This is a genomic window from Micromonospora parva, from assembly GCF_000718515.1.
Classification (GTDB): domain Bacteria; phylum Actinomycetota; class Actinomycetes; order Mycobacteriales; family Micromonosporaceae; genus Micromonospora; species Micromonospora parva.
Genome location: NZ_JNZS01000012.1, coordinates 168819 through 226489 on the forward strand (window position 1 = coordinate 168819; position 57671 = coordinate 226489).

Below are 57671 nucleotides of genomic sequence, written 5' to 3' on the forward strand. Positions count from 1 at the left end.
ACACGACCCGCAACATCGGGCTCACGGCAACCGGCGGCACCGCCAACGCGGCCACGCAGGACTCGTTCTGCGCCGGCACGACCTGCGTGATCACCGTGGTCTTCGACCAGTCCGGGCGTGGCAACGACCTCTGGTACCAGGGGTCGAGCGTGGTGCCGGGCTCGCCCCAGAGCAAGCCGGCGATCGCGACCTCGGAGTCGCTGACCGTGGGCGGCGCGAAGGCGTACTCGCTCTACATCAATCCCGGTAACAGCTACTGGCGCGACGGGCACCTCACCGGCGTGCCGACCGGCGCGGCCCCCGAGGGCATGTACATGGTGACCAGCGGGACCCACGTCAACAGCGGCTGCTGCTTCGACTACGGCAACAGCGAGACGACCAGGAAGGCCGACGCCGCCGGGGCGATGGACGCCATCAACTTCAGCAAGCAGTGCTGGTTCGGCGGCTGCTCCGGCAGCGGGCCCTGGGTGCAGGCGGACCTGGAGTGGGGCCTCTTCCCAGGTGGCAGCCAGGCCTGGAACCCGAACCAGCGTGCCTTCACCAGCAAGTTCGTGACCGCGACGTTGAAGAACAACGGCACGACCCGCTTCGCCATCAAGGGTAGCGACGCCCAGTCCGGCAGCCTCTACACGCTGTACGACGGCTCGCTCCCGCCGGGATACAGCCCGATGAAGAAGCAGGGCGCGATCATCCTGGGCAGCGGCGGTGACTGCTGCAAGCCCGACGGTGGCGCGAACCTGAGCGCCGGCACCTTCTACGAGGGGGCCATGGTCGCCGGCTACCCGTCCGACGCGACCGAGAACGCGGTGCAGGCCAGCGTGGTGGGCGCCGGTTACCGCTGACCCGGTGACGCCGGAACGGGGGAGTGCGCCGGTCACCACGCGGTGGTGACCGGCGCACTGTCTCGCCGACGCCAGCCTGGTCTCAGGCGATGGCGCAGGACGCGCCGTTGAGGGTGAACGAGGACGGCCGGGCGTTGTTGCCGGTGTGGGTGGCCTGGAAGCCGATGGTCACCGAGCCGTTGGCGGGGATGCCGCCGTTGTAGGCGACGTTGCGGGCCGTCACCTGCCCGGAGTTGGGCGAATAGGTGGCGTTCCAGCCCGAGGTGATGGTCTGCCCGCTCGGCAGGGTGAAGACCAGTGACCAGCCGTTGACGGCGCTGGTGCTGGTGTTCGTAATGGTGATGTTCTCGGTCAGGCCGTTGTTCCAGGCGTTGACGGCGACGCTCACCCGACAGGCGCCGTTGGCCGGCGGCGGCGTGGTGGGCGGCGGCGTGGTCGGGGGTGGCGTGGTCGGGGGTGGCGTCGTCGGCGGCGGGGTGGTCGGCGGCGGCGTCGTGGGGTTGGTCAGGCCGAAGAACTGCAGGGCCGCGGCAGCCATTCCGCCGGAGGGCAGGCTGTGCCCGGCCCCCTGGATGCTGTACGCCTCAACCTGGACGGTGCCGTTGCTGTCGGCGTAGCGACGCCGGTTCCAGTTGGCCTGGGGCGTGTCGGTGGAGGTGGGTGTCTGGCTCAGCCCGAACACGTTGGTCCACTGCTCGATCGTCTCCTGCAGCAACGAGTACGGCACGAGCGTGTCGCTGGTGCCGTGCCACAGCTGCACGCGCGGGCGGGGCCCGGAGTAACCCGGGTACGCCTGGCGGACCGCGTCGCCCCACTGCTGCGGGGTCCGGTTCATGTTGCCGCCGGTGCACTGGCTGCTGCCGGGCGGATAGTCCGCCGCGTTGGCGAAGCAGTTGAACGGCACGCCCATGAACGCGGCGCCGGCCTTGAACACGTCGGGGTAGAGCGCCAGCATGTGGTTCGTCATCATGCCGCCGGAGGAACTGCCGGTGGCGTAGACCCGGTCCCCGTCGGCCGCGTACTGCTGCTGCACGTACCGGATCATGGAGATGATCGACACCGGGTCGCTGCCGCCACCACGTCGCTTGGCGGCGTCCGACCAGGTGTCGAAGCAGTTGCCGAACCCGGCCTGCTGGGTGGCGGACGGGTAGATGACGATGTATCCGTAGCGGTCCGCGAGGCTGGCGAACTCGCTCCCGGAGTAGAAGCCGGGGCCGGATCCTCCGCAGCCGTGCATGGCCACCACGACCGCCGGGCGGGCCGGGCGGTTGTCCGGCACGTAGACGTGCATGCGCATCCGACCCGGGTTGTCACCGAAGCTGGTCACCTCGGTCAGCGACGCCGCGTACGCGGGTCGGAGCGCGGGGACCAGCAGGCCGGCTGTCAGCAGCGGCACGGCGAGGGCGAGCAGCAGTTTTCTCTTGATTCTCAACGGACGACTCCTTCGATTGCCGGTTCGGCTGGGATTGGTCGCGCGATCCGTCAGCGGGTGCGCCCGGTTCCCGCGTGATCGCGCCTGCCCGCTACCTGTGGCTTGCCCTGCCCGGCTCCGGACGGCATTGCGTGGCAATTAGTGTTCCCCTCGGACCGACAAGTGTCAATCGAAGTTTCTCTATCGCGAGGTGGTCCCGGGGCTCGGCGGGGAGCGGCGATCCGTCTACAGTCGTCACACCGTCCCTGAAGAGCACGGAGCGCCTGTGGCAAGCCCGTTCGACATCGACGAGATATATCCGGACGACGGAGATCACGAACTCCGGCTGCCCAGGCGGCAGGTGGGCAACTCCCCCCAGGGGGTCGCCGTGACCCTGTTGGCGGACTACACCCTGCGGACCCGTGTCCCCCTGCCGTCCGCCGCCATCGTGGCGCTGCTCGGAGAGACCGGCGTGACGACGGCCGGGGCGCGCACCGCGATCAGCCGGCTGGCCCGCCGCGGGGTCCTGGAGGGCAGCCGACTGGGGCGCCGCAGCTCGTACCGCCTCAGCCGCGCAGCGGCGGCCAGCCTCTCCGCGGGCGCCCACTGGATCCTCGCCTCCACCACCTCGACGGTGCGATGGGACGGGTGCTGGACGGTTGTCGCCTTCTCGCTGCCGCAGGAGCTGAGCACGCAGCGACGCGCGCTGCGGGCTCAGCTGCGGTGGCTCGGCTACGCGCCGCTGTACGACGGGCTGTGGATCTCGCCGCGCGAACTGAACGCTCCGGCTCGGGCTCGGCTCGACCAGCTCACCCTCGGTGCCGTGACGGTGTTTCGCGGCCGACAGACCCCGCTCGGCTCGGCGGCTCATCGTGCCCCGATCGAGGCCTGGGACATCCAGGCGATCAGTCGGAGCTACGACGCGTTCCTGCGGCGCTGGACGCCGCTGCTGCCCGCTGTGGTGTCCGGGGAGGTCGACGGGGTTGCCGCGGTGCGGGCGCGTACCGAGGTGATGGACACCTTCCGGCGGTTTCCCGTACTCGATCCGCAGTTGCCCCTGGAGCTTCTTCCGCAGGGGTGGCTCCGGCGGCCGGCGCAGGAGTTGTTCGCGGCCGTCTACGACGGCCTCGCCGCGCCCGCCGAGCGGCACGTTCGGGCGGTCGTCGCCCGGTTTGCCGACGGCACACAGCCCGACATCCGGGCACACACCACCGCCGACATGCTCGCCGGTGTACGCGTCGAGGCGAGCCTGGCCGAGCATGGGCATAGCGGTTCTGCCGGCTGACGAGAATTACGTGGATCGTGCCGATGGCGCACTCGGGGTCTGGGGTCGGCGCGCTTGGCGATGACGCCTACGGGCAGCTGATCAAGGACGGTCTGGATCGGCTGGCGCAGGAGCTGACCTCCACGTAGGCGCGCGTTGCCGATAAGGACCTCTGGTCGCCGGATCGCCTGCCCCGCCGCCGCCCGTGCCCGGTCTCGCTTGCTAGCTGTGAGCGATAACAGAGCCACCCTCAGGCGTCTTTCGGTAGCGCCGTGGCGCGGCCGTTCCGGCAGGTCGCTCGGCGAATGACGCGGATCCTCGCAGGCGGCGGGTGGTGATCGAGGCGAGGTGTTCGGGTGCGTCGGCGTGAACGGCTCATTTCGTCTTGACGAACGACATGTTATCGCTCACTCTCGATATAGAGGACGATCGTTTCGTTGGGTTCACCGGGCGGGCCCTACGCGTCGTTTCTCGGTTCTCGGCGTCCATCCGGGCAGGCGGACGTCACCTCAGGGCTCCCGGCGGTGCCGGCGAACGCCTTCCCCAACCATGTGCGCCGGCACCAGGGGCCGTCCTGACTGAAGTGGCACATCACCACCACCGATGCACCCACTGAGAAGGAACGACATGAAATCACCGAGAACGTTGCTGGCGGCGGCGGCCCTCGCCGTCGCCCTCACCACCGGCATGACGGTGGCGCTGACACCCGCAGCCGGTGCCGGCACGACCCTGAAGGCGGCCGCCGCCGAGAAGGGCCGCTACTTCGGCGCGGCTGTCGCCGTCGGCAAGCTGTCGACCAGCGCCTACACGACGATCCTGAACCGTGAGTTCAACAGTGTCGTGGCCGAGAACGAGATGAAGTGGAGCTCGACCGAGCCGCAGCAGGGTGTGTTCACCTACTCCAGTGGTGACCGCCTGGTCAGCCACGCGCAGGCCAACGGCATGAGCGTGCGGGGTCACACGCTGCTGTGGCACCAGCAGCAGCCGGGCTGGGCGCAGGGCATGTCGGGCAGCGCGTTGCGCAACGCGATGATCAACCACGTCACCCAGGTCGCCACCCACTACCGGGGGAAGATCTACGCCTGGGACGTGGTGAACGAGGCGTTCGCCGACGGTGGTTCGGGTGGGCGTCGTGACTCGAACCTGCAGCGCACCGGTAATGACTGGATCGAGGCGGCCTTCCGGGCGGCGCGGGCGGCGGATCCGGGTGCGAAGTTGTGTTACAACGACTACAACACCGACGGGATCAACGCGAAGTCGACGGGGATCTACAACATGTGGCGGTCTCGCGCTGCACCGGCATCACCACCTGGGGGGTACGCGACTGCGACTCGTGGCGTGGCTCGGACAACGCGCTGCTGTTCGACTGCAACGGCAACAAGAAGGCCGCGTACAACGCCGTCCTGGACGCCCTCAACGGCGGCTCCACCCCGCCCACCACGCCCCCGCCGGGCACCGGGGTGGACACCAGCGCCTGGTACGTGCTGCTGAACCGGAACAGCGGCAAGGCGCTGGACGTGTACGCCTCGGCCACCAGCGACGGCGCGCGGATCAGCCAGTGGACGCGCAACAACGGCAACAACCAGCAGTGGCAGTTCGTGGACTCGGGTGGCGGCTACTACCGGGTGAAGTCGCGCAACTCCAGCAAGGTGCTCGACGTCAGCAACTTCTCCACCGCCGACGGTGGCGCGATCGTGCAGTGGTCCGACCTCAACGGCACGAACCAGCAGTTCCGACTCGCCAATTCGTCTGATGGCTATGTGCGCCTGATCAACCGCAACAGCAACAAGGCGGTCGAGGTGCAGGGCGCGTCCACCGCCGACGGTGGCAACATCGTGCAGTACGCCGACTGGGGCGGCACGAACCAGCAGTGGCAGCTGGTCCGGATCGGCTAGTCGCTGCCATTGCCTGAGCTGGGGGAGAAGGGCTGCCGGCCGACCGGGATCCGGCCGGCGCCCGCCCCGGCGAGGTGTGACGACCGGTGGCCCGTCCCCGGGTGGGGGCGGGCCACCGCGACCATCAGGTAGTCGTTTCGGGCCGCCATTCGAATCGATGACAGTCATTTGACGTATGACGTCTTTGCCGCTAATTTTCACCAGCGGGCGACGCGGCAGCCGGGAGCCAGGACGTCGCGCCGCGCGGCTCGACGCGGCCTGCTCCGAAGCCCGGATCGCGGCATCGCCATCGACGTGCGCCGAAGGCCGCAGGATGCCCGCACAACACCCCCAGACGTGCTGACGCCACCACCACGACGCCGGCACGCACGCCAGGGCACCCGCGGCTCTCCGCTCGTGGGTGACCCCGATCGAAGGAGTGGACATGAAAGCCCTCGGTGAGGCTCGTCCCGCCTCTCGACAGAGACGTCGCTGGCGGTCAGGGTTGGCCGCGGCGACGGCCACGGTCATGGCCGCCAGCACCCTCGTCGCCGTCAACGCGGCGCCCGCGGCGGCAGCGACAGTGGACACCAACGCCTGGTACACCCTCGTGAACCGGAACAGCGGCAAGGCGTTGGACCTGTACGCCTCGGCCACCAACGACGGTGCGCGGATCAGCCAGTGGACGCGCAACAACGGCACCAACCAGCAGTGGCAGTTCGTGGACTCCGGGGGCGGCTACTACCGGGTCAAGTCCCGGCACTCGGGCAAGGTGCTCGACGTCAGCAACTTCTCCACCGCCGACGGCGGCGCGATCGTGCAGTGGTCCGACCTCAACGGGACGAACCAGCAGTTCCGGCTGGCCGACTCGGACGGTGGCTACGTCCGGCTGATCAACCGCAACAGCAACAAGGTCGTCGAGGTGCAGGGCGCGTCCACCGCCGACGGCGGCAACATCGTGCAGTACGCCGACTGGGGCGGCGCCAACCAGCAGTGGCAACTCGTTCCCGTCGGCGGCAGCAACCCCCCGCCGACCGGCGGCAGCGGGTGCGGCAAGGCGCCGACGCTGGCCAGCGGCACGCACACGATCCAGAGCAACGGCAAGAGCCGAACCTTCATCCTGCGGGTGCCCGCCAACTACAACAACAGCAACCCGTACCGGCTGATCTTCGCCTTCCACTGGCGGGGCGGCACCATGCAGGAGATATCCTCCGGCGGCACCAGTGGGGCCGCCTGGTCCTACTACGGGCAGCAGGAGCAGTCGAACAACAGCGCGATCCTGGTGGCGCCGCAGGGGTTCGGCAACGGCTGGGGCAACTCCGGCGGTGAGGACATCACCTTCGTCGACGACATGATCAGCCGGATCGAGAGCAGCCTCTGCGTCAACCCGAGGCAGCGGTTCGCGCTCGGCTTCAGCTGGGGTGGCGGCATGAGCTACGCCGTCGCCTGCGCACGGGCCACCGTCTTCCGGGCGGTCGCTGTCATCTCCGGCGCGCAGATCAGCGGGTGCAGCGGCGGCACCCAGCCGATCGCGTACTTCGGGCTGCACGGCATCTCGGACAACGTCCTGAACATCTCCCAGGGCAGGGCGTTGCGCGACACCTTCGTCCGCAACAACGGTTGCACCGCCCAGAACCCGCCCGAGCCGGCCGGCGGCAGTCGTACGCACATCACGACCGCCTACTCCGGTTGCCGGACCGGCTACCCGGTGCAGTGGGCGGCGTACGACAACGGTCACATGCCCGGCCCGGTGGACGGCACCTACGCCGAGAGCGGCATCACGACCTGGACCAAGGGTGAGATCTGGAGGTTCTTCGCCCAGTTCTCGTGACACTGATCGGCGCAGCCGGCGGCGTCCGCTCCCGTACCCCGGGGGTGGGCGCCGTTCCGGCTGGGGTGGCGGTCAGCGTTCGAGGCGGGCGGGGCTCCCCGAGCCGTTGCGGCGGACCAGCCAGGCCTCGGTGATGTGGGTGAACATCGCCTCAGCGGCGCCGTTGGCGTCGTGGGCGGCGATGCGTTCGTAGATGCGTCGGTGGCCCTGGTTGGACGCCACGCACAGGGCGCGTTCCGTCCGGCCCATGTACCGGGCGGTGTTGATCACCTGGCTTTCCAGCGCACGGACGACGCCACGAGCGATGCGGTTCCCCGACGCCTGCATGATCGTGTCGTGGAAGGCCCGGTCGTGGTCGTGGTAGGTGACGTGGTCGTCGACGAGCTCGTCCATCCGGTCGACCATGGCCCGCAGGCGCTCGATGGTCTCGGTGTCGGCGAGGCGGGCGGCGACGTTCGCCATGTCGGACTCCAGCACCCGCCGGGTGACGACCAGGTCGTCGAGGATGGCGAAGCTGTCGTCCACGGCGATGGTCGCGGCGAGGACGAGCTCGTCGAGCATGTCCCAGTGTGCCGGTGGGGTGACCATGGTGCCGGCGCCCTGGCGGACCTGCACCAGCCCCTTCTCCTGGAGGATCTTCACTGCTTCCCGGACGACGGTCCGGCTCACCCCGAAGGTCTCGCAGAGGATCGGCTCGGGAGGTAGGGACGTCCCGGACGGGTGTACGCCGCGGACGATGCGCTCCACCAGTTCGGCGGTGACCGCCCTGGCGAGGTTGGTCGGCCGACGCACCCACGCCGGGGTCGCCGGGCTGTTCAGGGCTGTCTCCCGTGGTGGCGTCATGTCCCCCTCCGAATGGCTCGCCGTGGCACGACGTCCGGATCAGTGTACGGCCGGGTGTTGACGTCACACGTCATACGAGTTACGTTCCCGTCAACATTGGCTCGCGGGGCACCCGCCGGCCACCCCCCATATAGAGGTGACAACATGAGACAGCGCGCAATGTGGTCGGCCGTCCTCGTTGTGGGCCTGGCCCTGGCCGGTTGTGGAAGTGCTAGCGATTCGGGCAAGTCAACCAGCTCGGACGGCAAGTTGGTGGTGTGGGACTGGAAGTCCGGCGAGCCGTTCGCCAAATCCTATCTGGACAAGGCCAAGGCCGACTTCAAAAAGAAGCACGCCGACGTCGAGGTCGAGTTCGTCGCACAGCCCTTCGATCAGTACTACACCCTGCTCGGTGCGGCGATTCAGTCCGGCAAGGGCCCGGACGTCATGCTGTTCAACGGTGGCGGCCAGATCCGCGACCGGGTGGACGCGCTGGTGCCCCTCGACGAGTACGTGGCCGAGGACAAGCAGCGGCTGGCCGGTTGGGAGGCGTTCACCAAGGACGGCAAGATCTACGCCGCCCCGGTGACGCTGCAGGGTTACCCGATCTACTACAACAAGGCGATCTACCAGAAGGCCAACCTCGACCCGGCGAGCCCGGCCACCACCTGGGACAAGTTCGTCGCCGACTGCGCCGCCATCGCCAAGGCCGGTTCCAAGTGCTTCGCCCTCGGCAACAAGGAGGGCGTCGGCATCCAGTTCTGGATCTCCAGCATGGGCTCGACGACCCTCACCGCCGCCGAGTACGACGCCTGGATCGCCGGCAAGCGCGACTGGAACTCGGCCAACGTCAAGCGGCTCTTCCAGCTCTGGAAAGAGACCGGCGACAAGAAGATGAACAGCGACGGGGCCAACTCGACCGCCATGTTCAACGACTCCTTCGCGCTCTTCCAGTCCGGTAAGGCCGCCCACGTCATGGGCCTGATGTCGGACGTGGGTCACTGGCAGGACTTCAACGAGTTCCTCACCCCGGAGAAGCTCGGCGTCATGAAGGCCCCGGTCGTCACCGCCGGCACCACCCCGAGCCTTCCCTACGACGGCGGCATCGGCTACGCGGTCGCCAAGTGGACGAAGGACCCGAAGATGGCCGCCGACCTGGCGCGCTCGCTGAGCTCGGCCGAGGCGTTGAAGGCCTTCTACGCTGACGCCGGCGCGATCGCCGCCGACACCACCATCGACGTGTCGGCGGGCGGCCCGGCGGTCTCCACGATCGTCGGTGAGCTCAAGAGCGGCAAGCCCGCTCTGCACGTGGCGCTCTCCTCGAAGACGATCGACCTGATGGGGCGCCTCTCCCAGCAGCTCCTCAGCGGTTCGATCACCGTCGACGAGGTGGTGAAGCAGTTGGCCGCTTCTGACCAGGCGGGCTGACCTCGTGCCAATGGGAAACACGCAACCATCGGTCCGTCCGGCTTCGGCCGGACGGGCCGGCGGGGCGGCAGTCACCCCCGTCGCCCATCGCAGCGGCGCACGACCGCGTCGCGCCCGTGGCGGCCCGGGGGCCGAGCGTTACGCCCCCTACATCCTGGTCGCCCCGGCCGTCCTGATCATCGTGCTGCTGCGGCTCTACCCGCTGATCCTCGGCGTCAACTTCTCCTTCACCGGCGACGGCGCGCAGAACGGCACAGCGGTCGGATTCGGCAACTACCGCGAGCTGTTCGCGGACCCGCTGTTCCGGACCGCGCTGAGCAACGTCGGGCTGCTGGTGCTGCTGCTGCCGGTGGCGGTGGCGATCCCCGGTCTCCTCGCGACGTTCATCTACCTGCGGGTGCCGGGTCACCGCTTCTACCGCAGCGTCTACTTCTTCCCGGCGGTGCTCTCGCCGGTCATCGTCGGTGCGATCTTCAACCTGCTGCTCGCCTTCGACGGCCCGCTCAACGCCGTGCTCGGGTCGGTCGGTGTCGGTCCGGTGGACTGGCTCGGGGACCCGGACATCGCGATGTTCATGGTGGTGGGCGTGCACATCTGGGCCACCTTCGGGATGGCGCTGGTGGTGTTCCTCGCCGGCTTCGCCACGCTGGACGCCGCGCTCCTGGACGCTGCCCGGGTGGACGGGGCGTCGCTGCGTCAGGTCGTCTGGCACGTGGTCGTTCCGAGCCTCGCCCGGACCATCCAGTTCGTCTTCGTGACCACGATGATCGGGATGCTGACCTCGATGTTCGGGTTGCTCTTCGTGATGACCAGCGGCGGCCCGGAGGGCTCGACGTACCTGCCGGAGTACTACATCTGGATCCAGCAGGGCCAGATGAACCGCCCGGCCCTCGCGTCGGCAGCGTCGACGATCCTCTTCGTGATCATGCTGGTGGTGGGGCTCATGCAGATCAAACTGCTGGAACGAGCGGGGAAGGAGGACTGATGTCTCGCATCCGACTGGGACGGTGGCTGATCGCCGTCCCGATGGCACTGCTCGCGCTGGCGACGATCTACCCCCTGCTCTTCACCGCCAACGTCGCGATGAAGACGCGGCGCGACTACATCCTCGACCGGTTCTCGCTGACCGACGCGCTGCGCTGGGAGAACATCAGCATGGCGTGGAGCAGCGTCGGCATGGGCCGCTACTTCGTCAACTCGCTGTTCGTGGTGACGGCGTCGGTGCTCCTGCTGCTGCTGTTCGGGTCGATGGCCGGCTTCGCCCTGAGCCAGCTGCGGTTCCGTGGCTCATCGGCGTTGTTCCTGGGTTGCCTCGCGGGGCTCTTCATCCCGTTCCAGGTGATCATGGTGCCGCTCGCCCGGATCATGGCCGACACCGCGCTCATCGACACCTACCCGGGCCTGATCCTGGTCTACGTGGCCCAGTTTCTGCCCTTCACGGTCTTCCTCATGACGAGCTACTACAAGGGCATCCCGCCGGAGATCGTGGACGCCGCGCGGATCGACGGCAGCACCGTGTACGGGGTGTACCGCCGGATCATGCTGCCCCTGGGCACCCCGGCGCTGCTGTCGGTCGGCATCCTCAACGCCCTGTTCTGCTGGAACGACGTCCTCATGGCGCTGGTGATGATGCCCTCGGCCGACCACCGGACGCTCATGATCGGGGTGACCTCGTTGCGCGGGCAGTACTCCGACAACATTCCCACCTTCGCCTCGGGTGTGCTGATCGCCGCGATACCCGTCCTGTTGGTCTACCTGTTCCTCCAGCGCCAAATTGCCGACGGCGTCGCCGCCGGTTCCACGAAGGGTTGACATGCGGATCACGGGATATCGGACGCTCACGACGGTCCAGGAGTGGGGGCGACCCGTCGGCGACGCCAACGGGGTGTTCGCCGACGGGGTGGTCCCCGTCTCGATCGTCATCGTCGACACCGACGAGGGAATCTCGGGAATCGGCCTCGGGCCGCACGTCGAGATAGAGCGGATCTTCGCAGCCGTCGAGGGCGAAGACCCCCGTGCCGTGACGTCCCTGTACGACCGCATGTTGCGGCACACCTTCAAGGCGGGCCACGCGGGGCCGGTGTTCGGCACCATCGGCGCGCTGGACACCGCGCTCTGGGACATCAAGGCGCAGGCCGCCGGCGAACCGCTGTGGCGGCTGCTGGGCGGAAGCGACCGGCGGGTCACCGCCTACGCGTCCGGTCTGGACATCGGGCTCACCGACGACGAACTCGTCGCGGAGTACGAGGTCTACGCGAGCCACGGCCTCCGGGCGGCCAAGCTCAAGGGCGGGCTCGACATCGAGCACGACAGGCGCCGCCTCGGGCTGGTCAAGGAGGTCCTGACCGAGGCCGGGAAGGGGCAGCGGCCGGGCCTCATGCTCGACGTCAACGAGGCGTGGACGCGCAAGCAGGCTGTCCGGCACGTCTGCGAACTGGAACGTACGCTGGATCTCATCTGGATCGAGGAGCCGGTCCGGCGTTGGGACGCCGAGGGTCTCGCCGCGGTGAGCCGGGGCGTGTCCGCGTCGGTAGCCACCGGCGAGAACCTCACCGGGCTCGAACAGTACCGTCCGCTGATCGCCGCCGGCGCTGTCGACATCGTCCAGATGGCGGCCGTCTGGGGGGTCACCCACTTCCTGCGGGCGTCCGCCCTGGCCCACGCCCACGACCTGCCGGTCAGCCCGATCGGCAACAGCCCGATCGGGCTGCTGCACGCCGCGACCTCGGTGCCGAACCACCTGACGAGCGAGTTGCAGGACCTGCACCCGCCGGTCGGCGTCTCCCTCGACCTGCACGTCGAGGATGGCGCCTTCATCCTCGGTGACACACCGGGGCTGGGGGTCCGAGTGGACGAGGACCGGATCCGGGCGGCCAACCGCCGCCCGCAGGCGCAGACGGCCGACAGCCCCAACGTCCGGCCGGAGCGGGCCGGTCGGCGGCTGCTGGCCGGTGTCGACGGGGTGATCCCCACACGTCAGGTGCCGGTCACGTCGCTGCACCCCCACAATGACGTGTCACCGACCGCACGGCACTGAGCTGACCGACAGAACAGGGAGACGTGGGTGCATCGCGACGGCGGTGCACCCACGACCATGCCCGGTCGGCACGACCGACGTACCGACCGTCGAGACGGAGGAACGATGAAGGCAGTCGTCTACCGGGGGGCGCGAAACCTCGGAATCGAGCACCGCGACCCGGAGCCACCGGGCCGGGGTCAGGTACGCATCGAGGTGGCGTACACCGGGATCTGCGGTACGGATCTGCACATCTACCACGGCGACATGGACGCCCGGGTTGGTGACTCCGCCGTCATCGGGCACGAGATGTCCGGCCGCATCGCGGCCCTCGGTGAGGGCGTGACCGGCTGGGAGGTCGGTCAGCCGGTCACCGTGATGCCGACCCGGCCGTGTGGACGCTGCGCCGCCTGCCAGCGGGGCAACTCCCACGTCTGCCACGCCATGAACTTCCTCGGCATCGACTCACCGGGTGCCATGCAGTCGTCCTGGACGGTGCCGGTGGAGCTGGTCCTGCCACTTCCGCAGGAGTTGCCCCTCGACCACGCGGCGCTCGTCGAGCCGGTGGCGGTCGCCGTGCACGACGTACGCCGGGGGAACGTGACCGCCGACGACCAGGTGGTCGTCGTCGGTGGCGGACCGGTCGGCGTCCTCATCGCCACCGTCGCGCGCAGCCGTGGCGCGCGGGTCCTCCTCGTCGAGCCGGACCCGTTCCGCCGCGAGGTGGCCGAAGGGATCGGGGTCGAGGCCGTCGACCCGCTGTCGACCGATGTCGTGGCGCTGGTCAACGACCGTACCGACGGCGCGGGCGCCGACATCGCCTTCGAGGTGTCCGGCTCCGCCGCCGGTGTCACCACGGCGGTCGACGTCCTCACCACCCGTGGGCGGCTGGTGATGGTGGCGATCCACCCCCAGCCCCGGGAGGTCAACCTGCACCGGTTCTTCTGGCGTGAGCTGGAGCTCCTCGGCGCCCGGCTGTATCAGCGCGACGACATGGTGGAGGCGATCCGGCTGGTCGCCTCGGGTGCGATCCCGGCCCAGCGGCTCATCTCCCGGATCGAGCCGGTCGAGTCGGCCAGCGCAGCCTTCGCGGCGCTGGAGGGTGGCGGCGTGATGAAGGTGCTGCTCGACGTGCGGGAGGGTAACCAGTGACGGCCCTGTTCGACCTGTCCGGACGGACCGCCGTGGTGACCGGGGCGCGGCGCGGTATCGGTCTCGCCATGGCCGAGGCGCTGGCAGTGGCCGGTGCCGACATCGTGGGCGTCTCCGCGCAGCTCGAAGCCGACGGCAGCGAGGTCGAGCGTCGGGTGCGCGCCGCCGGCCGCCGGTTCACCGCGTTGCGGGCCGACCTCGGCGACCGGGCGGCCGTGCACCGCCTGGCCCGCGACATCATCGCGCTCGGACCGGTCGACATCCTGGTGAACAACGGCGGCACGATCGCCCGGACCCCGGCCGCGGAGCACCCGGACGAGATGTGGGACCAGGTGATCGAAGTGAACCTCAGCAGCCAGTTCATCCTCAGCCGGGAGATCGGCCGGACGATGGTCGAGCGCGGCCGAGGGAAGATCGTTTTCACCGCGTCGCTGTTGAGTTTCCAGGGCGGCATCACCGTCCCCGGTTACGCCGCGTCGAAGTCCGGCGTGGCCGGCCTCACCAAGGCGCTGGCGAACGAGTGGGCGGCCCACGGGGTGAACGTCAACGCCATCGCGCCCGGCTACATCGCCACCGACAACACGCAGGCGCTGCGCGACGACCCCGATCGCAACCAGGCGATCCTCGGCCGCATCCCGGCCGGGCGGTGGGGCCGGGCCGACGATCTCGGCGGCGCCACGGTGTTCTTGGCGTCGTCCGCGTCGGACTACGTCAACGGCGTGGTGCTGCCCGTCGACGGCGGCTGGTTGGGCCGATGACGGGCGCACCGGAGCCCGGCCGCGCCGGGATCGTCGACGCACACCACCACCTCTGGGTCCGGGCCCGGCACCCGCAGTCGTGGATCGACCCGGTGACCATGGCGGCCATCGACGCCGACTTCGAACCCGCCGATCTCGCGCCGCTGGCACGGGCGGCCGGGGTCACCGCGACCGTGGTGGTGCAGTCCATTCCCTCGGTGGCGGAGACGGTGGACCTGCTGGGCATCGCGGCCGAGGACACAGTGATCCGTGGGGTCGTCGGCTGGGTGGACCTGACCGCCGACGATGTCGCGGAGCGCCTCGACCGGCTACGGTCCGCTCGGGGCGGGGAGCGTCTCGTCGGCATCCGCCACCTCGTGCAGTCCGAGACCGACCCGGCGTACCTGGACCGCCCGGACGTCCGCCGGGGGATCGCCGCGGTGGGGGCCGCCGGCCTCGTCTTCGATTTGTTGGTACGCCAGCACCAGCTCCCCATGGCCGCGCGCCTCACGCGCGACCTGCCCGAGGTGAGCTTCGTCCTCGACCACCTGGCCAAGCCGGCGATCGGTCGTCCGGAGATGGCGCAGTGGAGCCGGGGCCTGCGGTCGTTGGCGGCCTCGCCGAACACCACGGCGAAGCTCTCCGGGCTGGTGACGGAGGTGCCGGGTTCGGCCTGGACGCCGGGGGACCTGCGACCCGCCGTCGAGGACGCGCTGGACGCGTTCGGGCCGGACCGACTGATGTTCGGCTCGGACTGGCCGGTCTGCCTGCTCGCCAGCTCGTACCAGCGGTGGGTGGACACCGTGGCGGAGCTGCTGGACGGCCAGGACGCGGCCGACCAGGCGTCGGTCTGGGGCGCGACGGCACGCCGCGCCTACGGGCTGGAGACGTCATGATGACGCGTGCGCTGCCGCGCCGGCCGGGGACACGTCTCACCGAGCTGGGCTTCGGCGCGGCCCAGGGAGGCAACCTCTACCGGGCGACGACGGACGAGGAGTTCGCCTCGGCCGTCGACGCCGCGTGGGAGGCGGGCGTCCGGTACTTCGACACCGCGCCGCACTACGGTCTCGGGCTGTCCGAACGCCGCCTCGGCGTCGCGCTGCGCCAACGGCGGCGCGACGAGTACGTGGTGTCGACGAAGGTCGGGCGGCTCCTGGTGCCCTCGCCCGAGGACGCGCACCTGCGGGACTCCGACGGGTTCGACGTGCCCGCGACCCATCGGCGGGTGTGGGACTTCAGCCGCGACGGCGTCCTGCGCTCCATCGAGGCCAGCCTGGACCGGACCGGGCTGGACCGGATCGACATCGTCTACCTGCACGACCCGGACGACCACTGGGAGCAGGCCGCGCACGAGGCCGTACCCGCCCTGGTCGACCTGCGGGACCAGGGCGTCGTGGGTGCCATCGGCGCGGGCATGAACCAGTCGGCGATGCTGGCGCGGTTCGTGCGGGAGACCGACGTCGACGTGATGATGTGCGCCGGGCGGTACACCCTGCTCGAACAGGGCGCCGCCGGTGACCTGTTGCCGGCCGCCGAGGACCGGGGGGTGGGCGTGGTCATCGCGGGCGTCTACAACTCGGGGCTGCTGTCGCGGGACCGGCCGCCGGCCGACGCCGTCTACAACTACCAGCAGGCGCCGGCGGCGGTGATCGAGCGGGCGCGGCGGATCGCCGCGGTCTGCGAGACGCACGGGGTGACCCTGCCGCAGGCGGCACTGGCCTTCGTCCGCCGGCATCCGGCGGTGGTGTCGACGGTGGTCGGCGTCCGCAACGAGGCGCAGGTGGCGGAGACGGTGCGACGGTCCGGGGTCGTCGTGCCGGAGGAGTTGTGGGAGGACCTGGCGGCGGCCGGGCTGCTCGCCGAGCCGCCCGGTCGGCGCTCCCCGGCCCCGCCCGACTGACGGCTGCGTTCGCCTCTGCCGCCCACCAGTGGGTGCGACGGTGACGACGACGTCCCGGCCGGGACCGGTTCCGTTCCTCGGAGACCGGTCCCGACCGGGACGTCAGCTGTTACCGCGAGAGCGGCGGGATCACACTGCGGTGAACCGCCACTGCTGGTTGGCGGCGCTGTGGCAGGTCCACTGCAACAGCCGGGCGCCGTCGGCGGTGGATGCGCCGTTGACGTCCACGCAGAGCCCGCTCAGCACGTTGCGCACCGTGTACACGCCGGAGGTTCCGGTCGCGGTAGCGGTGAACTTCTGCTGGTTGCCGTTGTTGCAGGTGGCCTGCTGGAGGAAGGCACCCGCCGTGGTGGAGCTGCCGATCACCTCGACGCACTTGCCGCTGTGCACCGCCTTGAGGTAGAGCGCACCGTTACCGGCGTCGACCGCCTGCCACCTCTGGTTGTTGCCACCGGTGGCCGCCCACTGGTTGATCTGGGCGCCGTCGGCGGTGGAGACCCCGCTGACGTCCATCAGCTTGCCGCTGTGCTGCGCGGTGACCGTGTAGGTCTTGCCAGCCAGGCCGGTGCCGGTGCCGGTGCCGGGGGTTCCGACGCCGTTGCCGCCGAAGGTGTGCGAGTCCAGGTCGAACCAGTTGTTGCCGCTGCCCTTGAACACCATGTAGAGCGTCTGCGTCCCACTGCTGGCGGCGACGCTCACCGGTGCCGTGGACTGGTAGTTGTCCCAGCCACCGGTGGCGGGAACCGACGTGGTGGCCAGCAGCGTTCCGGTGGGTGAGCCGGAGCGCAGCTCGATGGTGCCACCGCCCGACGGCGACGACAGCCGGTAGCTGACCGTCGAGATGCCGGACAGGCTCATCGGGCTGAACGCGATCCAGTCGTTGTTGGAGATGTCACCGACGCGCTTGGTGCTCTCCGCGGCGGCCTGGTCGACGACCCGGATGCCGGACTGGCTGCTGAAGTACTCGGACTGCTTGTGCTTCGGTTGCAGAATCGCCTGGGCGGTGCCGGTGAGCGGGGCCGCCCCGCCCGCGCCGCCGCTGTCGGTGTACCGCGCGTTCAGCACATAGAACAGGTTGGCGCCGTCGGGGTGCCCGCCGAGCAGGTCGGTGGAGATGGTCCCCGAGCAGCCCGGGTACTCGGTGGTCTCGTGCGCGTGGTCGTCGTGACCCAGTGCCGGGTTGAGGAACACCTTCGAGCAGTCGACAGTGCCGCCGTCCGGGTCGGTCACTGTGATCTGGTACGGCACCTTGTCACCGAAGGTCAGCATGCCCCCGTTCGGTGGAGTGGTGATGGTGAGCACCGGGGCGCTGTTGCCGACGGTGATCTGGACGTTGGCGAAGCCTGTCTTGCCGGTGTTGTCGGTGACCTTCAACTGCGCGGTGTAGTTGCCGTTGGCGGTGTAGACCTTCGACGGGTTGGCAGCGGTGGAGGTGGTGCCGTCGCCGAACGTCCACTGGTAGCTCAGCGTGTTGCCCGGGTCCGGGTCGGCCGTGCCGGCGCTGCTGAACTGGACGGTGAGTGGTGCGCTACCGCTGGTGGGTGTGCCGGTGGCCTTGGCGATCGGTGACCGACCGCCCTGGATGTAGTCGATCCGGTAGAGCCCGGAGTCGCTGTTGCCACCACCGAAGTTGGTGCCCCACTCCAGCAGGTACAGCGAACCGTCCTTGCCGAATTCCATGTCCATCGGCTTGTTGAACCGGGTGTTGGGCAGGAACGGGTTGGTGCGGGTCACCGCCGAGGAGGAGTCGAAGTGCACCTCCTTGACGTAGTTGCGCGCCCACTCGTAGAAGAAGTGCACGCCGTCGTAGTAGGGCGGGAACTTCGTCTGGGACGGGTTCGACGCGTCGTACCGGTAGATCGGCCCGCCCATCGGCGCCGAGCCGCCGGAGCCCAGCTCCGGGAAGGTCGGTGAGGCGCCGTAGCCGTACCAGATGTTGGGTGCCACGACCGGCTTGAGGCTGGTCAGGCCGGTGTTGTTGGGCGAGTTGTTGACCGGCGCGTTGCAGTTGAACTTCGCGCCGACCACGCCGGTGTCCGGGTTGAACGGCGCGTACGGCTGGTTGTCACCGTGGCAGAACGGCCAGCCGTAGTTGCCGGCCTGCTTGATCACGTTGAGCTCGACCAGGCCCTCGGGCCCTCGGTTGGTGGTGGGCGGGTTGCGGTCCGGTCCGTAGTCGGCGAGGTAGACCCAGCCGTTGGCCGGGTCGATCGAGAAGCGGAACGGGTTGCGGAAGCCCATCGCGTAGATTTCCGGCTTGGTCTGCGCGGTGCCCTGCGGGTAGAGGTTGCCCGACGGGATGGTGTAGCCACCGCTCGTCGAGGGCCGGATGCGCAGCAGCTTGCCCCGCAGGTCGTTGGTGTTACCGGCGCTGCGCGCGGCGTCCAGGTTGGACTTGCCCGAGCGCCAGTCCAGCGGGGCGTAGCCCTGCCAGTTGGGGTCGAGGTTCGGGGGCGTGTCGTCGCCGGTGCCGATGTAGAGGTTGCCGTCCGGGCCGAACTTGATGTACCCGCCGGTGTGGCCGGGCTCGGGGAAGGTCCGGTCCCGGTACGCCGGGATGTCGATGATCGTCACACCGCTGGACGTGTTCAGCGTGTCACCGCTGACCGTGTAACGGGAGACCCGGTTGACGTCGGTGCTGCTGCTCGCCGGCGAGTGGTACAGGTAGATGTACCCGTTGCTGGCGAAGTTGGGGTCCAGCGCCATGCCGGTGAGGCCGTCCTCGCCGCCGGTGTAGACGCTGAGCGTGCCGGCGGTCACGGTGCTGTTGGTGGAGGGCTTGAAGATCTTCACCTGACCGCCGCGCTGGACGTAGAAGACCCGGCCGTCCGGTGCCACACCCATCGCCATCGGGTCGACTGTGTTGTCGTCGAGGGTGCGCTTCTCGAAGTTGCCCCAGACGGTGCCGCCGCAGTCACCGGCGAGGTTGCCGGCCGCCCACTTGACACCACCGAGGACGTGGTTCTGGAAATTCGTCTCGCTGTAGGAGCCGATCGCGTGGCCCATCGCGGTGGCCCACACCCGCCCGCCGGCGGCGTTACGACACCAGGAGATCGGGTGGTCCGGCCCCATCGCCCGTGATCCCGGGTTGTAGGTGCGCTCGTCGGCGGTCACCAGCACGTGCACGTTGCCGCGCGGGTTGGCGTCGAAGTTGTACCACTCCTCGCTGCGGGTCCACCGATCCGGCAGGCTGGACGTCGACGGGTGCTTCTTGTCGGCGACGATGGCGGTGCCCTGCAGTACGCCGGGGGAGTGTTCGGGCATGTGGGCGCCGCCGTTGATGGTCTGGTCCCACCACGGGTACTCGGACTCGATGCCCATGTCGGTGGCGTTGTGGATGCCGACGATGCCCTTGCCGCTGGCGAGGTAGCCCTCCACCGCCTGGCGCTGGGCCGCCGAGGTCCAGACCATGCCGGAGGTCTGGAACATGATGATGACGTCGAAGGTCGCCAGGTTGCTGGCGGTGAAGACGCTCGAGTCCTCGGTCTGCACCAGCTCGAAGTTGTTCGCTGCGGCCTGCTGCTGGAACATGCTGATGCCGGCGGGAATCGAGTCGTGCCGGTAGCCGACGGTCTTGGTGAACAGCAGGGCCCGGAAGACCGGGGCCGCCGATGCGGGTGGCGCGAGTCCGAGCGCCAGCAACATGCCGGCGATCACTGAGATGAGCAATGTGTTGCGACGCATGCCGTCTCCTAGGTTGAGCGGGCGTGGGGGTGCGACCGCGGGCACCACGCTGCGACAGGTCGTGCCTGGCCGCGGGGGCGGGCGCGAGCGTGCTGGCCTGTCCTCGTGCCGTCGCCGAAACGGCAGTGAGACCCACAGGACGTAACACAGCGTGACGGTGGCCGTTGTCCTCGTCCGGGGTGGTCCACGAGGTCAGGATGAGCTAGGGATCTAAAGCTGTCAATCAATCGCCCAACGTCCGACGTCCGGTCTCGTGGACGGCGGGCGCCATCGACTGCCCTTGCCCGGGCATCGACGCTGGTCAGAGTGTTGGCCGTGGCACTCGGCCCGGTCGAGGATTGCGGACCAGCACTCAAACATCTATCTTCATACGTGTGATGTTTCGTCGATGTCAAGAGAATGTTCTCTATAGAAGAACGTAAGCATTCAGCGCTAGCTACGAAAGTTCGATAGCCGGTAACGCGAAGTGGCCGTAACGTCTAATCGAACCTTGTTGATGACTACTGTCTGTGAGGGCTTACGGGATGTCAGACCCACGGCCGGCGCCGTTACTCACCCTTCGAGGCATCGGCAAGTCCTTCCTCGGCGTACGCGTTCTCGACGGTGTGGATCTCGACGTGGCACCGGGCGAGGTACACGCCGTCGTCGGCGAGAACGGTGCCGGGAAGTCGACTCTCATGAAAATCGTCTCCGGTGGCTACAGCCCGGACGAGGGCACCGTCGAGTTCGCCGGTGCCACGCGTAGCTTCCGCGGCCCGCGCGACGCGCAGCGGGCCGGCGTCGGCATCATCCACCAGGAGTTCAACCTCCTACCGGAGCGCACCGTCGCGGAGAACGTCTACCTGGGGCACGAGCCGGTCCGCCGCGGCTTGGTCGACCGCCGGGGCATGCTGGAGCGCACCCGGCAGCTGCTCGCCTCGATCGGCGAGACCACGTTGCCGGCCGACGCCCGGGTGGGGCAGCTCGGTGTCGCGCAGCAGCAGGTCGTCGAGATCGCCAAGGCGCTGGCCCTGGACGCGCAACTGCTGATCATGGACGAGCCCACCGCGGCGCTGGCCGACCACGAGGTCGAGCTGCTCTACGGGCTGGTGCGCCGACTCCAGGAGCGGGGCATCGGGCTGCTGTACGTCTCGCACCGGCTCGCCGAGGTCTTCGACCTGTCCGGTCGGATCACCGTTCTCAAGGACGGCCGTCGAGTCACGACGGTGGCCACCGCCGACACCACCGGCGACGAGCTGGTGCGGCACATGGTCGGCCGGGAGCTGTCCAGCTACTACCCGGACCGGGCCGCCCCCGAGGACCGGGGCCCGGTGCGGCTCAACCTTCGCGACGCGGGAAACCGGAAGCTGCGCGACGTCAACCTTCAGCTGCGCGCCGGCGAGGTGCTCGGCATCGGCGGTCTGCAGGGCTCCGGGCGGTCCGCGCTGGCCCGCGCGATCTTCGGGGTGTCGCCGTTCACGACCGGCGACGTCACGCTCGACGACCGGCCGGTTCGGCTGCGCTCACCCCGCACCGCGATGCGGGCCGGCATCGCCTACGTCACCGAGGACCGCAAGGGCGAGGGGATCGTTCCCCGGCAGTCGGTGCTCGACAACGCGCTGCTCGCCAGCCGGGCCGTCTTCGCTGCTCGCTCCGGCCGGGCGGCACGGACGCTGCGGGTACGCGAGCTGCTGGCCGCCGTCGAGGTGCGCGGCGCCGGCGACGACCAGGAGATCCGCTTCCTGTCCGGGGGCAACCAGCAGAAGGTCGTGCTGGCCCGCTGGCTCGCGCTCAACCCGCGGATCCTGCTCTTCGACGAGCCGACCCGGGGCATCGACGTGGGCGCGAAGTCAGCCATCCATGATCTCGTCCGCCGCCTCGCCCGCGACGGCGCGGCGGTGCTGATGATCTCGTCCGATCTACCGGAGCTGCTGGGAATGAGTGACCGGATCGTCGTCATGCGGGACGGCCACGTCGCGGGCGAGCTGCCCGCCGGCGCGACCGAGGAGGAGGTCGTCGCGCTGGCGGTCGGCACCGCGCGTGAGGCCGTCGCATGAGCGCTTTGTCGCTGCTGCCGGCCCGGCGTCCCGTACCGGGTGTCTTCGTGGCCCTGACCCTGACCCTGGCGATCGGTTGGCTGGTCGTCCTGCTCGACGGCGGTCAGCTCTTCAACCAGTCCACGACGGTGAGCCTGCTGCATGTCGCCGCCGGCCTGGGGCTGGTCGCGGTGGGGCAGACCCTGGTCATCCTGGGGGGTTCGCTCGACCTCTCGGTGGCGTACGTGATCAGCCTCAGCACCCTCGTCGCGGCCGAGACGATGAACGGCAGCGACGGTGCGGTGCTGCCGGCGATCGGCCTGGTGCTCGTCGTCAGCGCCGGCGTCGGGCTGCTCAACGGGATCCTCGTCACCAGGTTCCGGGTCAACGCGTTCATCGCGACGCTCGGGGTCGGGTTGCTGCTCAAGGGCTACCTGGACAACGGCTACGACGGTCCGGCCGGTACGACAGCACCCGCACTCGTGCAGGCGCTCGGCTACCAGCGTGTCGGGCCGGTCCCGGTGTCGTTCCTGCTGTTGGTAGCCGTCACCGCGGCGGCCTGGTTCGCGCTGTCGCGGACCCGCTTCGGCCATCACCTGGTCGCTGTCGGCGGGGATCCGGAGGTGGCGCGGCTCTCCGGTGTCCGCAACGACCGGGTCCTCGTCACCGCCCACGTCCTGTGTTCGATGTGCGCGGGGCTCGCCGGCATCTATCTCGCCAGTCGGCTCGGCTCGGGTGCCCCCCGGGTCGGCACCGAGGGTCTCTACGACCTGGAGTCGATCGCCGCGGTGGTGATCGGCGGGACCGCTCTCGCCGGTGGGCGCGGCGGCGTCGTCGGCACTGTCGGCGGCGTGCTGCTGCTGGCCAGCATCGACGCCATCTTCAACCAGCTTGAGGTCGACGCCTTCTTCAAGCAGGTGATCCGGGGCGTCATCATCATCGCCGCGGTCGCCGTCTACGCCCGCAGGGCCATGCGAAAGGCGGCCTAGTCATGCAGACCGTCCAACCCCGTTCCCTGCCGCTGCGGTTGCCGCGGGTGCGTCCCGGTGGTGTCCTGCCGATCCTCGCGATTCTCGCGGTGTTGGTGGTGCTGGTCGGCATCCGGCAGCCCGACTTCCTGGCCCCGCCGTCGCTGATGTCGTTCCTGGGGCGGTCGGCGCCGATCATCCTGCTCGCCGCCGGTCAGTACTTCGTGATCGTCTCCGGTGAGTTCGATCTCTCGGTCGGGTCCCTGGTCACCGCGCAGGTGGTGGTAGCAGCCCGACTGATCGACAGCGATCCGGCGCGTACCTGGCCGGTGGTGCTGCTCCTGCTCGCCTTCGGAGCGCTTGTCGGGTTGGTCAACGGCCTGGTCACGACCCGGCTGCGGGTGCCGTCGTTCATCACCACGCTCGGCATGTTCCTGATCCTCGTGGGCGCTGTGTACCTGTGGTCCGACGGCGCTCCGAAGGGTGGGCTCTCCGAGGAGTTCCGGCGGTTCGGCCGGCGGGCCTTCGAGGACGTTCCGCTGCTGGGCCGGGTGCCGTACGCGCTGGTGGTCCTTGTGGTCCTGGCGGTGGCGGCAGTGCTGCTGATGCGGTCGGACTTCGGTCGGACGCTGGTCGCCGTCGGCGACAACCCGCGCACCGCCGAGCTGAGCGGGGTACGGGTGTGGCGTACCCGGACCTTCGCTTTCATCCTCAGCGGTCTGGCCGCGGCGGTGGCGGCGATCCTCCTGGGTGGCTACAGCGGCGTGTCGTTCCAGGCCGGCAACGGCCTGGAGTTCGGTGCGATCACCGCGGTCGTCCTCGGTGGGGTGGCGCTCGGCGGAGGTCGCGGCGCTGTCGTCGGGGCGATGCTCGGCGCGCTGACCCTCGAACTGCTGTTCGCTCTCATGAATTTCTACGGCGTCTCCGGCGCCCTCAGGTCGACCGTCCAGGGCGCGATCATCCTGCTCGCCGTGGCGGTCTCGGCAACGCGTTCTTCGTCCAGATAAGGGGAAACCATAGTGCGACGTTCCATGGCGGCACTGGCCGCTGTCACGCTGCTGTCTGTTGCCGCATGTGCCACCGACGAGCCGGCCGCGAGCCCTTCGGGGAGTGCGTCCGCCGCCACTGGTTCCGGCACCGGGGACCAGTCGAAGTTCTTCGTGCAGGCCGACTACGACGCCGAGCTCGCGCTGCTCGACGCGGCACCGACGGGCCCGGCCGACAAGCCGTGGGAGCAGGTGCTCAACCCGACGATGGTCGACACGGCCAAGTTCAAGAAGAACGGCCCGCACAAGATCTGCTTCTCGAACGCGGCGCTGAACAACCCGTGGCGTCAGGTCGGGTTCAAGACGATGCAGGCCGAGGTCGAGGCGCAGAAGAGCCGCATCAAGGAGTTCGTGCACGTCGACGCCGAGGGCAAGGACCAGAAGCAGATCGCGGACATCAACGACCTGCTCGGCAAGGGCTGCGACGCGCTCATCGTCTCGCCGAACACCACCGCCACGCTCACCCCGGCCGTCGAGGCGGCCTGCAAGGCCGGGCTGCCGGTCGTCGTGTTCGACCGTGGGGTCAACACGAAGTGCCCGGTGACGTTCATCAACCCCATCGGCGGTTACGGGTTCGGCCACGTCGGCGCCGAGTTCGTCAGCCAGAAGATGAAGCCCGGCGGCAAGGTCCTCGCCCTGCGGATCCTGCCCGGCGTCGACGTCCTGGAGACCCGCTGGTCGGCGGCGAAGGTGGCGTTCGACAAGGCGAAGGTCGACGTCGTCGGCGTCGAGTTCACCGACGGCGACCCGGCCAAGACCAAGAAGATCGTTGACGACTACATCCAGCGGTACGGCACGATCGATGGGGTCTGGATGGACGCCGGAGCGACGGCCGTCGCGGCGGTCGAGGCGTTCCAGGACGCGGGCAAGCCCGTTCCGCCGATGAACGGCGAGGACCAGCTCGACTTCCTGAAGATCTGGAAGGACAAGAACCTCACCGCGATCGCACCGACCTACCCGACCTACCAGTGGCGCACGCCGATCCTGGCGGTGCTGCAGATCCTCGACGGCAAGCAGGTGTCCAGCCCGTGGAAGCTGCCACAGCCGACCGTCACGCAGGACAACCTCGACAAGTACCTCGACCCGAGCATGCCGCCCCTGCACTACGCGATGTGCGGCTGCACCGACCTGCCCGGCTACCCGCAGCGCTGGAAGTAGGAACCGATGTACGCCATCGGCGTCAACCCCTGGGTCTGGGCCTCGCCGGTCGACGACAAGGCCCTGGCCGAGCTGATTCCGCGGATCGCCGAGTTCGGCTTCGACGCCGTCGAGTTGCCGATCGAGCAGCCCGGTGACTGGGACCCGATCCGTACCCGGGACCTGTTGGCGGCGCACGGCCTCGTGGCCGCCGGTGTCTGCGCGGTCACCCCGCCGGGGCGGGAACTGGTCGACGCCGCGCCAGCGGTGGTCGAGTCGACGGTGGCGTACCTCATGGGCTGCGTGGCGAGCGCGGCGGCCGTCGGCGCTGGATGCGTCGGCGGCCCCGCGTACGCCTCGGTCGGCCGCACCTGGCGGATGTCGCCGGCGGCCCGCGCGGCCTGCTACGCGGATTTCCGGCGCAACCTGGCGCCGGTGGCCGAGCGGGCCGGCGAGTTGGGCGTGAGCATCGGCGTCGAGGCGTTGAACCGCTACGAGACGAGCGTCGTCAACACTGTCGAGCAGACCGTCGAGATGATCGACGGGCTGCCGTCGAACGTCGGCATCATGATCGACACGTACCACATGAACATCGAGGAGGCCGACCCGTACGCGGCCCTCGCCGTCGCCGGCCCGCACATCAAGCATGTCCAGGTCAGCGGCACCAATCGGGGCGCGCCCGGTGCTGACCACTTCGACTGGCCCCGCTTCTTCACCGTCCTGCGGGACACCGGCTACCAGGGCGCGATCTGCATCGAGTCGTTCACGGCGGAGAACGAGACCATCGCCACCGCCGCGGCGATCTGGCGTCCGTTGGCCCCCTCGCAGGACCGTCTCGCCACGGACGGCCTGCGCTATCTCCGGGAGATCCTCGGGTAGCCGCCGCCCGCTCCTACCAGTCACGCCTCCCGCCCGTCGAGGCGTTCCGTCCCCATGCCCTCCGCACGTCAGGAGCACCGTCCCATGTCCTCCTCTCCTCCGCTGCGCCGGCTGCTGGCCGGCGCGGCCGCGACGGCGATGACCGCAGTGGTCGCCGTGACCGTCGCGGCCTCCCCGGCCGTGGCGGCCACCACCACCCTGTACGCGTCGCCCTCCGGTGCCGGCACCACCTGCTCCGCCAGCCAGCCGTGTTCGCTGACCGGCGCCCAGACCGCGGTCCGGGCGATCAACAGCGCGATGTCCGGTGACATCGTGGTGGAGTTGGCCAACGGCACGTACCGGCTCTCGTCGCCGCTGCGGTTCACCGCCGCCGACTCGGGCAACAACGGCTATCAGGTGATCTGGCGGGCGGCCACCGGCGCGCGTCCGACGATCACCGGCGCGCGGGCGGTCACCGGTTGGTCGCTCGTCGACTCCGGCAGGAACATCTGGCGGGCCAGCGTTCCCGCCGGTCTCGATTCCCGCCAGCTCTACGTCAACGGGGCCGTCGCCACGCGGGCGCGTACCGCGGTGAACCGCTCCGACTTCACCTTCACCACGTCCGGAATGCGGTTCACCAACAGCGCCCTCAGCTACCTCAACAACCTGGGCAACCAGAACCGTGTCGAGGTGGAGAGCGTCGGTTCGTTCACCGACCGGTACTCGCCGGTGCAGAGCATCAGCGGGAACTTCCTGACGATGCAGCAGCCCGCGTGGAACAACAACACCTTCGGGTTCGACACCCTCTCCAGCCCGCACCGCGCCGGGCCGTTCTACCTGACCAACGCGTACGAGTTCCTGGACTCGGCGGGGGAGTGGTATCTCAACCCGAGCAACGGCCAGCTCAACTACATCCCGCTCGCCGGGCAGAACATGAGTTCGGTCAGCGTCGAGCTGCCGCAGTTGCAGTCACTGGTCAACGTCGGGGGCAGCTACGACGCGCCGGCACACCACATGTCGTTCAGCGGCATCACCTTCACCGGCACCAGCTGGCTCGGCCCCAGCAGCAGCAACGGCTTCGCCGACCAGCAGACCGGCGCCCACATCACCGGCACCTGGTCGCGCCCGTCCGACGCGCTGACCTCCTGCCAGGCCGGCTGCCCCCAGTTCGAGGCGACCCGACCGAACTGGAACCAGATGCCCGCCGCCGTGCAGGTCTCCGCTGCCAACACCATCACCTTCAGCGACTCCCAGTTCGTCAACCTCGGGCAGACGGCGATCGGCATCGGCAACGACGCCAACGCCCACGCCAGCGGGGTCGGCCTGGGGGCCAGCAACATCACCGTCACGCGCTCCGAGATCGCCCGCAACTCCGCCGGTGGCATCGTGGTCGGCGGTGTGCGGGCCGACGCCCACCACCCGAGCGACCAGCGGATGGTCAACCGCAACATCACCATCAGCAACAACCGGGTGCACGACCTCGGCCTGGAGTACCGGGGTGTGGTGTCGATCCTGACCACCTACGTGAACACGGCACTGGTCTCGCACAACGAGGTCTACAACATGCCGTACACCGGTCTGTCGGTCGGCTACGGCTGGGGAGCCAACGACGCCGGCGGCAGCCAGCACTACGCGAACCGGGGGCTGTACAACTACCAGCCCCGCTACACGACGGCGACCACCGCGGCCAACAACCAGGTGATCGGCAACTACGTGCACGACGTGATGCAGCAGATGACCGACGGCGGGTGCATCTACACGCTGTCGGCGAACCCGGGCGGGACCATCAACGAGAACTACTGCCTGCGGACCAACGGCTGGTTCGGGCTCTACTTCGACGAGGGTTCCCGCTACTACACCGCCCGCAACAACGTGTTCTCCTCCACCGGTACCTGGGCCACCGCCAACTACTGGTACGCGGAGAACATGGGCAACTTCACCGTCACCAACAACTGGTCGACGAACAACAGCACGAACGTGACCAACGGTGACCGCGGCAACGTCGTCAACGGCAACGTCACGGTCACCGGAGGCAGTTGGCCGTCGGGTGCGCAGACGGTGATCAACGCGGCCGGCGTGCAAAGCGGCGGCAGCACCAACCCGCAGAACGTGCAGATCGTGGGCGTCCAGTCGGGCCGGTGCGCGGAGATCGGCGGGTCGAGCACCACGAACGGCACGCAGGCCCAGCTCTGGGACTGTATCAGCGGGGCCACCAACCAGCGGTGGACCCACACGGCCAGCCGGCAGCTCATGGTGTACGGCACCAAGTGCCTGGACGCCTCCGGCCAGGGCACCAGCAACGGCACCACAGTGGTGATCTGGGACTGCAACGGCCAGGCCAACCAGCAGTGGAACGTCAACGCCAACGGCACGATCACCGGCGTGCAGTCGGGTCTCTGCCTGGACGCCAACGGCGCCGGGACGGCGAACGGCACGAAGTTGATTCTCTGGTCCTGCAACGGCGGCACGAACCAGCAGTGGCAGCTGCGCAGCTGACCTGCCGGCTGGGCACCGACGGGTCCGGGCCGGGGCGACACGCCTCGGCCCGGACCTGTCCGGTCTACTGCCCGACCGTCGCCCTCGCCGTGTCCACTGTCAGCCCGGTCGCGGCCCGGTAGCGGACCGGGATCGGGTCGGTGATCTCCCCGACGAACGTGTCGTCGACGTGGTCGAGGAAGCCGATGAGGGACCAGTCGTCGGCGGGTCCGTGGACCAGCCGGGGCGCGTACAGGTGCGGGTGGGTGAACGGCTGGGCGGACGCGATGTCCCACGGCCCGAGGGTGCTCTCGCCGGTCGCCACCCAGATCCGGTGGTCGTCGCGCCGGGCGCTGCCGGTGGCGTCGGTGGAGAACAGCAGCAGCGGTTGCCCGTCGAGGACCGCGACCTGGGGCACCTCGAGGTGACCGAAACCGGCGGGGGTCGACAGGGGTGGTCGCACCGTCCAGGTCAGCAGGTCGGTGGAGGTGGCGTGGCCGACGACGCCACGGGTGTTCGCCGGCCCGGTGTTGGCGCGGGCGGTGATGAGCATGTGCCAGCCCTGGCCGTGCGGGTCGGGGAACACCCACGGGTCACGCCAGGCCTGCTCGTACCACAGGTCCGTGTCCAGCAGCTCATACCAGGTGGGGTCGGCCTGGACGATCGGTTCGCTGCCGTGCCGGTGCCAGGTCATCAGGTCGGCGGAGACGGCCAGCCCGATGCGTTGGACGAGCCCGTCCTCGGCGCGACCGACACCGGTGTAGAACAGGTACCACAGTCCGTCCGGCCCGCGCACTGTGCAGCCCGTCCAGGTCGCCAGGTCGTCCCAGCCGGGCGGGTCGGCGGGGACCAGGGCGTCGGCGACCAGCCGCCACGAGCGCAGGTCCGTCGAGACGGCGTGGCCGATCGTGGCCCGGCGGTGGCGGCGGTGCGGGTCGTGCAGGGCACGGGACGCGCGCAGGAAGAACACGTGCCAGAGGCCGTTGTCGTCCCGCGCGTACCAGCTGTCCCACACCCAGTGGTCGGGTAGACGAAGCATGGTCGGAAACCTAGCACTAAACCGTTTTAGCGTCGGTCCAGGCCAGCCCGGCGGTACGGTCGTGGGCCGTTGGTCAGCCGGCCGGGGGCGCGAGGGACCGGCGTCGGCGCAGCGGCATCCCCACCAGCGCGGGCTCGGCGACGCCGCCGTCCAGGAGCAGTTCGACAGCACGCCGCCCCATCTGCTCGTGCGGCAGGGCCGTGGTGGCCAGACTGGGCCGCAACCAGGCGGCGATCGGGTCGTCGTCGAACGAGATGACCGAGATGTCCTCCGGGACGGTCAGCCCCGCCTCGCCGAGCGCCTGGTAGGCGCCGAAGGCCAACCGGTCGTTCATGCAGATGACCGCGCTGGGGCGCTTCGGCTTGCTCAACAGGCCGCGCATGGCGGCGTACCCGTGCTCGGGCAACCACTCGGTGCAGAAGCACTCGGCCAGCAGGCTGACGTCCGCCTCGTCCAGGGTCTGCCGGATGCCGTGCAGCCGGGCGCTGGCGGCGAGCGAGACCTCCGGGTCGTCCTCCTTGAGCCGGTTGCGGCCGATGAGCGCGATCGCGTCGCGGTGGCCGAGCTCCAGCAGGGCGGCGGCGACGGAGCGGCCGGCCCCCTCGTCGTCGGGGACCACGCTGGGCAGACCGTCGGGGCTGGTGGCGTTGAGCAGCACCACCGGTCCGCCGAGGATGGCCGCGGGCACCGAAAGCCGTCGGGTCGCCATCGCCGCGTAGATCACCCCGTCGACCTGTCGGTCCAGGACGGCCTCGATGGCGTACTGCTCGAAGGTGGCGTCGCCCTGCGTCTCGGTGATGAGCAGGACGTGGTCGCGTTCGCGGGCCGCGTCGAGAGCGCCACGGATGAGGTCACCGGCGAACCGGGTGGTGGCCACGATGTCGGAGACGAACGCGATGGTGGCCGTCTTGCGGGTGCGGAGGCTGCGCGCGGCGAGGTTGGGCCGGTAGCCCAGCTCCTCGGCGGCGGCGAACACCCGCTGGTGCGCCTCGGCCGAGAGTCGGGTGCCCTCCCTGCCGTTGAGCACCATCGACGCGGCGGTCTTGGACAGCCCGGCTCTGCGCGCGACGTCGGCGAGTGTTGCTCTGTTGCGGCCCATCAGTCCTCCGAATCAGGCGCGGTGCCGCAGGCACCGCTCCCGCCCATCATGATGCGTCGCCGCCCAGGATCCAGCGCCGGTCGTGTCGGTGCGGTGTGAACCCGACGTTTCCGCACCGTTGCCAAGTTGTCCTTGACAGCTTCCCGTGCCACGCGCATGCTCTGCTAAATCAGTTTAGCGACCACTTCTGGTGCATCCAGAGGCGCCTTCGGTGGCCGTGCCGGCTTCTTTTCCGCTGACGGTACGGGTGCTGCGCCCGGGCGGCAGGTCACGGCGTACGTGTCGTGGCCCCACCCGGTCGCGCTGGTCCCGGTGGAGCCGTCGCGCGGCCATGGGTCGCGGGACGCGTGGAGATGTCAAGGAGTCATGAAATGGCAGAATTGCTGACAAGGTTTCCGCGACGGAGAACGGTGCTCCTCGCGTCGCTGCTGGCGGTCGGGATGACCGCGACGGCCTGCAGCGCCCCGGGCGAGGACCGGTCGTCGACCCAGAAGTCCGATGCCGCCGTCACGACGGAGCTGGGGACCGACCCGATCACCTTGGAGATGTACGCCGAGACCGGCTTCCCGCTGGCCAAGGCGTTGGCCGAGGAGTTCTCCAAGCAGCACTCGAACGTCAAGTTCAACATCCGTGAGGACCAGTTCACGGTGATCGTGGAGAACGCGCCCCGGGTGATGGCCTCGGACAACTCGCCCGACATCATCCGGCTCCCCACCATGGTCGACCTGGTCAAGGACGACCTGCTCAAGAACCTCGACCCGTACTTCACCGCGTACGGCTGGGACAAGTTCCCCGCCTCGCAGCTCGTGCAGCTGCGCGTCGGTGAGAACACCCGGGGCACCGGCTCGCTGTTCGGGATGGGGCTCGGCTACAGCGTCACCGGCGTGTTCTACAACAAGAAGCTGGCCAGCCAGATCGGCATGACCCAGCCGCCGGCCACCGTGGCCGAGTTCGAGCAGTTGCTGGCCAAGGCGAAGACCGGCGGGGTCCAGCCGATCATGCAGTTCAACAAGAACACCGCCGGCATCAACTTCCCGCACCAGGCGCTGCAGAACCAGTTCGGTGACCCGGCCCAGGTCGCCGACTGGATCTTCCAGAAGCCGGGGGCCACGTTCGACACCCCGGCCGCCCTGAAGGCCACCCAGACCATCCAGAAGTGGGCGCAGGCCGGCTACTTCCCGAAGGACGCCAACGCCATCGACTACGCCGGCATGGTGGGGGAGTTCCAGAAGGGCAACGGCCTGTTCATGTTCAACGGTGACTGGGAGTCGGCGAACCTCGACAAGTCGATGCCCGGCAACGTCGGCTTCTTCCTGTTCCCCACCGAGTCCCCCGGTGGAAAGCACGTGGCGATGTCCGCCCCGAACACCTTCGGCGTCTCCGCCAAGGCGAAGAACCCGGACGCCGCCGCGTACTTCCTGAACTGGGTGCACACCAACGCCAAGGCCCGGGAGATCTCGGTGACTGTCGGCGGCTCGAGCCCCGGCGGCCCGAGCGACCTGCCGGTGCCGGCCGCCGCCCCGAACACCGTGCTCGCCGAGACCCTCAAGGCGTCGCAGCAGCTCGGCGCGGAGAACGGCGCTGTGGACTTCACCGCGAACGCGACCGGCGGCATCTTCGCCGCCGCGATCACCCCGGAGATGCAGAAGCTGATCGCCGGCCAGCAGACGCCCGAGGGGTACGTGAAGGCGGTCCAGGCCGAGTACCAGAAGGAACTGTCCCGATGACGTCTGCCCTCGGCAGCGCACCAACCGGGCGCGACGATCGTCGCGCCCGTCCGACCCCCACGCGGGCCCACCGTTCTCGGTGGGCCCGCGCGGCCGGGACCGGCTGGTTGTACGTCCTGCCCGCCCTGGTGATGTACGCGGTGTTCGTCCTGCGCCCGCTCGTCCTGACGCTGCAGTACTCGCTCTACGACTGGAACGGCATCGGGGTGGCCCGCTGGGTGGGCCTGGACAACTACCTCACCGTCTTCACCGACAGCGACCTGCTGAAGATCATCGGCAACGCGATCGTCCTGATCGTCTTCTTCAGCTTCATCCCGGTCGCGCTCGGGCTGTTGGTGGCGAGCATGGTCCGCCGGATCACCACCGGCCCGTTCGGCACCGTCGTCCGGACCATCCTGTTCCTGCCGCAGGTCATCCCCCTGGTGGCGGCGGGCATCGCGTGGAGCTGGCTGCTTTCCTCGAACGGTCTGGTCAACCAGGTGCTGCGGGCGGTCGGGCTGGGTGGCGTCGCCCGCGCCTGGCTCGGCGACTTCGACACGGCGCTGCCCGCCGTCGGCGTCATCGGGGCCTGGGTCCTGCTCGGCCTCTGCACGATCCTGCTGGTGACCGGCATGAGCAAGATTGATCCGGCGCTGTACGAGGCCGCCCGCCTGGACGGCGCCGGTCCGTTCCGCGAGTTCTTCGCCGTGACCCTGCCCAGCCTGCGCCAGGAGATCGGCGTCTGCCTCACCGTGACCATCATCGCGGCCTTGGCGAGCTTCGACATCGTCTACATCTCCACCAGCGGCGGGCCCGGCCTCCAGACCACGGTGCCGGGTCTGGAGATCTACCGGCTGGCCTTCTCGCAACGGCAGGTGGGCCTCGCCTCGGCGCTCGCTGTCGTGCTGATGCTGCTGGTGCTGGCGTGTGTGCTGCCGATCCAGCGGCTCAGCCGAGGGGAGAAGTCGTGAACCTGACCCGACGCGAACAGCTGACCGGGCGTGTCTTCCTGATCGCCCTGATCGTCGTGACCCTGCTGCCGTTCGTGAGCATGTTGTCGGCGGCGTTGCAGCCGCGTGGCACCGTGCCCAGCGGGCTCGACTGGCCGTCCGACCCGCAGTGGGGGAACTTCGCCGATGCCTTCACCGCCGCGAACATGGGCGCCCTGCTCCGGTCCAGCCTGCTCATCGTGGCCGGTGTCGTGCCGGTGTCGGTGCTCATCGCGACCATGGCCGGCTTCGGCCTCGGTCAGTTGCGGGTGCCCGGTGGCCGGCTCGTCTTCGGCCTCTTCCTGCTGGGTCTGACCCTGCCGTTCGAGGCCGTGGTGACGCCGCTCTACTACCAGATGCAGGATCTCGGCCTGCTCAACACGCGCTGGGCCATCATCCTGCCGCTGATCGGCCTGTACATGCCGTTCGCGGTGTTCTGGATGCGGGCGCACTTCACCAACGTGCCGGTCGAGTTGACCGAGGCGGCCCGGGTGGACGGCAGCAGCACGTGGCAGTTGTTCTGGCGGGTCCAGGTGCCGCTGGCCCGGCCGGCGATCGCCTCGCTGACCATCCTGATGTTCCTCTGGACGTGGAACCAGTTCCTGCTCGCCATCGTCCTGGTCGACGACGCCACCAAACGCACCATGGCCGGGGCGCTGGGCGCGTTCCAGGGCCAGTGGGGCACCGACCTGGTGCTGCTGTGTGCCGGGTCGCTGCTGATCCTGACCCCGACCCTCATCGTCTTCCTGATCTTCCAGCGACAGTTCATCAAGGCCCTGATCCAGGGGTCAGTGAAGGGGTAGGCAGTGGTCACACAGCCACAGATCCACGGCGACGTCGCCGACCGCTACGGGCGCGTCGCGGACGTCTTCCGGGACAACTTCACAGCGCGGGGCGAGGTCGGCGCCGCGGTCACCGTCTACGTGCGGGGCCGCAAGGTCGTCGACCTGTACGGCGGGGTCGCCGACACCCGGACCGGCCGGCAGTGGGACAGGGACACACCCGTCGTCGTCTTCTCCTGCACCAAGGGAATGCTGGCGATCTGCGCGTACCTGCTGGTCCAACAGGGCCGGCTCGACCTCGACGCGCCGGTGACGCGCTACTGGCCGGGGTTCGGACAGCACGGCAAGGCGCACATCCCGGTGCGCTGGCTGCTCACGCACCAGGCCGGTCTGCCCGCGTTGGACCGACCCCTGACCCTCGACGAGGTCCTGGCGTGGGACCCGGTGATCAAGGCGATCGAGGCGCAGGCCCCGTTGTGGGAGCCGGGCACGGCACACGGCTACCACCCGATGACCTACGGCTGGCTGGTCGGAGAGGTGATCCACCGCATCACCGGCCAACTACCCGGCGCGTTCTTCGCCGACACGCTCGCGGGCCCGCTCGGCCTGCGCACCTGGCTCGGGCTTCCGGCCGCCGAGAGTGACACCGTCGCCTGGGGCCTGGCGCCGCCGCCGGACCCGGACCCGTTCGAGGACCCGGTCGCCGAACGCGGCATCACCATGGGGGGCGCTTTCGCCTTCCCCGCCGACGCCGACGGCCTGGTGAGCTTCAACGACGACGCCATCCGGGCCGCCGGTGTTCCGGGCGCGGGCGCGGTGAGCACCGCGGACGGCCTCGCCCGCCTCTACGCCGCCTGCGTCTCCGATCTGCCGGGTCAGGCCGGACCGCTGCTCACGTCCGCGTCGGTGCACGACGCTGTCGTCGTCCGTTCGCGCGGCCAACAGCGACACGGTCCGCCGGACACCGGGCAGCGATGGGGCACCGGCTTCCTGCTGCACTCGCCGCCGGCCCGGCCCCTGCTCGGTGAGCGCAGCTTCGGCCACGACGGCGCGGGCGGGAACCTGGCCTTCGCCGACGCCGAGCACCAGGTGGGATTCGGCTACGTGGTCAACCAGATGCGGGGGATGGGCGACGAGCGGGCGAACCGGCTAACCGCCGCCCTCCGCACCTGCCTCGAAACCTGACCCGGGCCGCCCCACCCCACCCCGGCCCGCCACCGGGGTGGGGTTTCGGCGTGGCCAACCGTCCACTGTGGAACGGAGGGATGTTACGGGGATACTTCGGGCACGTTTCATCGATAGTCTTGACAGGTGTTGTTAGCGATAACACCATGGCCTTCACGCCGCTCTCGCGTTTGGAGCTCGTCTTGGTCGTGTCGATCCGCTCGGGTGTCCTGAACTCCTCCCGCATCACTCCTGTGAACAGCCTGAACGCCCTCGCACGCCGCACCGGGCGCGCGCTGAGCCGGCTGGTGTCCACAGTGCTGCCACGTCGGCTGCGCCCACTGTGCGCGTTCGCATCGGCGGCCACCCTGGTCGCCGCGAGCCTGATGGTCACCCCGGCCGCCGCGCACGACGCCGACGGCTGGTCGCCCCGGTCGTCGTACACCTCGACCGACACCGGCGCCGGCACCTACTCGGTGCCGCTGCTCAACGCCGACGTGCCGGACATCAGCGTCGAACGCGTACCGGCCGCCGAGAACGACGAGGGCCGCGACCTCTACTACATGATCAGCACGACCATGCACCTGAGCCCGGGCGCGCCGATCATGAAGTCGTACGACCTGGTCAACTGGGAGATCGTCAACTACGTCTTCGACCGGGCGAGCATCGGCGACTCCTTCTCGCTGCGCAACGGTCAGAACTCGTACGGCCAGGGCCAGTGGGCGTCGTCGCTGCGCTACCACGACGGCACGTTCTACGCCGTCTTCAACACCAACAACCTCAGCGGGGCGTACCTCTACCGCACCGACGACATCGAGAACGGCCCGTGGCAGCGCACCGCCCTCGGTCGTGGCCTGCACGACCCGTCGCTCTTCTTCGACGTCGACGGCACGCCGTACATCTTCTATGGCTCCGGCGGCACCAGTGCCGTCCGCCTCAACGCCGGCCTGACCGCCATCGCGCAGGACTACCCGAACATCTTCACCGCCAACAACTACGCCGGGCAGCCGTTCATCGGCGGTCTGTTCGAGGGCGCGCAGGTCTACCACATCGACGGCTGGTACTACGCCGTCATCATCACCTGGCCGTCCGGGCAGGGACGCCAGGTCGTCATGTTCCGGTCGAAGGACCTGCTCGGGCGCTACACCTCGGCCGGTGGAGTCAACACCTACGAGGCGCGCGGCGTGCTCAACTCCAACGGCTTCGCCCAGGGCAGCCTGGTGCCGATCAGCCGCGCGGACGGCCGCACCGACTGGCACGGCATGTTCTTCCGGGACACCTTCCCGATCGGTCGGATCCCGGCGCTCATCCCCGCCACCTGGCAGGACGGGTGGCCGACCTTCGGCGCAGGCGGGGTCGTGCCGGTCAACGGCCTGTTCGACAAGCCGATCCGGCTCAGCCCGGCGGAGGAGACGTTCGAGCGGCAGAAGAGCATCGTCGCCTCGGACGACTTCGCCAACGACGCGCCGCACCGGGCGTACCAGGACGAGCAGTGGACGGTCCCGGCGCCGCTCGATCCGGCGGAGATCGCCCCCAACGGGTCGCGGCTCGACCTGGCGTGGGAGTGGAACCACGCCCCGGACAACCGGTACTGGTCGCTCACCGACCGCGCCGGCTGGCTGCGGTTGACGGCCGGCACCGTCGTCACCGGCCAGTACGTCTACACGAAGCTGGCCAACCGGGCCGAGCTGGCGTGGTTCGAGGAGGCGCGCAACACGCTCTCCCAGCGGACGTTCGGGCCACGGCAGTCGGTCCAGACCCGGATGGACATCAGCGGGATGAAGAACGGCGACGTCGCGGGCCTGGCGGCCTACAACCGCGGATTCTCGTACGTGGCGGTGAAGCGCGTCGACGGCGTCAACACCCTCGGTGTGGTGAACCGGTCGCAGCCGTTCGCTGTCGACCTCGACCAGTCGACGCTGGAGAACTTCGTGGCGGGCACGACGGTGCCGCTGGGCGACGCCACCGACGTGCACGTGAAGGCCGACCTCGACTTCGCCTCGCCGGTGGGCCAACTGTGGACGACGTTCTACTGCAGCCTGGACGGGGTCCAGTGGACCCGGCTGGGCAACCGCGTCGGCCCGCAGGCTCTCGACGGCAGCCTCGCGCACTTCATGGGCCACCGGGTGGGTCTGTTCACCTACGCGACCCAGGAGGCTGGTGGCCACGTCGACTTCGACAACTACCTGCTCAGCGACGTGCTGACCGCGCAGGCCCGATCGTTGAACACCACCGCCCTCGACGCGGCCATCGCCCACGCGCGGACGCTCGACGCGCGCCACTACCCGGCCGACGCCTGGGCCACGACGCAGGCCGCGCTCGCCGCGGCGAGCGCGGCACGGGCCGGTCACCTCGGCACCCAGAACGAGATCGACGCGCCGGAGCGGGCGCTGAGCTACCAACTGGCCCGACTCGCGGTGCTGGCCGCGCTGCCCGCCACGGCCACCGCCGAGGTGCGCTGCCTGGGCGGGAAGACGTACGTGGCGGTGCAGGCGCGCAACGACTCGACCGAACCGGTCGAGATCACCGTGCAGACCCCGTACGGGAACCGGTCGTTCGCGGCCGTCGCGCCGGGAGCGAACGTCTACCAGTCGTTCAACACGCGTACGGCGTCCGTGCCGGCCGGCTCGGCGACGGTCCGGGTCAGCGGCACTGTCGCCGGTCAGGACGTGAGCACCGTCCACTCCACGCCGCACCCCGCCAACGCCTGCGGCGGCTGACCCCACCACGAGCCCTCGGCTCATCGACCAGCACCACCGGCGACCGGCCGGACGGCGCGGAACAGCGGACCTGTCCCGCGCCGCCGGCCACGGCCCCGCCGGTGGTGACGGTCGACCCCTGATGTCCGGACCACCCACCGATCCCCCGTACACCGATGACCGCACGTCAGAGATGAAGGAGGATGTCTCGTGGAACAACGACTGCGACGGGCGACCCGAGGACGGGTAGCTGCGCTCGCGACACTGGGCCTGATGCTGGCCACGGGGTTCGTCGCCGGCGCGGCGCCGGTCCAGGCCGCCGACACGAACCTCGTCGTCAACGGCGGGTTCGAGGACGGCCTGGCCAACTGGTTCGTCAACAACGGAAACGCCGCCGACGGCGCCCAGTTGTCCGTCACCTCGGACGCCTTCTCCGGCGCGACCGCCGCGCACGTCACCAACCGGGCGACCACCGGATCCGGCCCGATGCAGGACCTCAGCGGCAAGGTGCAGGCCGGTCAGGCGTACACCCTGACGGCCCGCATCAAGTACGCGAACGAGAGCGGACCGGCCACGAAGCAGTTCTTCGCCACCATGCACTACGGCGGCGGCACCTACACCAACCTGGTCAGCGTGACGGCGACGAAGGGTCAGTGGGCGCAGTTCAGCGGAACGTTCACGATCCCGGCGACGCAGAGCGTGTCGACGGCACGCCTGTTCTTCGAGACCCCGTGGACGAGCACCCCGTCCACGGACCCGGCCCTGCACCTCATGGACTTCACGCTCGACGACGTGTCGGTGGTCGGCGCCGCGCCGCCTGCCCCGGCGTCGAAGACCATCGAGGTCGTCGGCAAGCTGCCCGGGGAGCACAACCCGTTGATCGGGCACAAGTTCGGCGCCGACGGCTTCGGTCTCGTGCACGACGGTCGGGTCTACATGTACATGACCAACGACACCCAGGGGTACGCCCCGAACCCGACCACCGGTGTCTCGCCGGGGATCAACTACGGCGACATCAACCAGATCACGGTGATCTCCTCCGAGGACCTCGTGAACTGGACCGACCACGGTGAGATCCAGGTCGCCGGCCCGAACGGGGTGGCCCCGTTCACCGCCAACTCGTGGGCTCCGGGCATCACCAAGAAGGTGGTGAACGGGGTGGAGAAGTTCTTCCTCTACTACGCCAACGGCGGTGGTTCCAGCAATGTGATCACGGGTGCGTCGCCGCTCGGCCCGTGGACCAGCGAGCGCACCAGCACGCTGATCGACGGCCGTACCCCCGGTGCCGAGGCCGTCGCGTGGAAGTTCGACCCGGCGCCCTTCGTCGACGACGACGGCCAGCCGTACCTCTACTTCGGTGGTGGCCCCGCGTCGACGAGCATGCCGCCGGCCGAGCGCTTCAACAACCCGAAGAACATCCGGTCGATCGAGCTCGGCGACGACATGGTGTCGACCGAGGGGACGGCCGCGGTGGTGGACGCCCCGGTCGCCTTCGAGGCCGGGCACGTCTTCAAGCGCCAGGGCAAGTACTACTTCTCGTACTCCTCGCACTTCGGCGGGAACGACTTCGGTGGCAGCCAGCAGCCCCTTCCCGGTTACCCCGGCGGTGGGCAGATCGGCTACATGATCTCCGACGGCCCGATGTCGTGGCCGAAGGAGGCGTACGCCGGTGTGCTCTTCCCGAACCAGTCGCAGTTCTTCGGTGCCGGCACCGGCGGCAACAACCACCAGTCGGTGTTCGAGTTCGGTGGCAGGTACTACTTCACCTACCACGCCCCGACGCTGAACAAGCGCATCAACGGCAACACCACCCAGGGGTACCGCAGCCCGCACATCCAGGAGTTGACCTTCAACCCGGACGGCACGATCCAGCAGGTCGTCGGCACGTACGCCGGCGTGGACCAGGTCCGGGACTTCGACCCGTACCGCGTCTTCGAGGCCGAGACCTTCGGCTGGAGCAAGGGCGTCGCGACCACGAAGGTCGACGGCGGCTCCGCCCAGTTCGGTGGTGCGGCACCGAATCTGGTGGTCCGCGACGTCGACAACGGGGACTGGACGGCGCTGTCCTCGGTGAACTTCGGGGACAGCGGCGCGCGCAGCCTGACGGCGCGGGTGCGTGCGCTCGCCGCCGGCGGGCAGGTCCAGGTCCGGCTGGACGACGTCAACGGTCCCGTCGTCGGCACTGTCGCCGTGGACACGCCGGTCGGACAGTGGGCCGAGGTGAGCGCCGAGCTCACCGGCGTCAGCGGCGTGCACGACGTCTACTTCACCTACACCGGCCCGGCCGGCGCGGATCTCTTCGAGATCGACACCTGGGCGTTCCAGTCGGCCACCGTCGACCTGCCCGTGACGGTCACCGCGTCGACGCGGTGCGTCGGTGGCACGGCGTACGTGGCGGTGCAGGTGCGCAACGACCATGACGCGCCGGTGGGCGTGAGCATGGAGACGCCGTACGGCACGCGGTCCTTCGCGGCGGTCGCGCCCGGCGCGAACGCCTACCAGTCCTTCACCACCCGGGCCGGGTCGGTGCCGGCGGGTTCGGCGACGGTCCGGGTGACCGGGGCGATCGGCGGACAGGACGTGACGACCGTCCGCACCGTGCAACACCCCGCCGGCACCTGCGGCGGATAACCCCTCATGCAGAGAACGGAGCTCACATGAACACAGACAAACGGCGGCAGTTGCTGGCGGCCTGCTCGGTCGGCGCCGTGCTGACCGGGGCGGCGGTGCTGCCGTCGCCCGCGCTGGCCGAGCCCGGTGACGACGCCAGCGTGCGGGTCACCGTCGACATCGACGAGATCCGGGAACCGGGCGTGCTCGCCCTGTCGATCGCCGGCGACGCCGTCGCGCTCTCCGAGGACGGCTCGACCCTGCTGGTACGCCAGTTCGTCGGCACCCTGCCGACGGTGACGGTCACCGACACCCGGGTCGCCGACGAGGTGCCCGACGGCGCCAGCTGGGCGGTGCTCGGCAGCGCGACCGACTTCGCGGGCGCCGCCGGTCAGGCGCCGATCACCGCCGACCACTTCGGTTGGAAGCCGCGCCTGCTCGACGGCGGCGAGACCGGCCTGGTCACCGAGGGCGAGGAGGTGGTGACCAGCCTGGACGAGCCGACCCAGCCGGGCAACAATGTCGGCCTTGTCGACCAGGAGCTGTTGGTCTCGGCCTTCGACTCCGCTGCCGTCGCCAGCGACTCGTACTCGGTCAACGCCGACCTGTACCTGCGGACCCCCGCCGAGGTCGCGGCCGGCGAGTACAGCTCCACCCTCACACTCTCACTGTTCGAGTAGTGGCCTGGGCGGGGCCCGGACCGGGCCCCGCCCAGCCCCGTGCCGAAGGGCCACCTGAATGACCGTCACCCCGCTGCGCCGGGCGCTCGCTGTCCTCACCGTCGTGTTCCTCGCGGTTGCGGCCACGCCGGTCGCGGCGGCGGCGGAGCCGGACCCCAAGGCCCTGACCTGGACGGTCCAGCCGGCCACCGCGAGTGGCCCGGACCAACGCCGATGGATCACCGCCAGCCTCGACCCGGGGCAGGCAGTGACCGAGCACCTGGCGGTCCGCAACTTCAGCCGCACCGCCGTCACGTTCGCCCTGAAGGCCGCCGACGGGTACCTCACCGACAAGGGCCGCTTCAACATGCTGTCGTCCGACCGGCCCTCGGTCGACGGCGGCACCTGGATCGACGTGCAGGACAAGGTCACCGTCGGCCCGAACGAGACGCGGGTCGTGCCGTTCACCATCACCGTGCCCAGGAGCGCCCCACCGGGCGACCACCCGGCCGGCATCGCCGCGACCGTCAGCAGCGCCGGAGGCACTGTCACCGTCGAGAGTCGGGTCGGGTTCCGGGTCATGCTGCGGGTCAACGGCTCCGCGCGGGCGGCCCTGGCCGTCCGGGGCCTCGACGCGACGTACTCCCCGTCGTGGAATCCCTTCGCCGGTGGCACGGTGCGGGTCCGCTACACCGTCGAGAACGACGGCAACGTCTGGGTCAGCGGCACCAGTCGGGTGGCGATGTCCAACCTGCTCGGCCGCAGCAGCCACGACGCCACCAGCGCCGTCGAGGAGCTGCTGCCCGGCGGCAGCCGGACGGTGCGGACCCGGGCCGACGGCCTGTGGGCCCTGGGCCGCCTCCGCACGACCGTCACCACGTCGCCGACGCTGCTGGGCGACGGCCAGGCCGGGGCCGACCTCCGTCCGGCCTCCGCCACCGTCACCACCTGGGTCGTACCGTGGGCGCAGCTCGCACTGCTCGCTCTGCTCGCCGGCCTGCTCCTGGGGCTGCGGGCGGCGGCCCGGCACCGGCGGCGTCGACTGGCCGGCCTGCTGGCCCGCGCCCGGCAGGAGGGCCGGCAGGAGGCTCAGGAGTCCGTGCTCGTCGGGGGCGCGGCAACCGCTGGCGAGCCCGACCCGGGCGACGCCCACCGGTGACCCGTCGACGCGAACAGATCGCGCCGTCGGGTCGAGGCGTGGCGTCGCCCGACCCGCGACCCTACGGCTTGGCCTGGTCGAGCAGCCAGCGCAGGATGCCGTCGTCCTCGTAGGTCGGCCCGAACGCCGCGTGGTAGTCCGGCACCGAGAACGCGGCGTCCGCGTACTCGGTGTAGCGCACCAGGTCGGCGGCCTGCTCGGGCGTCTTGCCCCGGGCGGCGTACGCCTGCCGCAGCACCGCCGTGGAGTTGCGCGCGCCGGAGACGTTGAGCAGGTGGTCGTGCTCGCCGTGGGTGATCCACACCGGCACCTCGGCCGCCGCGATGGCGCTCGCCTGGGTGGCGTTGACCGGGAAACCACCGGTCACCAACCCGCCGGCGAACAGGTCCGGACGCTTGGCGAACGCCTCCCAGAGCAGCTGCGAGCCGTACGACACGGTGGTCGCGTACACCCGACGGGTGTCCACCGCGAACTGGTCGACGAACTGGTCGAGCAGTTTGACCAGCAGGTCCGCCTCGGCGGCTCCACCGACCCGCTGGTGCTGCGGGGCCAGGACGATGACGTCCTCGGAGGTGCCGGTCCACTGCGGTTGGAGCCACGCGGTCGCCGGGATGTCGGCGGCGAGCTGGACACCGAGGTTGTCGCCGTCCCAGCCCATTCCGTGACCGGGCAGGACGACCATCAGCGGGTACGTGCGGCCCGGCTGGTAGTTCTTCGGCAGGTGGTAGTGGTACGGCAGCACCATCCCACCGCTGAGGAACGAGCCGTAGGTGAACTCGTCGACCAGGTGGTTGACCGGCTTCGCGGTGACCGGTCGGGACTCGCGCGGGGTGGCGCGGGCGAGCACCGGCCCCTTGCCGGCCCCTCGGCCGGGCTGGCCGTGCACGTCCTCGCGTTGCACGACCCGGGTGGGCAGCTCGGGGTTGACCTTCACGGTGCAGAGGAACGTCGGGCACTTGGAGACGATGACCGTCGAGCCGCCGGTGTCCGCGGGGTCGAGTTCGACGATGACGTACCTGCCCGGCGTCGACCGGTGGTCGTCGCGGGTGTCCGGTGCCGAGTTGGTGTAGGTGCGGGTGACGGTCCGCTCGGCGAGCTTCGGCAGGTCCTCGATGGGGTTGAAGCGGAAGTTGTAGATGGTGTCGGTCACCGCGAACGTGTCGGTGTCGAGGGTGCGGGGGTTGACAGTGGCCCCGTACTCGATCGCCACCGCGGAGACCTTCTGGCCGTACGTGTAGACGGTGGTGATCGGGGTGATGCTGCGGATTCCGTCCGGGCCACCGGGGCTACCGGTCGCGCTGCCGTACGCCGTGCCGGAGGCGGTGGCCAGGACGACGGCGGTGGCGAGCGGGATCAGTCCTTTTCGCAGTCTCATGCGGGTCCTTTCTCGGGGGTGGTGCGCTCAGTCGACGAGCCTGCCCGGGACCGGGAGGGGGACGGGTCGGAGCGAGCCGGTCGCTAAACTGATTTAGCAGAGCATCGATGGCCGGTCCGGCGCTGTCAATACCGCGCGTGCGCCAACCTGCGGGCCGGGCTCGGGCGAGCGCCCCGCCCGCTCGCCCGAGCGTCCGGGAGCACTGCAACAAACCTGCAAGCGTCAGCTATTGCCTTCAGGGAAACCGCTTTCCTACGATTGCGTTACATCGATGTTTCGATTAACGGTCGGGCGAGTGGCGTCACCAGGAGCGCCGCGCTCACCCGACACATCAGTGCTTCCACCAGGGCACGAAAGATCTCGATGACATTCTCGCGATTGACTGCCGTCAATTCCTGAACGACGTCAGTCGGCAGGTGTGATCGCGGTGTCCGTCGAGTCGAAACCTGGTACGAGACGAATGCGAAGGTGAGACGACATGAGACGACGAGTCGCGTTGCGACGTCGGGCGGTGCTGGCCACCGCGGCCGTGCTGGTAGCGGTCGGGGTGACAGTGCCGACCCCGCAGGCCTCGGCGGCGGTCGGCAACGCCACCGGCTACGCCACCCAGAACGGCGGGACCACCGGCGGCGCGGGCGGGCAGACGGTGCGGGCCACCACCGGGACGGCGATCCACGCGGCGCTGTGCGGTCGGCCCAGCAGCAGCACCCCGATCACCATTGAGGTCAGCGGGACCATCAACCACGGCAACACCAGCAAGGTGTCGGGGTCGAGCTGCAACACCGCGGCGGGCGTGATCGAGCTCAAGCAGATCAGCAACGTCACCATCATCGGGGTCGGCAGCGCCGTCTTCGACCAGCTCGGCATCCACATCCGGGACTCCAGCAACATCATCATCCAGAACGTGACAGTGCGGAACGTCAAGAAGTCGGGCTCGCCCACCTCGAACGGTGGGGACGCGATCGGCATGGAGAGCACGGTCCGCAACGTCTGGGTCGACCACGTCACCCTGGAAGCCTCGGGTGGGGAGTCCGAAGGGTACGACGGCCTCTTCGACATGAAGGACAACACCCAGTACGTGACGCTGTCCTACAGCATCCTGCGCAACTCTGGTCGCGGCGGCCTCGTCGGGTCCAGTGAGAGCGACCTGTCGAACGGCTACATCACGTACCACCACAACCTCTACGAGAACATCGACTCCCGGACGCCTCTGCTGCGCGGCGGTGTGGCCCACATCTACAACAACCACTACGTGAGCCTGCACGAGTCCGGCATCAACTCGCGGGCCGGCGCCAGGGCCAAGGTGGAGAACAACTACTTCCGCGACTCCAAGGACGTCCTGGGCACCTTCTACACCAACGAGCGCGGCTACTGGCAGGTCGGCGGCAACATCTTCGACAACGTGACCTGGTCCAGCGCGGGCAGCGAGAACTACCCCGCCGGCCCCAACCCGACCTCCACCACCACGGTCAGCATCCCTTACCCGTACAGCCTCGACGGCGCGAGCTGCGTACCGGAGATCGTCCGTCAGACGGTCGGCGCCAACACGGGCCTGAAGGTGTCGAACGGCAGTTGCTCGCCGCAGACCCCGCCGCCCACCACCCCGCCACCCACCACGCCACCGCCCACCACGCCACCGCCGACCACGCCGCCGCCCTCCGGTGGGACCAACCTCAGCCTCGGCGCCGGCGCCGACGGCTCCAGCAAGGCCAGCGGGACCAGCTACGGCAACGTCCGCGACGGCGATGTGAGCACCTACTGGTCGCCGGCCGGGTCGACCGGCACGATCTCGATCAAGTGGGGCTCGGCGACCCGGGTGTCCCGAGTGGTGATCCGCGAACCGTCCGGCACCCAGGGCTCCATCGGGTCCTGGCAGCTGATCAACAACGACAACGGCGCCGTCCTGGCCGCCGGCAGCGGGGCCGGAACGATCACCTTCTCCGCGACCTCGTTGAGCAAGATCAACTTCAAGATCAACAGCTCCGGCGGTACGCCACGAGTCGGTGAGTTCGAGACGTACGCCAGCTAGGGCCGATGCGGTTCTCAGCGGTATACCTCAGGGGCATGTTCATGCCCCTGAGGTATACCGCTGTTCGGCAGTTCCGCACGGCTGGTCAGCCGAGCGCGGCCGTCACGAATCAGTCGACGGCAGGGTGTCCATGAAGGAGCTGACCGAGAAGACCGCTCGCCCCGGCCCGGCCGGACCGTAACCGGGCGGGCTGGAAAGACCGTGCGCCTCCATCGTCGCCCGGTAGACCTCCAGTAGGCGGACGTGGTATTCGAGCGGCGCGCCCTGCGGGTTCGTCCGCCCGAGCGGGGTGGTGGGCTCCGGGCACCAGGTGGTGAACCGGGGCGTGATCCCCCGGGACATGAAGTAGTCGAGCCCCTCAGCGGTGGAGGCGATCGCCTCGTCGACGCTGGTGAAGCCGTGCGGGGCGGCCATCTCGACGCCCGCCACGAAGTTCGGGATCACGTTGCGCGGGCCGAACACCTCGGCGGAGTCGAGGATGCGCCGGTGCCACTCCTCCCGACCGACGTAGCGCTCCTTACCCGGGCAGTACAACTCGAACAACCGCTTGTCCCACACCTCGTAGTTGGGGTGGTAGATGCGGATCCCGTAGTCGTGGAACCGCTGCACATCGGCTCGGGGCAGCGCCTGGGCCACCACCTTGCCGATCCAGCGGCCCGGGAAACGCTCCTCGATCGCCTGCGCGTACCGGCCGTAGAAGTCGGCCTCGGCCAGCCCGTTGACCTGCGAGGTGATGCTGCCGCCGGTCAGCGTGTACGCCTGCGACGCGCGGTCGGTGTCGTGCCGGTTGATGATCTCCAGGGCCTCAAGGACCTCGTCCACGGGCTTGACCCCGGTGTAGGGGCGGCCGGCCTGCTTGTGCTGCCGCCAGTTGTGGTTGATGTCGCAGTACTGGCACTCCTCCTTGGCGCCGAAGTACTGGCAGACCCGGAACGCGGTGAGGTAGATGAGATAGCCCCACTGGATCGTCGGGGCGACCTCCATCACCGACTTGCCGTTGGCGAGGGTGTGGCGGTAGTACGCCGGCATCGGGGGCAGCCCGACATCGGCGATCGGCCGCCCGTCCAGGAACAGGCGCAGTCGACCGTCGCCGTCGGTGGCGACCCGGTACGGCGAACTGGGGTTGGTGCGGACCGAGACGACGGTCCGGCGTAGCTCGTACGGACCCCCGGTGAGCACGATCTCCTCCGGCGGTCGGCGCAGCGCGGCGGTCCCCAGCTCCGGCAGCGTCCGGTGGTCGAAGGAGAAGATGAAGTACGACTTCGGCTTGACGTCGCCGTGTTCGTTGTCGGTCAGTGCCGCGTCGTCGAAGGCGAGCCCGCCCCGCAGCAGGTCCTCCTTGAGGACCGCCTCCCGCGGCACGTGTGGGAAACGGCTCATCAACTCTTCGACGAGGTCGGTGCGCGACGTCATGCGGTTCCTCCCGAACGTGGTACCCCGAACCGGGTGGCCTGCGCCACCCGGTACCGGCTGCTCAGCTCTGCTTGGTCTCCCAGAAGATCTTCGAGATCTCCTCGATCTTCCCGAGGAGCTGCTCGGCGACCGCCGGGTCCGCGGCGCCCTTCGCGCCGCCGGCACCCGCCAGCTTCGTCGCCTCGTTGAACAGGCCGTGCAGCTGGGGGTACTTCTCGAAGTGCGGCGCCTTGAAGTAGTCGGTCCAGAGGACCCAGAGGTGGTGCTTGACCAGCTCGGCTCGCTGCTCCTTGATGAGCAGGGAGCGGGTGCGAAACTCCGGGTCGTCGCTGGCCTGGTACTTCTCGGAGATCGCCTTGATCGACTCGGCCTCGATGCGGGCCTGGGCCGGGTCGTAGACGCCGCACGGCAGGTCGCAGTGGGCGCTCGCGACGGTACGCGGGCGGAGCGGGCGGGGCAGGTGCATCAGATTCCCTCCGACGGTGGCGCTCGGCTGACGGACGTCCGGACGCGACGGCCCGGACGTGATCATCTAGGGACGCTAGAACCTCAACCCCACTTCATGTCAAGTGTCATGCTGGTCCGGGGCGCTGCCTCCGGACGAGTGTCAGCAGGGCGGCGTGTGTCCGCTCGTCAGCGGCCACCACGAGACCGTTCCCACCGGTGTGCAGCGGTTCGCCGTCGAGCCCGGTGACCACGCAACCGGCCGCCTGGCAGAGCGCGATTCCGGCCGCGAAGTGCACGCTGCGGCTCAGGTCGTGGCGGTCCGTCAGGTAGGCGGCGCGGCGACCGGCGGCGACCCACGCAACGGCCAGGCTGGTGGAGACCACCCGGGGGTGGAACTGCTCGATGAAGTCCTCGTCGGCGAGCATCCGGGCGGCCAGGAAGACGTCCCGGCTGGGGAACGGCGGGTCGAGGTTGACGTCGACCAGCCTCGACTCGGCCGACGGCACGAGCCGCTCGTCGGTGCCCGCGAGGCGGACGTACGCGGCACCGCCGTCGGTCCAGAACACCTCACCGCTGAACGGGTCCGCCGACGCGGCCACGGCGCAGCCCGTCCCGGTGAGCAGCGCGACGTTGACCGACACGAGCGTGGTGCGGGCGGCGTAGTTCACCGTGCCGCAGAGCGGATCGACAAGCCAGGTGCGGCCGTTGTCGCCGGTGCCCGTGCGCCCGCTCTCCTCGCCCACCACGAGGTCGTCGGGGCGCGCCCCGCGCAGGACGCCGAGGATGGCCTCCTCCGCCTTGATGTCGACGGTGGTGGCGAAGTCGTTTCCGATCTTCATGAAGCGGGTCAGCGGCGACCCGAATCGCGCGCGGACGACTGCCGCGCCGGCCTCCGCCGCCGCGATGGCCACGGCCTGGTCGGTGATCGACACGTGTCACTCCGGCAGTTCGGTGATCGCGAACCGACTGACCACCGCGATCATGATCATCGGGGCGTCGCCGTCGCACTGGTTGACCGAGACCGCGACCCACCGGCCCTCGGCCGCCGTCGGCCCCCACACGGTGAGGTCGCCGTAGCAGTCCATGTCGCTCAGGGACTGGAACAGCGCCGGCATCGGTGCGCCGGCCTGCTTGCGGAACAGCGGTACGTGCATGGACACCCTGCGGTGCGGGCCCCAACGGCGGTCAAGTTCACCGACGACAAGGGTCAGGTTCGCCGTGGCGACCTCCTCGGCCTCGTTCCACTCGACGCCGTACACACCGACGAGGTCGTCGCTCTCCCAGAGCGGAATGATCTGGAAGCCCGCCCCCCGGGTGCCGGTCCACTCACCGGTGGCCGGGTCGCCCTCGCTGACCGGCGCGCCGTCCGGGGGCAGCTCGGCGGCGAGCAACGACTCGACGTGGGAGACCGCCCGAGCGGTGTCGAACGCCTCACCCGCTCGGGCCGTCACCGGGCTGCTCGTGTCGCCGCTGACGGTCCGCGCCACATCGTCCGCACTGTGTCTCCCTCGGTCGCCGGCCCCGATCATCGCTCACCTCTGGCCGCTCGGCCACTGTGGTCGCCCCGATCCAGGCGGTTACCGGGACGATCAGGAAACCGCTGCCCGCACCAGCTCGGTGATCTTCTTCTCCACGGCGGGGCTCCACTTCTGCAGCGCGTACGACGCCGGCCACATGTCGCCGTCGTCGAGGTTGGCGGTGTCCTGGAAGCCCAGCGTCGAGTACCGGTAGTTGAACTTCCCGGAGTCCTGGAAGAAGACCACGATCTTGCCGTCCGCGTTCGCGTAGGCGGGCATCCCGTACCAGGTCTTGGGCGTCAGGTCCGGGGCGGCGGCGGTCACCGTCACGTGCACGCGCTCGGCGAGCGCCCGATCCTCCGGCTCCATCTGCGCGATCCGGTCGAGGACCGCCTGGAGCCCGTCGGCCTTCTTGGCACCCTTCTTGCCCTCGGCGCGCAGCTCGGCGGCGCGCTCCTTCATCGCGGCGCGCTCCTCGGCGGTGAAGCCGTCGGACTCGGTGGTGGTCTTCGTGGACATGGGCGGTCTCCCTCTCGTCGTCCGGCTCGGCGTGCCGCCGGCCGTTCTGGGAAAAGGCTAGGCCGGACGTCGGCCCCGGGGCTTCTCGATTCCTGATCGGTACGAAGCGCCGCCGACTGCCCGAATCGTCACGTTTGCTGGTCTAACGGATTGCTGGCTAGGTTGACGGACTCGTCGGGACAGTTCCATGGGGGGACCAGGCATGAGCACCACCGCCGACCGGTTGGCGACGGCGTACTCCGACGCCATCGAGACACTCTGCCGGGTGACACCGAAGGGCTGGTACGCCGAACGCGGCACCGCTCGTGCGGGAGTCACCCGCACCGGCATCGCGTCGCTCAACGGGGTTTTCGACCTGACCACGGACCCGGACCTCGGCTCGCTCGACGAGTTGGCAACCGAGGTCCGCGCGCAGGTCCGGCACTGGTCGATCATCGTCCGGGGTGAGCCCAGCGCCGGGATCGCCGAGCTCGCGGCCCGGCATGGGCTCACCGAACGCGGCGCCCTCCCGCTGTTGGCCTGCGCCACCGACGACATCGTGTTCCGGACCGGCTCGACCCAGCAGACCCTGGTACGCCCTGTCGGCGCCGCCGAGAGCGACACGTACACCGCTGCTTTCGCCGAGAGCTTCGAGGTGCCCGTCGGTGTCTTCGGCTCGCTGATGGGCGGCGCGGTGCTCGACACCGACGGCGTGACCGGCTATCTGGCCGAGGAGTCCGGCCGTCCCGTCGGCACCGCCCTCGGCATGCGGGCCGCCGGCGTGGTCGGTGTGTTCAACATCGGCGTCGTACCGTCCGCCCGGGGTCGTGGCCTCGGCCGGGCGCTCACCGAAGCGGTGCTGCGCGACGGCATCGCGGCCGGCGCGGACATCGCCTACCTGCACAGCAGCCCGATGGGCCGGCCGCTCTACGAGTCGATGGGCTTCGCGCTCGTGCAGAACTGGACCATGTTGACGGCGCGACCGAGCGAAGCGTGACGGGGGAGAAGGCCATGAGCTTCAGTGAGAACGTGCGTTCGGCCTTCCGGCGGGGCGAGACCGACGCCGTGGTGCGGATGAGCGAGGCCGAGATCGAGCGGGCGCGGGCGGCCGGCGACCCGGCGGGTGAGGTGGAGGCCCGCTACAGCCTCGCCCGGGTCGCCATCCGCGGCGGCGACCTGGCGGGCGGGGAGGCCCGGGCGCGGGAGGCCCTGGCGGTGGCGCTGCGCTCCGGCGACCGCGCCCTCGAGGAACGGCCGAGGCACGTGCTGGCCGGCGTCGCGCGGATGTCCGGCGACCTGGTTCGGGCGCGGGAGCTGTACCGGGAGAGCATCGCGCTCAACGAGACGCTCGGCCAACCCAAGACCGTCAACTCCGAGTATCACAACCTGGCGTTCTGCGAGCTGGGGCTGGGCAACCTCGACGTGGCGCGGACGCTGTTCGCCGAGAACCGCGAGCGGGTGTTCGACAACGGCTGGGCCGACTTCGTGCCGTACGTCTGCGTCGCGGGCGCCGCGCTCGCGACCGCCGAGGGAGATCACCTGCGGGCGGCGCGGATGATCGGCGTCGCGGATGCCGCGTTCGCGGCGCTCGGCCAGGTGCCGGACCCGGACGACGCGGCGGACCTCGCCCGGATGCGCGCCGCCGCGGTCGAAGCGCTCGGCCCGGCCGCCTTCGACGAGGAGTACGCCGTCGGCCAGCTCCTCGAACCGAGGGCGGCCTTCGCCGCGTAGCCGCGCTAGGCGGCCCCGGGTGAGGTCGAGGCTCGGGCGGCGGTGACGATCCGTCCCCGCTCCGACTCCGGGAAGCGGTCGAGCATCGCGCGGACCTCGTCGGCGCTCACGTTGGCGCCGAACAACTCGCTGCCCGGTTCGAGTCGTACCCCCTCGGCCAGCGGGCCGGCGACGACCGGATCGAAGCCGAGCGCGTCCACCAGTGTCGACACCTCGGCGACGTCGGCGCTGTCGTCGCCGGCGATCGCGATGGCCTTGCGCCCGGCCACCCCGGCCGGTCGGGCCTCGTCCTCCAGGTCGTGATAACCCATATGGTTGAACGCCTTCACCACCCGGGAGCCGGACAGGAACGCCTGGACGATCTCGCTCGACGAGGTACGCGGGTCGGTGAGGTCGTCGCGGATGCCGTCGATCTCCCACCAGTAGTTCATGGCGTCGACGACGAGCTTGCCACGCAACGCCTCGGCGGGGATGCTGCGGTGCTTGCCCAGGGGTAGGGCGAGGACGACGATGTCGGCGTCGGTCGCCGCGTCCAGCGCGGTGGTGGCCTCGGCCCCCGGGGCGAGCACCTCGACGGTGAGGGCGATCTTCGCCGGGTCGCCGGAGCCGGCTACCCGTACCCGGTAGCCGGCGGCGACGGCGAGCCGGGCGAGCACGGTGCCCACCTTGCCGGCACCGAGGATGCCGAGGGTGGCAGGCCGGCTTCGGTCGTTGTCGGTCATGTCGTCCTCTCGCGGGGAAGTGGCGGTCAGGCCAGCAGTTCGCGGACCATGGGGATCACCTTCGAGCCGTACAGTTCCACGGCGCGCATGCGGGCGCTCGCCGGCTGTGCTCCGGCCGAGTAGATGAGGTCGAACCGGCCGACGCCGAGGCTGCGGATCGCCCGGGCCATGCGGCGGGCCACCGTCTCCGGTGAACCGATGTAGAGGGAGCCGTTCTCCACCTCGGAGTCGAACTCCTGGCGGCGGATCGGCGGCCAACCCCGCAGTTTGCCGATCCGGTCCCGCATGATCCGGTAGTGCGGCCAGTAGATCTCCTTGGCCTCCTCGTCGGTGTCGGCGATGAAGCCGGGCGAGTGCATCCCGACCGGGTGCGCGGTGGTGCCGAGTTGCGCGGCGGCCCGGCGGTAGAGGTCGATGTAGGGCGCGAAGCGGTCGGGAGCGCCGCCGATGATGGCGAGCATGAGCGGAAGCCCGTACTGGGCGGTGCGGACGACCGACTGCGGCGAGCCGCCCACGCCGACCCAGGTGTCCAGGCGACCCGACTCGGTCTTCGGGAAGACGTCGGCGTTCTCCAGCGGGGCACGCAGGGTCCCGCTCCAGGTGACCGGTTTCTCGTCCAGCAACTTCACGAACAGGTCGATCTTCTCCTCGAACAGCGTGTCGTAGTCGCGCAGGTCGTAACCGAACAACGGGAACGACTCGGTGAACGAGCCGCGGCCGAGGATGACCTCGGCCCGGCCGTTCGACAGCGCGTCCACGGTGGCGAAGCGCTGGAACACCCGCACCGGGTCGTCCGAACTGAGCACTGTCACGCCGGAGGCCAACCGGATCCGCGAGGTGCGGGTGGCGATGCCGGCCAGCACCGTCTCCGGTGTGGAGACGGAGTACTCCGGACGGTGGTGCTCGCCCAGGGCGATGACGTCGACCCCGAGCTGGTCGGCGAGCACCGCCTCGTCGACGACCTGCCGGATCGCCGCCGCGTGGGAGACGAGATTGCCGGCGTCGTCCTGCGGTACGTCACCGAACGTGTCAAGGCCGAACAAGAGATCAGACATGGTTGGGCTCCTTCGCCAGCAGCTCCCGGACCCGTGGCGCGACCGCACTGCCCAGCAGGTGGATCGTGCGCGCACGGGCCTCGCGGGGCAGGTGCATGATGTCGTACTTCAGGTCGAAGCGGCTCAGCCGCAGGTCGCGAGCGACAGTGGCGATCTTCTGCGCCACCGTCTCGGGTGAGCCGACGAACAGCGCCCCGTGGTCGATTTCGGCCTCGTAGCGCGCGCGGTCCGGTTTGTAGAAGCCGCGTTCGGCGGCCAGGGCCGTCGCGACCGGCTGCCAGTACCGCCACCACGTCTCCACCGCCTCCTCGTCGGTGTCCGCGACCAGGCCGAGGGAGTGCTGCCCGATTGGCGGCAGGGTATGCCCGAACTGTTCGAGCGCCCTGGTGTAGAGGTCGACGTGGCCGGCGAAGCGCTGCGGACGCCCGCCGATGATCGCGAGCATGAGCGGAAGTCCGTGCCGGGCGGCGCGGATGACCGAGTTCGGGCTTCCCCCGACCCCGATCCAGGTCGGGATGCCGCCGGCGGGCATCCGTGGGTGCAGCCGCTGCGCGGTGAGCGGGCTTCGTACCGTGCCGGACCAGGTGACCGGTTCGTCCTGTCGCAGCCGCAGGAAGAGGTCCAGCTTCTCCTCGAACAACCGCTCGTAGTCGGCGAGGTCGTAACCGAACAACGGGAACGACTCGGTTGCCGAGGCGCGGCCGAGGATCACCTGGGCGCGGCCGTTGGAGACGGCGTCGAGGGTGGAGAACTCGTGGTAGAGCCGCACCGGGTCGTTGGTGCTGAGCACGGTGACCGAGGTGCCGAGACGAATTCGCTCGGTCGCCGTCGCGGCCGCCGCCAGCAGCACGGGTGCCGCCGAGTCGTTGTGGCCCTCGCGGTAGTGCTCACCGACGCTGAACACGTCGAGTCCGGCCGACTCGGCGAGCCGTGCCTCGTCGACGAGTAGCCGTACGGTCTCGGCGTCGCTCAGGGTCCGGTCGCCGTCGGTGGCGACCTCCCCGAACGAGTTCAGCCCCAGCTCGAAGTCTGCAGCTGCCATCGTCTCCTCCTCGGTGCTCAGCCGGCGAGCTGCGGAAGCAGACCTACCGGTTGACGTGTCAATGATGCTAACTTGGCAATTGACACGTCAATTCCCAGGAGAGTGAGATGACGGACGCCACACCGGCTCGGCGGGGGCGCCAGCTCCCCACCGCCGACGAGCTGCGGATCTGGCGGGACTTCATCGAGACGACGGCAGCGCTCGGCTCCCGGCTCGAGTCCCGGTTGCAGAGCGACTCCTCGCTCTCGACGGGCGACTACGCCGTGCTCCTCGCCCTCAGCGAGGCGCAGGGTCAGGCGATGCGGTCGTCCGAACTCGCCGCGCACATCGGGTGGGAGCGGAGCCGCCTCTCGCACCACCTCGGGCGGATGGAACGGCGCGGCCTGATCCGCCGCCAGGAGTGCGCGACGGTGCCCCGTGGCGCCGAGGTGCTGCTCACGACAGCCGGCGCCGAGGCGTTCAAGGGCGCCACCGTTCCGCACCTGCGCGCCATCCGTGAACTCTTCGTCGACGCCCTCACCCCGGACCAGATCGTCGCGGCGGGCGAGATCGCCACGGCGCTGCGAGCGCGCCTCGACGCCCTGCGCGCGGAGTGACACGTCAGGGTGGCTCCCCGGCACTATCGCATTCATAACTGTAAGTGCGCGGGCGATTGCCGACAGCTACGTCCGGGTGGTCCAATCCTCCAGAAAGCCGCCACCCCGCCCGCCCGCGGGGACGGCGTCGGCCGCGCCGCCCGGGAGGTACGTCCATGAGCGAGACCGCCACCGCAGAGGCCCACCGGGTCAGGCCAGAGCAGTCCCGCCCGGGACGTACCGAATCGGTGCTGCCGGAACTGCGGGAGATGTGGTGGGAGACGGGGGTGCGGGCGCGCGCCGAGGCCGGCGTCTTCGCCGTCTTCGCGGAGTTGCCCAGGTTGGTGTGGACCGCACTCGGCATCAGTTGGCGCGCGGACCGGCTCCGTACCGGCGTGGTGGCTGTGGCCACCGTCGGCGCGGGGGTGATGGCGGCCTTCGGGCTGCTGGCCACGCAGCGGGTGCTGGTGGAGTTGTTCGCCGGCGGGCCGACACCGGACAAGGTGCGGGCGGCACTGCCCGCGCTGGTCGTGCTGGCCGTGACGGTCGCGCTCCGCGCCGGGATGGGCATCGCCACCGGGTACGCGCAGAACGGGCTGACGCCCCGGGTGAGCCGGGAGGTGGAGCGGGGCCTGTTCGAGGTGTCCACAGCGGTCCGGTTGGAGGCGTTCGACGCGGACGCGTTCGCCGACGACATGGAACGCGCCTCGCGGGGCACCGAGTCGACGATCGGGCTGGTGCAGGCGTCGATGAACCTGCTCGCCGGGCTGGCCGGCCTGCTCGCCGTGGCGGCTGCCGTCATCATCATCCATCCGCTGCTGCTGCTGGCGCTGCTGGTCGCCACGGTGCCCACGGCATGGGCGTCGTTGCGGGCCGGGCATCTGCGCTACCAGACGTACACCGCCGGATCGGTGCGCCGACGTCGACTGTGGCTGCTGCACAAGTTGATGGCCGAACGTGCCTCGGCACCGGAGTTGCGCTCGTACGGTCTGCGCCGGTTCCTGCTCGACCAGTACGACCGGGTGATGCGGGTGGAGACCGACATCCAGCTCGCCCTGGCCCGGCGCGTCACCACGACCACCACTGTCGGAGCGATCATCGGTGGCCTCGCCACCGGCACCGTCTACGCCCTGCTCGGGTTGCTGCTCCTGGACGGGCAGATCCCGCTCGCCGCGGCGGCGACCTGCGTGATCGCGGTGCAGTCCGCGCAACGGTCCCTGGCCATCGCGACCTTCCAGGTCGACCACGTCTACACGGAGGGGCAGCACTTCGGCGACTACACCGGCTTCATGACCCGCGCTGACGCCTACCTGCCGGGCAACGCCGACGACGAAGCCGGGGCCGCCCCGGACCGGTTGCGGGAGTTGACGGTCAACGGGGTGAGCCTGCGCTATCCCGACCGGGACACCCCGGCCGTCGACGGCGTCACGTTGACGATCACCGCCGGGCAGACGGTCGCGTTCGTCGGGGAGAACGGCTCGGGCAAGACCACCCTCGCCGCGATGATCGCCGGCCTGCGCGTGCCCACCGCTGGCGGTATCGAGTGGAACGGCCGCCCGTTGTCGGAGCTCGACGTCGACGGGCTGCGGGCCCGGATCGCGGTCGTGACGCAGGAATACCACAAGTGGCCGTTCACCGCGGCCACGAACATCGCCATCGGCGACGTCGACAGCGAGGCCCGGCAGGATCGCATCGAGGCCGCCGCCGGCCGCGCGGTCGCCCACGACATGATCAACGAACTTCCGCACGGGTACGAGACACTGCTCGACCGGACCTTCGCGCGCGGTCAGGACCTCTCCGGTGGGCAGTGGCAACGCATCACCGCGGCCCGCGGCTTCCTGCGCGACGCCGAACTGCTGATCATGGATGAGCCGTCCTCCGCGCTCGATCCGCGCGCCGAGGATGCCCTGTTCCAGGCCATTCGGGACCGCAGAGGTCGCGCCACCACGATCCTCATCACGCACCGGCTCGCCAACGTCCGGCACGCCGACCGGATCTTCGTCCTGCACCACGGCCGACTGGTCGAGGCCGGCTCACACGCCGACCTCGTCGCCACCGGCGGCCGGTACGCCGAACTGTTCGCACTCCAGGCCGCCGGCTACGACGCGAAGCTGAGGGACGGCCACCGGCCCGCACCGAGCTCCCACTGAGGACGCCACCGCCAGCCCCGGGTCAGACCTTCTCCCGTTCCCCGCCGAGCGGCTAGGCTTCCGCGCATGTCAGGGTGGCGCGGCCGTTCGGCGAACACGGCCCTGGTGCTCGTCGTCGGCCTGATCGCCCTCGTGGGCCTGGTGGTGCAGTCGCGCGGCCTCGACACCACCGCCGAATGGGCGGCCCTGCCGGTGGTGCTGCTCTCGTCCGGCGCGCTGTACGTCCGCCGGCGTCACCCGGTGCCGGTGGGCGTCGTGGCGCTGGCCGCCGTCGGCGCGTACGGGGTGCTGCTGCACCGGCCCGGCCCGATCATGCTGGTGTTCGTCGTGGCGCTCTACACAGTCGTCGACGAGGGGTATCTCGCGGTCGCCATCGGGCTGGGTCTCGCCTCGGTGATCGCCTTCGCCGTGGCGGACAGCTACAACCGGTCCCCGACCAGCATGAACGGGGCGACACTGCTGCACGCGGGCTGGCTCGTCGCGGTCATCGTCGGGGTGACCCGCAACCGTCGCGCCTACCTCGCCGAGGCGCAGGCCCGAGCGGCCGCCGCCGAGCAGCGGATGGAGGAGGAGGCCCGGCGGCGGGCCACCGAGGAGCGGCTGCGCATAGCCCGGGAACTGCACGACGTGCTCGGCCACCACCTGTCACTGATCAACGTGCAGGCCAGCGCCGCGTTGCACCGGCCCGATCCGGTCCGGTCCGAGCAGGCCCTCACCGCGATCAAACAGACCAGCAAGGAGACGTTGAGCG

Annotated in this window: 45 protein-coding genes and 1 pseudogene (2 of these 46 cut by a window edge); 32 read left to right on the forward strand and 14 right to left on the reverse strand. The window is 69.7% G+C overall.

Annotation, left to right across the window (positions count from 1 at the left end):
• Nucleotides 1-842 carry the 3' portion of an arabinofuranosidase catalytic domain-containing protein gene (locus IF22_RS0119050; RefSeq protein WP_209444577.1) on the forward strand. Its footprint begins 733 nt before the window's first position, so 842 of the gene's 1575 nt are visible here — the last part of the coding sequence; the start codon falls outside the window, past its left edge; its stop codon occupies nt 840-842.
• Between the two features lie 82 nt (nt 843-924).
• On the opposite strand, the gene IF22_RS0119055 is transcribed toward IF22_RS0119050, so the two are convergent.
• Entirely contained in the window at nt 925-2274 is a 1350-nt protein-coding gene (locus tag IF22_RS0119055; RefSeq protein ID WP_030333831.1) for an extracellular catalytic domain type 1 short-chain-length polyhydroxyalkanoate depolymerase, read from the reverse strand.
• 265 nt (nt 2275-2539) lie between these two features.
• Here IF22_RS0119055 and IF22_RS0119060 point away from each other — a divergent pair, with 265 nt between their 5' ends.
• The 3 genes and pseudogenes from IF22_RS0119060 to IF22_RS0119080 all read left to right on the forward strand — a co-directional run bounded on the left by IF22_RS0119060 (nt 2540) and on the right by IF22_RS0119080 (nt 7222).
• On the forward strand, nt 2540-3538 hold the full coding sequence (locus IF22_RS0119060; protein WP_051708621.1) for a PaaX family transcriptional regulator: 999 nt from the start codon (nt 2540-2542) through the stop codon (nt 3536-3538).
• A gap of 666 nt (nt 3539-4204) precedes the next feature.
• Nucleotides 4205-5406: pseudogene (locus tag IF22_RS33190) on the forward strand (endo-1,4-beta-xylanase); the annotation flags it as partial.
• 430 nt (nt 5407-5836) lie between these two features.
• Nucleotides 5837-7222, forward strand: coding sequence for an RICIN domain-containing protein (locus tag IF22_RS0119080; RefSeq protein WP_030333839.1), 1386 nt, complete (start codon nt 5837-5839; stop codon nt 7220-7222).
• Nucleotides 7223-7294: 72 nt separating this feature from the next.
• Here the strand turns inward: IF22_RS0119080 and IF22_RS0119085 are convergent, their stop codons facing one another.
• Entirely contained in the window at nt 7295-8065 is a 771-nt protein-coding gene (locus IF22_RS0119085) for a FadR/GntR family transcriptional regulator (protein ID WP_030333841.1), read from the reverse strand.
• A gap of 144 nt (nt 8066-8209) precedes the next feature.
• Between IF22_RS0119085 and IF22_RS0119090 the strand changes: the two genes are divergently transcribed.
• The 8 genes from IF22_RS0119090 to IF22_RS0119125 all read left to right on the forward strand — a co-directional run bounded on the left by IF22_RS0119090 (nt 8210) and on the right by IF22_RS0119125 (nt 16277).
• Complete coding sequence (locus IF22_RS0119090; protein ID WP_030333843.1) at nt 8210-9472, forward strand: ABC transporter substrate-binding protein; 1263 nt, start codon at nt 8210-8212, stop codon at nt 9470-9472.
• Nucleotides 9473-9482: 10 nt separating this feature from the next.
• Nucleotides 9483-10457 carry a carbohydrate ABC transporter permease gene (locus IF22_RS0119095; protein ID WP_081883910.1) on the forward strand — a complete coding sequence of 325 codons (975 nt, stop codon included), beginning with the start codon at nt 9483-9485 and terminating at the stop codon, nt 10455-10457.
• The gene (locus IF22_RS0119100; RefSeq protein WP_030333847.1) at nt 10457-11284 is read left to right on the forward strand and encodes a carbohydrate ABC transporter permease; all 828 of its coding nucleotides are present in this window, start codon (nt 10457-10459) and stop codon (nt 11282-11284) included. Before IF22_RS0119095 ends, IF22_RS0119100 begins: the two co-directional genes overlap by 1 nt.
• 1 nt (nt 11285) lies before the next feature.
• Complete coding sequence (locus tag IF22_RS0119105; RefSeq protein WP_051708622.1) at nt 11286-12509, forward strand: mandelate racemase/muconate lactonizing enzyme family protein; 1224 nt, start codon at nt 11286-11288, stop codon at nt 12507-12509.
• 105 nt (nt 12510-12614) lie between these two features.
• Nucleotides 12615-13640, forward strand: a complete 1026-nt coding sequence (locus tag IF22_RS0119110) for a (R,R)-butanediol dehydrogenase (protein ID WP_030333851.1) — start codon at nt 12615-12617, stop codon at nt 13638-13640.
• Nucleotides 13637-14398 (forward strand): 2-dehydro-3-deoxy-D-gluconate 5-dehydrogenase KduD, encoded by a 762-nt coding sequence (kduD, locus tag IF22_RS0119115; RefSeq protein WP_030333853.1) that lies wholly within the window; start codon nt 13637-13639, stop codon nt 14396-14398. Before IF22_RS0119110 ends, kduD begins: the two co-directional genes overlap by 4 nt.
• Nucleotides 14395-15273 (forward strand): amidohydrolase family protein, encoded by an 879-nt coding sequence (locus IF22_RS0119120; protein WP_030333856.1) that lies wholly within the window; start codon nt 14395-14397, stop codon nt 15271-15273. The genes kduD and IF22_RS0119120 overlap by 4 nt, the downstream gene beginning before the upstream one ends.
• Nucleotides 15270-16277 carry an aldo/keto reductase gene (locus IF22_RS0119125; protein WP_030333858.1) on the forward strand — a complete coding sequence of 336 codons (1008 nt, stop codon included), beginning with the start codon at nt 15270-15272 and terminating at the stop codon, nt 16275-16277. Before IF22_RS0119120 ends, IF22_RS0119125 begins: the two co-directional genes overlap by 4 nt.
• Nucleotides 16278-16406: 129 nt before the next feature.
• Here IF22_RS0119125 and IF22_RS0119130 read toward each other — a convergent pair whose 3' ends face one another.
• Entirely contained in the window at nt 16407-19961 is a 3555-nt protein-coding gene (locus tag IF22_RS0119130) for a ThuA domain-containing protein (RefSeq protein ID WP_030333861.1), read from the reverse strand.
• A 524-nt stretch (nt 19962-20485) separates the two neighbouring features.
• Here IF22_RS0119130 and IF22_RS0119135 point away from each other — a divergent pair.
• The 6 genes from IF22_RS0119135 to IF22_RS0119160 all read left to right on the forward strand — a co-directional run bounded on the left by IF22_RS0119135 (nt 20486) and on the right by IF22_RS0119160 (nt 28481).
• Entirely contained in the window at nt 20486-21997 is a 1512-nt protein-coding gene (locus tag IF22_RS0119135; protein WP_030333862.1) for a sugar ABC transporter ATP-binding protein, read from the forward strand.
• Nucleotides 21994-22965: an ABC transporter permease gene (locus IF22_RS0119140; RefSeq protein WP_030333864.1), complete on the forward strand. Its 972-nt coding sequence runs from the start codon at nt 21994-21996 to the stop codon at nt 22963-22965. The genes IF22_RS0119135 and IF22_RS0119140 overlap by 4 nt, the downstream gene beginning before the upstream one ends.
• Before the next feature lie 2 nt (nt 22966-22967).
• Nucleotides 22968-23951 carry an ABC transporter permease gene (locus IF22_RS0119145; protein ID WP_030333866.1) on the forward strand — a complete coding sequence of 328 codons (984 nt, stop codon included), beginning with the start codon at nt 22968-22970 and terminating at the stop codon, nt 23949-23951.
• 12 nt (nt 23952-23963) lie between these two features.
• Nucleotides 23964-25148, forward strand: a complete 1185-nt coding sequence (locus IF22_RS0119150; protein ID WP_245233673.1) for an ABC transporter substrate-binding protein — start codon at nt 23964-23966, stop codon at nt 25146-25148.
• Nucleotides 25149-25154: 6 nt separating this feature from the next.
• Complete coding sequence (locus IF22_RS0119155) at nt 25155-26006, forward strand: sugar phosphate isomerase/epimerase family protein (RefSeq protein ID WP_030333870.1); 852 nt, start codon at nt 25155-25157, stop codon at nt 26004-26006.
• Between the two features lie 84 nt (nt 26007-26090).
• A complete protein-coding gene (locus tag IF22_RS0119160; RefSeq protein ID WP_030333873.1) occupies nt 26091-28481 on the forward strand; it encodes an RICIN domain-containing protein in 2391 nt (796 codons plus the stop codon).
• 64 nt (nt 28482-28545) lie between these two features.
• Here IF22_RS0119160 and IF22_RS0119165 read toward each other — a convergent pair whose 3' ends face one another.
• Together IF22_RS0119165 and IF22_RS0119170 are read right to left on the reverse strand one after the other, a co-directional pair.
• Nucleotides 28546-29670, reverse strand: coding sequence for a family 43 glycosylhydrolase (locus IF22_RS0119165; protein WP_280940605.1), 1125 nt, complete (start codon nt 29668-29670; stop codon nt 28546-28548).
• Nucleotides 29573-30598, reverse strand: coding sequence for a LacI family DNA-binding transcriptional regulator (locus IF22_RS0119170; RefSeq protein WP_030333877.1), 1026 nt, complete (start codon nt 30596-30598; stop codon nt 29573-29575). Before IF22_RS0119170 ends, IF22_RS0119165 begins: the two co-directional genes overlap by 98 nt.
• Before the next feature lie 371 nt (nt 30599-30969).
• On the opposite strand from IF22_RS0119170, the gene IF22_RS0119175 reads away from it, so the two are divergent.
• From IF22_RS0119175 to IF22_RS0119210, 8 genes are all read left to right on the forward strand, one after another.
• Nucleotides 30970-32325 carry an ABC transporter substrate-binding protein gene (locus IF22_RS0119175; RefSeq protein WP_030333879.1) on the forward strand — a complete coding sequence of 452 codons (1356 nt, stop codon included), beginning with the start codon at nt 30970-30972 and terminating at the stop codon, nt 32323-32325.
• Nucleotides 32322-33275 (forward strand): carbohydrate ABC transporter permease, encoded by a 954-nt coding sequence (locus tag IF22_RS0119180; RefSeq protein WP_030333881.1) that lies wholly within the window; start codon nt 32322-32324, stop codon nt 33273-33275. The genes IF22_RS0119175 and IF22_RS0119180 overlap by 4 nt, the downstream gene beginning before the upstream one ends.
• A complete protein-coding gene (locus IF22_RS0119185; protein ID WP_030333883.1) occupies nt 33272-34096 on the forward strand; it encodes a carbohydrate ABC transporter permease in 825 nt (274 codons plus the stop codon). Before IF22_RS0119180 ends, IF22_RS0119185 begins: the two co-directional genes overlap by 4 nt.
• A gap of 3 nt (nt 34097-34099) precedes the next feature.
• Complete coding sequence (locus IF22_RS0119190; protein ID WP_036411814.1) at nt 34100-35260, forward strand: serine hydrolase domain-containing protein; 1161 nt, start codon at nt 34100-34102, stop codon at nt 35258-35260.
• A gap of 233 nt (nt 35261-35493) precedes the next feature.
• The gene (locus IF22_RS33195) at nt 35494-37959 is read left to right on the forward strand and encodes a glycoside hydrolase family 43 protein (RefSeq protein WP_245233674.1); all 2466 of its coding nucleotides are present in this window, start codon (nt 35494-35496) and stop codon (nt 37957-37959) included.
• A gap of 189 nt (nt 37960-38148) precedes the next feature.
• On the forward strand, nt 38149-40569 hold the full coding sequence (locus tag IF22_RS0119200; RefSeq protein ID WP_030333890.1) for a family 43 glycosylhydrolase: 2421 nt from the start codon (nt 38149-38151) through the stop codon (nt 40567-40569).
• A gap of 26 nt (nt 40570-40595) precedes the next feature.
• On the forward strand, nt 40596-41228 hold the full coding sequence (locus IF22_RS0119205) for a hypothetical protein (RefSeq protein WP_030333892.1): 633 nt from the start codon (nt 40596-40598) through the stop codon (nt 41226-41228).
• Nucleotides 41229-41286: 58 nt separating this feature from the next.
• Nucleotides 41287-42366, forward strand: coding sequence for a hypothetical protein (locus IF22_RS0119210; RefSeq protein WP_051708623.1), 1080 nt, complete (start codon nt 41287-41289; stop codon nt 42364-42366).
• 61 nt (nt 42367-42427) lie between these two features.
• Here IF22_RS0119210 and IF22_RS0119215 read toward each other — a convergent pair whose 3' ends face one another.
• Nucleotides 42428-43741: a hypothetical protein gene (locus tag IF22_RS0119215; RefSeq protein ID WP_030333897.1), complete on the reverse strand. Its 1314-nt coding sequence runs from the start codon at nt 43739-43741 to the stop codon at nt 42428-42430.
• A 478-nt stretch (nt 43742-44219) separates the two neighbouring features.
• Here IF22_RS0119215 and IF22_RS0119220 point away from each other — a divergent pair, with 478 nt between their 5' ends.
• Nucleotides 44220-45770, forward strand: a complete 1551-nt coding sequence (locus tag IF22_RS0119220; RefSeq protein ID WP_030333899.1) for a pectate lyase family protein — start codon at nt 44220-44222, stop codon at nt 45768-45770.
• Nucleotides 45771-45872: 102 nt separating this feature from the next.
• Here IF22_RS0119220 and IF22_RS0119225 read toward each other — a convergent pair whose 3' ends face one another.
• The 5 genes from IF22_RS0119225 to IF22_RS0119245 form a co-directional block, all read right to left on the reverse strand.
• Nucleotides 45873-47183, reverse strand: a complete 1311-nt coding sequence (locus IF22_RS0119225) for a radical SAM protein (protein ID WP_030333901.1) — start codon at nt 47181-47183, stop codon at nt 45873-45875.
• Nucleotides 47184-47244: 61 nt separating this feature from the next.
• The gene (gene sodN / locus IF22_RS0119230; protein WP_030333904.1) at nt 47245-47649 is read right to left on the reverse strand and encodes a superoxide dismutase, Ni; all 405 of its coding nucleotides are present in this window, start codon (nt 47647-47649) and stop codon (nt 47245-47247) included.
• Between the two features lie 106 nt (nt 47650-47755).
• Complete coding sequence (locus tag IF22_RS0119235) at nt 47756-48562, reverse strand: inositol monophosphatase family protein (RefSeq protein WP_030333906.1); 807 nt, start codon at nt 48560-48562, stop codon at nt 47756-47758.
• Nucleotides 48563-48565: 3 nt separating this feature from the next.
• Nucleotides 48566-49081, reverse strand: coding sequence for a hypothetical protein (locus IF22_RS0119240; protein WP_030333907.1), 516 nt, complete (start codon nt 49079-49081; stop codon nt 48566-48568).
• A gap of 138 nt (nt 49082-49219) precedes the next feature.
• Nucleotides 49220-49666 carry an iron chaperone gene (locus tag IF22_RS0119245; RefSeq protein WP_030333908.1) on the reverse strand — a complete coding sequence of 149 codons (447 nt, stop codon included), beginning with the start codon at nt 49664-49666 and terminating at the stop codon, nt 49220-49222.
• A gap of 202 nt (nt 49667-49868) precedes the next feature.
• Between IF22_RS0119245 and IF22_RS0119250 the strand changes: the two genes are divergently transcribed.
• Together IF22_RS0119250 and IF22_RS0119255 are read left to right on the forward strand one after the other, a co-directional pair.
• Entirely contained in the window at nt 49869-50642 is a 774-nt protein-coding gene (locus IF22_RS0119250; RefSeq protein WP_051708624.1) for a GNAT family N-acetyltransferase, read from the forward strand.
• Nucleotides 50643-50656: 14 nt separating this feature from the next.
• Nucleotides 50657-51376 (forward strand): hypothetical protein, encoded by a 720-nt coding sequence (locus IF22_RS0119255; protein ID WP_030333910.1) that lies wholly within the window; start codon nt 50657-50659, stop codon nt 51374-51376.
• Between the two features lie 5 nt (nt 51377-51381).
• Here IF22_RS0119255 and IF22_RS0119260 read toward each other — a convergent pair whose 3' ends face one another.
• The 3 genes from IF22_RS0119260 to IF22_RS0119270 are packed head-to-tail and all read right to left on the reverse strand — an operon-like array spanning nt 51382 to nt 54195.
• Complete coding sequence (locus tag IF22_RS0119260; protein WP_030333912.1) at nt 51382-52098, reverse strand: NADPH-dependent F420 reductase; 717 nt, start codon at nt 52096-52098, stop codon at nt 51382-51384.
• Nucleotides 52099-52124: 26 nt separating this feature from the next.
• Nucleotides 52125-53153 (reverse strand): LLM class flavin-dependent oxidoreductase, encoded by a 1029-nt coding sequence (locus tag IF22_RS0119265; protein WP_030333914.1) that lies wholly within the window; start codon nt 53151-53153, stop codon nt 52125-52127.
• Nucleotides 53146-54195, reverse strand: coding sequence for an LLM class flavin-dependent oxidoreductase (locus IF22_RS0119270; protein WP_030333917.1), 1050 nt, complete (start codon nt 54193-54195; stop codon nt 53146-53148). The genes IF22_RS0119265 and IF22_RS0119270 overlap by 8 nt, the downstream gene beginning before the upstream one ends.
• 107 nt (nt 54196-54302) lie before the next feature.
• Here IF22_RS0119270 and IF22_RS0119275 point away from each other — a divergent pair, with 107 nt between their 5' ends.
• The 3 genes from IF22_RS0119275 to IF22_RS0119285 all read left to right on the forward strand — a co-directional run.
• On the forward strand, nt 54303-54791 hold the full coding sequence (locus IF22_RS0119275; protein WP_030333919.1) for a MarR family winged helix-turn-helix transcriptional regulator: 489 nt from the start codon (nt 54303-54305) through the stop codon (nt 54789-54791).
• Nucleotides 54792-55039: 248 nt separating this feature from the next.
• The gene (locus IF22_RS0119280) at nt 55040-56920 is read left to right on the forward strand and encodes an ABC transporter ATP-binding protein (protein WP_051708637.1); all 1881 of its coding nucleotides are present in this window, start codon (nt 55040-55042) and stop codon (nt 56918-56920) included.
• A gap of 66 nt (nt 56921-56986) precedes the next feature.
• A protein-coding gene (locus tag IF22_RS0119285) for a sensor histidine kinase (RefSeq protein WP_036411816.1) crosses the window boundary here: on the forward strand, nt 56987-57671 show its 5' portion. It continues 449 nt past the right edge of the window; 685 of the gene's 1134 nt are visible here — the first part of the coding sequence; its start codon is at nt 56987-56989; its stop codon lies off the right edge, out of view.

Excerpts from the sequence above, each read along its gene's own strand:
- IF22_RS0119110 (WP_030333851.1), top strand. The coding sequence starts at position 12,615 with ATGAAGGCAGTCGTCTACCGGGGGGCGCGAAACCTCGGAATCGAGCAC.
- IF22_RS0119210 (WP_051708623.1), top strand. The coding sequence starts at position 41,287 with ATGACCGTCACCCCGCTGCGCCGGGCGCTCGCTGTCCTCACCGTCGTG.
- IF22_RS0119140 (WP_030333864.1), top strand. The coding sequence starts at position 21,994 with ATGAGCGCTTTGTCGCTGCTGCCGGCCCGGCGTCCCGTACCGGGTGTC.
- IF22_RS0119135 (WP_030333862.1), top strand. The coding sequence starts at position 20,486 with ATGTCAGACCCACGGCCGGCGCCGTTACTCACCCTTCGAGGCATCGGC.
- IF22_RS0119250 (WP_051708624.1), top strand. The coding sequence starts at position 49,869 with ATGAGCACCACCGCCGACCGGTTGGCGACGGCGTACTCCGACGCCATC.
- IF22_RS0119125 (WP_030333858.1), top strand. The coding sequence starts at position 15,270 with ATGATGACGCGTGCGCTGCCGCGCCGGCCGGGGACACGTCTCACCGAG.
- IF22_RS0119215 (WP_030333897.1), bottom strand. The coding sequence starts at position 43,741 with ATGAGACTGCGAAAAGGACTGATCCCGCTCGCCACCGCCGTCGTCCTG.
- IF22_RS0119155 (WP_030333870.1), top strand. The coding sequence starts at position 25,155 with ATGTACGCCATCGGCGTCAACCCCTGGGTCTGGGCCTCGCCGGTCGAC.
- IF22_RS0119085 (WP_030333841.1), bottom strand. The coding sequence starts at position 8,065 with ATGACGCCACCACGGGAGACAGCCCTGAACAGCCCGGCGACCCCGGCG.
- IF22_RS0119275 (WP_030333919.1), top strand. The coding sequence starts at position 54,303 with ATGACGGACGCCACACCGGCTCGGCGGGGGCGCCAGCTCCCCACCGCC.
- IF22_RS0119225 (WP_030333901.1), bottom strand. The coding sequence starts at position 47,183 with ATGACGTCGCGCACCGACCTCGTCGAAGAGTTGATGAGCCGTTTCCCA.
- IF22_RS0119245 (WP_030333908.1), bottom strand. The coding sequence starts at position 49,666 with ATGTCCACGAAGACCACCACCGAGTCCGACGGCTTCACCGCCGAGGAG.
- IF22_RS0119265 (WP_030333914.1), bottom strand. The coding sequence starts at position 53,153 with ATGTCTGATCTCTTGTTCGGCCTTGACACGTTCGGTGACGTACCGCAG.
- IF22_RS0119280 (WP_051708637.1), top strand. The coding sequence starts at position 55,040 with ATGTGGTGGGAGACGGGGGTGCGGGCGCGCGCCGAGGCCGGCGTCTTC.
- IF22_RS0119160 (WP_030333873.1), top strand. The coding sequence starts at position 26,091 with ATGTCCTCCTCTCCTCCGCTGCGCCGGCTGCTGGCCGGCGCGGCCGCG.
- IF22_RS0119080 (WP_030333839.1), top strand. The coding sequence starts at position 5,837 with ATGAAAGCCCTCGGTGAGGCTCGTCCCGCCTCTCGACAGAGACGTCGC.
- IF22_RS0119255 (WP_030333910.1), top strand. The coding sequence starts at position 50,657 with ATGAGCTTCAGTGAGAACGTGCGTTCGGCCTTCCGGCGGGGCGAGACC.
- IF22_RS0119120 (WP_030333856.1), top strand. The coding sequence starts at position 14,395 with ATGACGGGCGCACCGGAGCCCGGCCGCGCCGGGATCGTCGACGCACAC.
- IF22_RS0119090 (WP_030333843.1), top strand. The coding sequence starts at position 8,210 with ATGAGACAGCGCGCAATGTGGTCGGCCGTCCTCGTTGTGGGCCTGGCC.
- IF22_RS0119260 (WP_030333912.1), bottom strand. The coding sequence starts at position 52,098 with ATGACCGACAACGACCGAAGCCGGCCTGCCACCCTCGGCATCCTCGGT.
- IF22_RS0119220 (WP_030333899.1), top strand. The coding sequence starts at position 44,220 with ATGAGACGACGAGTCGCGTTGCGACGTCGGGCGGTGCTGGCCACCGCG.
- IF22_RS0119170 (WP_030333877.1), bottom strand. The coding sequence starts at position 30,598 with ATGGGCCGCAACAGAGCAACACTCGCCGACGTCGCGCGCAGAGCCGGG.
- IF22_RS0119145 (WP_030333866.1), top strand. The coding sequence starts at position 22,968 with ATGCAGACCGTCCAACCCCGTTCCCTGCCGCTGCGGTTGCCGCGGGTG.
- IF22_RS0119105 (WP_051708622.1), top strand. The coding sequence starts at position 11,286 with ATGCGGATCACGGGATATCGGACGCTCACGACGGTCCAGGAGTGGGGG.
- IF22_RS0119205 (WP_030333892.1), top strand. The coding sequence starts at position 40,596 with ATGAACACAGACAAACGGCGGCAGTTGCTGGCGGCCTGCTCGGTCGGC.
- sodN (WP_030333904.1), bottom strand. The coding sequence starts at position 47,649 with ATGCACCTGCCCCGCCCGCTCCGCCCGCGTACCGTCGCGAGCGCCCAC.
- IF22_RS0119130 (WP_030333861.1), bottom strand. The coding sequence starts at position 19,961 with ATGCGTCGCAACACATTGCTCATCTCAGTGATCGCCGGCATGTTGCTG.
- IF22_RS0119270 (WP_030333917.1), bottom strand. The coding sequence starts at position 54,195 with ATGGCAGCTGCAGACTTCGAGCTGGGGCTGAACTCGTTCGGGGAGGTC.
- IF22_RS0119180 (WP_030333881.1), top strand. The coding sequence starts at position 32,322 with ATGACGTCTGCCCTCGGCAGCGCACCAACCGGGCGCGACGATCGTCGC.
- IF22_RS0119095 (WP_081883910.1), top strand. The coding sequence starts at position 9,483 with ATGGGAAACACGCAACCATCGGTCCGTCCGGCTTCGGCCGGACGGGCC.
- IF22_RS0119100 (WP_030333847.1), top strand. The coding sequence starts at position 10,457 with ATGTCTCGCATCCGACTGGGACGGTGGCTGATCGCCGTCCCGATGGCA.
- IF22_RS0119175 (WP_030333879.1), top strand. The coding sequence starts at position 30,970 with ATGGCAGAATTGCTGACAAGGTTTCCGCGACGGAGAACGGTGCTCCTC.